Origin of the sequence: Acinetobacter sp. YH12120, assembly GCF_013418795.1 — a bacterium.
Taxonomy (GTDB): Bacteria; Pseudomonadota; Gammaproteobacteria; order Pseudomonadales; family Moraxellaceae; genus Acinetobacter; species Acinetobacter towneri.
Genome location: NZ_VPBI01000004.1, coordinates 1 through 57671 on the forward strand (window position 1 = coordinate 1; position 57671 = coordinate 57671).

Annotated in this window: 57 protein-coding genes and 5 pseudogenes; 23 read left to right on the top strand and 39 right to left on the bottom strand. The window is 40.3% G+C overall.

Going from position 1 to position 57671, the window contains the following annotated elements:
• The coding region (locus tag FTU58_RS03635; RefSeq protein WP_180062054.1) for a transposase at nucleotides 1–263 on the top strand (263 nt) is incomplete at its 5' end.
• A gap of 8 nt (nucleotides 264–271) precedes the next feature.
• Here the strand turns inward: FTU58_RS03635 and FTU58_RS03640 are convergent.
• Nucleotides 272–661, bottom strand: a pseudogene (locus FTU58_RS03640) (PhzF family phenazine biosynthesis protein); the annotation flags it as partial.
• 104 nt (nucleotides 662–765) lie between these two features.
• Nucleotides 766–1347: a M23 family metallopeptidase gene (locus tag FTU58_RS03645; RefSeq protein WP_004972999.1), complete on the bottom strand. Its 582-nt coding sequence runs from the start codon at nucleotides 1345–1347 to the stop codon at nucleotides 766–768.
• Nucleotides 1348–1592: 245 nt separating this feature from the next.
• On the opposite strand from FTU58_RS03645, the gene FTU58_RS03650 reads away from it, so the two are divergent.
• Complete coding sequence (locus FTU58_RS03650; RefSeq protein ID WP_096901872.1) at nucleotides 1593–2378, top strand: rRNA large subunit pseudouridine synthase E; 786 nt, start codon at nucleotides 1593–1595, stop codon at nucleotides 2376–2378.
• 95 nt (nucleotides 2379–2473) lie between these two features.
• Here the strand turns inward: FTU58_RS03650 and FTU58_RS03655 are convergent, their stop codons facing one another.
• Nucleotides 2474–4177 (bottom strand): M61 family metallopeptidase, encoded by a 1704-nt coding sequence (locus tag FTU58_RS03655; RefSeq protein WP_180062055.1) that lies wholly within the window; start codon nucleotides 4175–4177, stop codon nucleotides 2474–2476.
• Nucleotides 4178–4381: 204 nt separating this feature from the next.
• On the opposite strand from FTU58_RS03655, the gene FTU58_RS03660 reads away from it, so the two are divergent.
• The 3 genes from FTU58_RS03660 to FTU58_RS03670 all read left to right on the top strand — a co-directional run bounded on the left by FTU58_RS03660 (nucleotide 4382) and on the right by FTU58_RS03670 (nucleotide 8154).
• A complete protein-coding gene (locus tag FTU58_RS03660; protein WP_180062056.1) occupies nucleotides 4382–5692 on the top strand; it encodes a D-alanyl-D-alanine carboxypeptidase family protein in 1311 nt (436 codons plus the stop codon).
• 283 nt (nucleotides 5693–5975) lie between these two features.
• Nucleotides 5976–6458, top strand: a complete 483-nt coding sequence (gene slyD / locus FTU58_RS03665) for a peptidylprolyl isomerase (protein WP_180062057.1) — start codon at nucleotides 5976–5978, stop codon at nucleotides 6456–6458.
• A gap of 253 nt (nucleotides 6459–6711) precedes the next feature.
• Nucleotides 6712–8154, top strand: coding sequence for a deoxyribodipyrimidine photo-lyase (locus FTU58_RS03670; protein ID WP_180062058.1), 1443 nt, complete (start codon nucleotides 6712–6714; stop codon nucleotides 8152–8154).
• 81 nt (nucleotides 8155–8235) lie between these two features.
• On the opposite strand, the gene yaaA is transcribed toward FTU58_RS03670, so the two are convergent.
• The gene (gene yaaA / locus FTU58_RS03675) at nucleotides 8236–9015 is read right to left on the bottom strand and encodes a peroxide stress protein YaaA (RefSeq protein ID WP_179990676.1); all 780 of its coding nucleotides are present in this window, start codon (nucleotides 9013–9015) and stop codon (nucleotides 8236–8238) included.
• Nucleotides 9016–9465: 450 nt separating this feature from the next.
• Here yaaA and FTU58_RS03680 point away from each other — a divergent pair.
• Nucleotides 9466–10211: pseudogene (locus tag FTU58_RS03680) on the top strand (IS5 family transposase).
• Between the two features lie 74 nt (nucleotides 10212–10285).
• On the opposite strand, the gene FTU58_RS03685 reads toward FTU58_RS03680, so the two are convergent.
• From FTU58_RS03685 to FTU58_RS03705, 5 genes are all read right to left on the bottom strand, one after another.
• Nucleotides 10286–10651, bottom strand: a complete 366-nt coding sequence (locus tag FTU58_RS03685) for a hypothetical protein (RefSeq protein WP_004972981.1) — start codon at nucleotides 10649–10651, stop codon at nucleotides 10286–10288.
• A gap of 135 nt (nucleotides 10652–10786) precedes the next feature.
• Nucleotides 10787–13033, bottom strand: coding sequence for a bifunctional prephenate dehydrogenase/3-phosphoshikimate 1-carboxyvinyltransferase (locus FTU58_RS03690; protein ID WP_136144523.1), 2247 nt, complete (start codon nucleotides 13031–13033; stop codon nucleotides 10787–10789).
• 3 nt (nucleotides 13034–13036) lie between these two features.
• A complete protein-coding gene (gene hisC / locus FTU58_RS03695; protein ID WP_180062059.1) occupies nucleotides 13037–14128 on the bottom strand; it encodes a histidinol-phosphate transaminase in 1092 nt (363 codons plus the stop codon).
• 73 nt (nucleotides 14129–14201) lie between these two features.
• Nucleotides 14202–15311 (bottom strand): prephenate dehydratase, encoded by a 1110-nt coding sequence (gene pheA / locus FTU58_RS03700; RefSeq protein WP_004972976.1) that lies wholly within the window; start codon nucleotides 15309–15311, stop codon nucleotides 14202–14204.
• 351 nt (nucleotides 15312–15662) lie between these two features.
• Nucleotides 15663–16805, bottom strand: a complete 1143-nt coding sequence (locus tag FTU58_RS03705; protein ID WP_096901859.1) for an acyl-CoA dehydrogenase family protein — start codon at nucleotides 16803–16805, stop codon at nucleotides 15663–15665.
• Between the two features lie 240 nt (nucleotides 16806–17045).
• On the opposite strand from FTU58_RS03705, the gene FTU58_RS03710 reads away from it, so the two are divergent.
• On the top strand, nucleotides 17046–18056 hold the full coding sequence (locus FTU58_RS03710; RefSeq protein WP_180062060.1) for a glycosyl transferase family protein: 1011 nt from the start codon (nucleotides 17046–17048) through the stop codon (nucleotides 18054–18056).
• Between the two features lie 84 nt (nucleotides 18057–18140).
• On the opposite strand, the gene FTU58_RS03715 is transcribed toward FTU58_RS03710, so the two are convergent.
• Together FTU58_RS03715 and FTU58_RS03720 are read right to left on the bottom strand one after the other, a co-directional pair.
• On the bottom strand, nucleotides 18141–18410 hold the full coding sequence (locus FTU58_RS03715) for a YeaC family protein (protein ID WP_004972971.1): 270 nt from the start codon (nucleotides 18408–18410) through the stop codon (nucleotides 18141–18143).
• The gene (locus FTU58_RS03720) at nucleotides 18410–19327 is read right to left on the bottom strand and encodes an NAD(+) kinase (protein WP_373886003.1); all 918 of its coding nucleotides are present in this window, start codon (nucleotides 19325–19327) and stop codon (nucleotides 18410–18412) included. Before FTU58_RS03720 ends, FTU58_RS03715 begins: the two co-directional genes overlap by 1 nt.
• A gap of 179 nt (nucleotides 19328–19506) precedes the next feature.
• Between FTU58_RS03720 and mrcB the strand changes: the two genes are divergently transcribed.
• Nucleotides 19507–21900, top strand: a complete 2394-nt coding sequence (gene mrcB, locus FTU58_RS03725) for a penicillin-binding protein 1B (protein ID WP_180062062.1) — start codon at nucleotides 19507–19509, stop codon at nucleotides 21898–21900.
• A gap of 72 nt (nucleotides 21901–21972) precedes the next feature.
• A complete protein-coding gene (locus FTU58_RS03730) occupies nucleotides 21973–22491 on the top strand; it encodes a hypothetical protein (protein WP_096901888.1) in 519 nt (172 codons plus the stop codon).
• A gap of 74 nt (nucleotides 22492–22565) precedes the next feature.
• On the opposite strand, the gene FTU58_RS03735 is transcribed toward FTU58_RS03730, so the two are convergent.
• A complete protein-coding gene (locus FTU58_RS03735) occupies nucleotides 22566–23465 on the bottom strand; it encodes an NUDIX domain-containing protein (RefSeq protein WP_179993726.1) in 900 nt (299 codons plus the stop codon).
• Between the two features lie 138 nt (nucleotides 23466–23603).
• Here FTU58_RS03735 and hemP point away from each other — a divergent pair, with 138 nt between their 5' ends.
• Nucleotides 23604–23774 (top strand): hemin uptake protein HemP, encoded by a 171-nt coding sequence (gene hemP, locus FTU58_RS03740; RefSeq protein ID WP_004972965.1) that lies wholly within the window; start codon nucleotides 23604–23606, stop codon nucleotides 23772–23774.
• A 111-nt stretch (nucleotides 23775–23885) separates the two neighbouring features.
• Here the strand turns inward: hemP and FTU58_RS03745 are convergent, their stop codons facing one another.
• The 4 genes from FTU58_RS03745 to FTU58_RS03760 all read right to left on the bottom strand — a co-directional run bounded on the left by FTU58_RS03745 (nucleotide 23886) and on the right by FTU58_RS03760 (nucleotide 28284).
• Nucleotides 23886–25235 (bottom strand): HAMP domain-containing sensor histidine kinase, encoded by a 1350-nt coding sequence (locus tag FTU58_RS03745; protein WP_131261781.1) that lies wholly within the window; start codon nucleotides 25233–25235, stop codon nucleotides 23886–23888.
• Nucleotides 25236–25252: 17 nt separating this feature from the next.
• A complete protein-coding gene (locus tag FTU58_RS03750) occupies nucleotides 25253–25915 on the bottom strand; it encodes a response regulator transcription factor (protein WP_004972960.1) in 663 nt (220 codons plus the stop codon).
• A 143-nt stretch (nucleotides 25916–26058) separates the two neighbouring features.
• Nucleotides 26059–26415, bottom strand: coding sequence for a NirD/YgiW/YdeI family stress tolerance protein (locus FTU58_RS03755; RefSeq protein ID WP_179988821.1), 357 nt, complete (start codon nucleotides 26413–26415; stop codon nucleotides 26059–26061).
• A gap of 111 nt (nucleotides 26416–26526) precedes the next feature.
• Nucleotides 26527–28284 (bottom strand): GspE/PulE family protein, encoded by a 1758-nt coding sequence (locus tag FTU58_RS03760; protein ID WP_004972956.1) that lies wholly within the window; start codon nucleotides 28282–28284, stop codon nucleotides 26527–26529.
• Nucleotides 28285–28532: 248 nt separating this feature from the next.
• On the opposite strand from FTU58_RS03760, the gene FTU58_RS03765 reads away from it, so the two are divergent.
• Nucleotides 28533–29735, top strand: coding sequence for a DUF4010 domain-containing protein (locus FTU58_RS03765; protein WP_180062150.1), 1203 nt, complete (start codon nucleotides 28533–28535; stop codon nucleotides 29733–29735).
• Here FTU58_RS03765 and tsaA read toward each other — a convergent pair.
• Complete coding sequence (gene tsaA / locus FTU58_RS03770; RefSeq protein ID WP_035310989.1) at nucleotides 29732–30487, bottom strand: tRNA (N6-threonylcarbamoyladenosine(37)-N6)-methyltransferase TrmO; 756 nt, start codon at nucleotides 30485–30487, stop codon at nucleotides 29732–29734. The two genes, FTU58_RS03765 and tsaA, sit on opposite strands and share 4 nt — an antisense overlap.
• Nucleotides 30488–30589: 102 nt before the next feature.
• On the opposite strand from tsaA, the gene FTU58_RS03775 reads away from it, so the two are divergent.
• Entirely contained in the window at nucleotides 30590–31369 is a 780-nt protein-coding gene (locus FTU58_RS03775) for a ferredoxin--NADP reductase (RefSeq protein WP_004972950.1), read from the top strand.
• 58 nt (nucleotides 31370–31427) lie between these two features.
• Here the strand turns inward: FTU58_RS03775 and FTU58_RS03780 are convergent, their stop codons facing one another.
• The 3 genes from FTU58_RS03780 to FTU58_RS03790 form a co-directional block, all read right to left on the bottom strand.
• Entirely contained in the window at nucleotides 31428–31613 is a 186-nt protein-coding gene (locus FTU58_RS03780; RefSeq protein ID WP_004972947.1) for a hypothetical protein, read from the bottom strand.
• A gap of 20 nt (nucleotides 31614–31633) precedes the next feature.
• Entirely contained in the window at nucleotides 31634–31888 is a 255-nt protein-coding gene (locus FTU58_RS03785; RefSeq protein WP_179991052.1) for a hypothetical protein, read from the bottom strand.
• A 226-nt stretch (nucleotides 31889–32114) separates the two neighbouring features.
• Entirely contained in the window at nucleotides 32115–32735 is a 621-nt protein-coding gene (locus tag FTU58_RS03790; protein ID WP_096901843.1) for a cation transporter, read from the bottom strand.
• Between the two features lie 75 nt (nucleotides 32736–32810).
• Between FTU58_RS03790 and cadR the strand changes: the two genes are divergently transcribed.
• Nucleotides 32811–33212, top strand: coding sequence for a Cd(II)/Pb(II)-responsive transcriptional regulator (gene cadR / locus FTU58_RS03795; protein ID WP_004972941.1), 402 nt, complete (start codon nucleotides 32811–32813; stop codon nucleotides 33210–33212).
• A 49-nt stretch (nucleotides 33213–33261) separates the two neighbouring features.
• On the opposite strand, the pseudogene arsH (FTU58_RS03800) reads toward cadR, so the two are convergent.
• The 3 genes and pseudogenes from arsH (FTU58_RS03800) to FTU58_RS03810 form a co-directional block, all read right to left on the bottom strand.
• Nucleotides 33262–33967, bottom strand: a pseudogene (arsH, locus tag FTU58_RS03800) (arsenical resistance protein ArsH).
• Between the two features lie 72 nt (nucleotides 33968–34039).
• Nucleotides 34040–35098 (bottom strand): ACR3 family arsenite efflux transporter, encoded by a 1059-nt coding sequence (arsB, locus tag FTU58_RS03805; protein WP_004972938.1) that lies wholly within the window; start codon nucleotides 35096–35098, stop codon nucleotides 34040–34042.
• Between the two features lie 4 nt (nucleotides 35099–35102).
• A complete protein-coding gene (locus tag FTU58_RS03810) occupies nucleotides 35103–35420 on the bottom strand; it encodes a metalloregulator ArsR/SmtB family transcription factor (protein WP_180062063.1) in 318 nt (105 codons plus the stop codon).
• A gap of 98 nt (nucleotides 35421–35518) precedes the next feature.
• Here FTU58_RS03810 and arsC (FTU58_RS03815) point away from each other — a divergent pair, with 98 nt between their 5' ends.
• From arsC (FTU58_RS03815) to FTU58_RS03825, 3 genes are all read left to right on the top strand, one after another.
• Entirely contained in the window at nucleotides 35519–35947 is a 429-nt protein-coding gene (gene arsC / locus FTU58_RS03815) for an arsenate reductase (glutaredoxin) (RefSeq protein ID WP_004972934.1), read from the top strand.
• 224 nt (nucleotides 35948–36171) lie between these two features.
• On the top strand, nucleotides 36172–37554 hold the full coding sequence (yegQ, locus tag FTU58_RS03820; protein ID WP_004972932.1) for a tRNA 5-hydroxyuridine modification protein YegQ: 1383 nt from the start codon (nucleotides 36172–36174) through the stop codon (nucleotides 37552–37554).
• Between the two features lie 27 nt (nucleotides 37555–37581).
• A complete protein-coding gene (locus tag FTU58_RS03825; protein WP_178865851.1) occupies nucleotides 37582–37851 on the top strand; it encodes a YfhL family 4Fe-4S dicluster ferredoxin in 270 nt (89 codons plus the stop codon).
• 237 nt (nucleotides 37852–38088) lie between these two features.
• On the opposite strand, the gene ahpF is transcribed toward FTU58_RS03825, so the two are convergent.
• The 7 genes from ahpF to FTU58_RS03860 all read right to left on the bottom strand — a co-directional run bounded on the left by ahpF (nucleotide 38089) and on the right by FTU58_RS03860 (nucleotide 46269).
• Nucleotides 38089–39654: an alkyl hydroperoxide reductase subunit F gene (ahpF, locus tag FTU58_RS03830; protein WP_096901839.1), complete on the bottom strand. Its 1566-nt coding sequence runs from the start codon at nucleotides 39652–39654 to the stop codon at nucleotides 38089–38091.
• A 216-nt stretch (nucleotides 39655–39870) separates the two neighbouring features.
• The gene (locus tag FTU58_RS03835) at nucleotides 39871–40788 is read right to left on the bottom strand and encodes a hypothetical protein (protein WP_131261786.1); all 918 of its coding nucleotides are present in this window, start codon (nucleotides 40786–40788) and stop codon (nucleotides 39871–39873) included.
• A gap of 56 nt (nucleotides 40789–40844) precedes the next feature.
• Nucleotides 40845–41972, bottom strand: coding sequence for a toxic anion resistance protein (locus tag FTU58_RS03840; RefSeq protein ID WP_180062064.1), 1128 nt, complete (start codon nucleotides 41970–41972; stop codon nucleotides 40845–40847).
• Between the two features lie 30 nt (nucleotides 41973–42002).
• Nucleotides 42003–42794: a tellurium resistance protein gene (locus tag FTU58_RS03845; protein WP_178318924.1), complete on the bottom strand. Its 792-nt coding sequence runs from the start codon at nucleotides 42792–42794 to the stop codon at nucleotides 42003–42005.
• Nucleotides 42795–43007: 213 nt separating this feature from the next.
• Nucleotides 43008–43412: a nucleoside diphosphate kinase regulator gene (gene rnk / locus FTU58_RS03850; RefSeq protein ID WP_004972920.1), complete on the bottom strand. Its 405-nt coding sequence runs from the start codon at nucleotides 43410–43412 to the stop codon at nucleotides 43008–43010.
• Between the two features lie 163 nt (nucleotides 43413–43575).
• On the bottom strand, nucleotides 43576–44829 hold the full coding sequence (gene glyA / locus FTU58_RS03855) for a serine hydroxymethyltransferase (protein WP_178318923.1): 1254 nt from the start codon (nucleotides 44827–44829) through the stop codon (nucleotides 43576–43578).
• 177 nt (nucleotides 44830–45006) lie between these two features.
• Nucleotides 45007–46269 (bottom strand): alpha/beta fold hydrolase, encoded by a 1263-nt coding sequence (locus FTU58_RS03860; RefSeq protein ID WP_180062065.1) that lies wholly within the window; start codon nucleotides 46267–46269, stop codon nucleotides 45007–45009.
• A gap of 251 nt (nucleotides 46270–46520) precedes the next feature.
• Between FTU58_RS03860 and FTU58_RS03865 the strand changes: the two genes are divergently transcribed.
• The 3 genes from FTU58_RS03865 to FTU58_RS03875 all read left to right on the top strand — a co-directional run bounded on the left by FTU58_RS03865 (nucleotide 46521) and on the right by FTU58_RS03875 (nucleotide 48631).
• Entirely contained in the window at nucleotides 46521–47219 is a 699-nt protein-coding gene (locus FTU58_RS03865) for an exonuclease domain-containing protein (protein WP_026438378.1), read from the top strand.
• Between the two features lie 109 nt (nucleotides 47220–47328).
• The gene (locus tag FTU58_RS03870; RefSeq protein WP_179988940.1) at nucleotides 47329–48045 is read left to right on the top strand and encodes a hypothetical protein; all 717 of its coding nucleotides are present in this window, start codon (nucleotides 47329–47331) and stop codon (nucleotides 48043–48045) included.
• A 217-nt stretch (nucleotides 48046–48262) separates the two neighbouring features.
• Complete coding sequence (locus tag FTU58_RS03875; protein ID WP_004972910.1) at nucleotides 48263–48631, top strand: hypothetical protein; 369 nt, start codon at nucleotides 48263–48265, stop codon at nucleotides 48629–48631.
• 114 nt (nucleotides 48632–48745) lie between these two features.
• On the opposite strand, the gene FTU58_RS03880 is transcribed toward FTU58_RS03875, so the two are convergent.
• Both FTU58_RS03880 and FTU58_RS03885 read right to left on the bottom strand, forming a co-directional pair.
• Nucleotides 48746–48964, bottom strand: coding sequence for a hypothetical protein (locus tag FTU58_RS03880; protein WP_004972907.1), 219 nt, complete (start codon nucleotides 48962–48964; stop codon nucleotides 48746–48748).
• 532 nt (nucleotides 48965–49496) lie between these two features.
• Nucleotides 49497–49694 (bottom strand): hypothetical protein, encoded by a 198-nt coding sequence (locus tag FTU58_RS03885; protein WP_004972905.1) that lies wholly within the window; start codon nucleotides 49692–49694, stop codon nucleotides 49497–49499.
• Between the two features lie 492 nt (nucleotides 49695–50186).
• On the opposite strand from FTU58_RS03885, the pseudogene FTU58_RS03890 reads away from it, so the two are divergent.
• The 4 genes and pseudogenes from FTU58_RS03890 to FTU58_RS03905 form a co-directional block, all read left to right on the top strand.
• Nucleotides 50187–50261 (top strand): annotated as a pseudogene (locus FTU58_RS03890) (Fic family protein); the annotation flags it as partial.
• A 73-nt stretch (nucleotides 50262–50334) separates the two neighbouring features.
• Nucleotides 50335–51425 (top strand): IS4-like element ISAba1 family transposase gene (locus FTU58_RS03895; RefSeq protein ID WP_085940648.1). Its coding sequence is split into 2 segments (ribosomal slippage): nucleotides 50335–50875 and nucleotides 50875–51425, totalling 1092 coding nucleotides; the frame shifts between segments, so codons are not numbered across the junction.
• Nucleotides 51426–51444: 19 nt separating this feature from the next.
• Nucleotides 51445–52107, top strand: a pseudogene (locus FTU58_RS03900) (Fic family protein); the annotation flags it as partial.
• Between the two features lie 431 nt (nucleotides 52108–52538).
• On the top strand, nucleotides 52539–52781 hold the full coding sequence (locus FTU58_RS03905) for a hypothetical protein (RefSeq protein ID WP_004755870.1): 243 nt from the start codon (nucleotides 52539–52541) through the stop codon (nucleotides 52779–52781).
• A 334-nt stretch (nucleotides 52782–53115) separates the two neighbouring features.
• Here the strand turns inward: FTU58_RS03905 and arsH (FTU58_RS03910) are convergent, their stop codons facing one another.
• From arsH (FTU58_RS03910) to arsC (FTU58_RS03940), 7 genes are all read right to left on the bottom strand, one after another.
• Entirely contained in the window at nucleotides 53116–53820 is a 705-nt protein-coding gene (gene arsH / locus FTU58_RS03910) for an arsenical resistance protein ArsH (RefSeq protein WP_180062066.1), read from the bottom strand.
• Nucleotides 53821–53829: 9 nt separating this feature from the next.
• Nucleotides 53830–54870, bottom strand: coding sequence for an ACR3 family arsenite efflux transporter (gene arsB, locus FTU58_RS03915; RefSeq protein ID WP_180062067.1), 1041 nt, complete (start codon nucleotides 54868–54870; stop codon nucleotides 53830–53832).
• A gap of 11 nt (nucleotides 54871–54881) precedes the next feature.
• On the bottom strand, nucleotides 54882–55352 hold the full coding sequence (locus tag FTU58_RS03920; protein ID WP_180062068.1) for an arsenate reductase ArsC: 471 nt from the start codon (nucleotides 55350–55352) through the stop codon (nucleotides 54882–54884).
• Nucleotides 55353–55358: 6 nt separating this feature from the next.
• Nucleotides 55359–55679, bottom strand: coding sequence for a metalloregulator ArsR/SmtB family transcription factor (locus FTU58_RS03925; RefSeq protein ID WP_004988477.1), 321 nt, complete (start codon nucleotides 55677–55679; stop codon nucleotides 55359–55361).
• Nucleotides 55680–55874: 195 nt separating this feature from the next.
• On the bottom strand, nucleotides 55875–56114 hold the full coding sequence (locus FTU58_RS03930; RefSeq protein WP_004988479.1) for a thioredoxin family protein: 240 nt from the start codon (nucleotides 56112–56114) through the stop codon (nucleotides 55875–55877).
• 18 nt (nucleotides 56115–56132) lie between these two features.
• Nucleotides 56133–57155, bottom strand: a complete 1023-nt coding sequence (locus FTU58_RS03935; protein ID WP_106986396.1) for a permease — start codon at nucleotides 57153–57155, stop codon at nucleotides 56133–56135.
• 56 nt (nucleotides 57156–57211) lie between these two features.
• On the bottom strand, nucleotides 57212–57646 hold the full coding sequence (arsC, locus tag FTU58_RS03940; protein WP_004988483.1) for an arsenate reductase (glutaredoxin): 435 nt from the start codon (nucleotides 57644–57646) through the stop codon (nucleotides 57212–57214).
• Nucleotides 57647–57671 lie beyond the last annotated feature (25 nt).

Genomic DNA, 57671 nt, shown 5'->3' on the forward strand with positions numbered 1-57671 from the left:
TTCCATTGGTTCTTATTGTTGATAATGCCTCGATTCATAGAAGTAAAAAGATGGCTGATTACAGAGAGCTACTTAAAAGTAACTTTTCGACGAATTTGTATTTTATTCCAGCTTATAGCCCTGAGTTGAATCGAATCGAGATGGTATGGAAGCAGATGAAATATTATTGGCGAGATTTTCAAGTCATGACAGCTGATAAAATAGAGCAATGGGTGGAGAGAGTATCAAACCAATTCGGAAAAGAATACATGTTTACTTTTTAATGACAGCTTAAAATATCGGGATAATCTTCAACTTTCTGGGCAGCGCGTATCGGGAAATTCATGCAAATTTTGCCATCTTGCTGTTGCTGAACTGTAAAAATCCCCAAATTTTTCACATGAAATTGAATTGTATTTGCCTCTGTATAATCCTTAAATAAAACAAAGCTGCTGGCAAGTGTGGCATGTCCGCAAAAATCGACTTCTGTTATGGGGGTAAACCAGCGGATTTCAAAGTTTTCTGCATCTATCATTTTGACAAAAGCGGTTTCGGACAGATTATTTTCCAATGCGATATTTTGCATTAAATCATCAGCTAACCATGTTTTACTCACAAGCACGGCGGCGGGATTGCCTTTAAACAATTCATGGCTGAAAGCATCAACTTGGTAAATTTTCATGATTAAATGGTTTGTCCTAAAAATAATGACGGCTACCTAATATGAATAGGCTTGAAACATAAATGCTAAAAATATGTCATATTTATAAAATATTAGAGCTGAGGTTAGCGTGAACTTGCTAGTAAATATGGATAAGGATTCACAGCCCCATGCCCGCGTAGATAAATGCCATAATGCAAATGTGGCGGCGTGTTTTGGGCATTGCCTGACGTGCCAACAAAACCAATAACTTCACCAGCTTCAACCCAGTCTCCCACATGAATATGTTCGGCATAATCATCAAGGTGTGCATAATAATGTTGGCTTAATGCAGGCCCAGTAATCCAAATGACTTTTCCACCTAAGCGGTCTAAACCAATTTTATGCACAACGCCATCTGTCGCCGCAATGACGGCTGTACCACGCACCGCAAAAATATCAGTCCCCTGATGCTTTCGCCCTTCACTGCGTGCTGCCCCCCAGGTATCTTGTATTTGAGCAAAATTTACACCTTTCACTGGAATTTGTAGTGGAGTCACTGGAATTTGTAGTGGAGTCACTGCGAATTCAGTTTGTTGCAATTTCCAGTATAAATACGGGGTTTGAATTCCTGCAGACTTGCCAGACACGGGTGGCTGACATGCACTAAGCAAAGCCAGCATTGAAAAGCTAAAGAAGAGTATAAAGCACCAATGACCTTGTTGCATAACATCCTAATTTATATTCATACACGTTTATCTTAATTTTATGCATTATAGATGCCTAGTCTGTTTCTGTAGTTTAATGCACACACACAAAAATAATTGTCTTTAAGCAATACTTTCCCCTATTCTTATCGCATAATAGACCCATCTTAAACACACTGTATTTGCGATTTAATTGGAAATCGCCCGTTTTTCCTTTTAAATACTCTCAATTTTCCCAATTTATTGAATTTAAAGAAGCATTTCTTATGAAAATCGTCATCTTAAATAAACCATATGACGTTCTCTCTCAATTCCGTGAAGATGAAAAACATCTCACCATGTCGGCTTTTGTTGATGATCCAGACTTACGTTTAGCTGGTCGTTTAGATATGGATTCGGAAGGCTTGGTGTTCTTGACTGATCATGGCGGCTTGAATCAGTTTATTACCAATCCAGCCAATAAAAAATACAAAACCTATTTGGTTCAAGTCGATGGTGATGTCACTGAAGATGCCTTGGCACAATTGCGTAAAGGCGTGGAACTGAAAGATGGCATGACTTTGCCTGCGCAAGCGTATAAAGTCGATGAGCCTGAATGGTTGTGGGAGCGTGATCCTCCTGTACGTTTCCGTGCTTCTGTACCTACTTCGTGGATTGAAATTTCAATTTGTGAAGGTCGCAACCGCCAAGTGCGTCGTATGACGGCTGCGGTTGGTTTTCCAACTTTGCGTTTAATCCGCACCAAAATTGGTTCGATTGACTTGGTACAATTGGGTTTACAACCCGGTGAAACTAAAGAAATCGAACCGTTGTTGTATCCTGATTTTAAAGATGTGCCTGCTGCTGAACCGTATCGCTCGCGTTCGTATGTGAAAAAACCTGGTGGTACGGGTGGCAAGCCAATCCATCAAAAGAAAAATAAAGATGGCACTACCAAGAAAAAATCAGGTACGCCACGTATTTGGCAAATGGAAGAAAGTGAGAAACCTCGTCGTAAGACCAATGGTACTACACGCCCTAATACCAAAAGCCGTGGACGTCGGGCACGTTAATGAGTTGGTGAGTCAAAACTCAACTTGTTCAAGATACAAAAATGGATGCCGAAGCATCCATTTTTTTATAGCTGAACTTTAAATTAAACTTTAACTCAACCTTTCAACCACTGCTCTACTTTTGCCTGATCTGTAACATTTAATACCACTTCTGGCAATTCAATCTGCGCAGCATATAGCTCAAAAGTCATCAACTCATCACGGCGGAACGCATGAACAGTATAAATTGCATCCTGTTTGGCATATCGCTCAAGGGATTTTACCGTAGCTTTTAAACCATCAATCGCAATAATCACATCATGCGCAGAAAGTCCTGCTTTTGCCGCAGCACCTTCACGATGGGCAGCTTGTACCAACACCCCTTCAGGTTTATCTGCCAATTTTAAACCAAACGGCAAAGACTTATCCTGTTTTAGCTGATAATCAACGCCAAATTCAGGCAATAACTGATCGAGCGGCAATTCATCAGTCGTGTTAATTAAATGATGGATTTGCTCCGACCAATCATCTCCTGTCAATTCTTTACATAATTCAAAGATAGTGCGCTCATGCACTTGAATGCCCTGTTGCGCATTAGCGTACAATTTCTGCATTAAGGCATCTAAGCTTGAACCACGTAAACGCAAGCCCAAATCTAAACATAAAGCCACCAAACAGCCTTTGTTATAGTAGCTGGTTCCTGCATTGTTCGAGTTTTCATCTTGACGATAGAACTTGACCCAAGCATCAAAACTAGATTCTGCTACCGTTTGAATCGCACGACCCGGATTTTGCAAATAACGATCAATTTGTGCTTTGAGCAACTCCAAATAAGCCGCCTGATCAATTACACCACTACGCAGCAATAACAAATCATCGTAATAAGACGTAAAGCCTTCAAAAATCCATAACAGCGATGTATAACCTTCCTGATTCAGATCATAATTCACAAAGCTTTCAGGACGAATGAATTTCACCAACCAACTATGAAAATACTCATGGCTGCACAGACCTAAAAAGCGCTGATAATCTTTAGAAGGTTGTTCAGGTTCGTTAGCTTTCGGCAAATCATCACGAGGTGTAATTAAACTGGTACTGTTTGGATGCTCTAAACCGCCATAGCTATTGCCTGTTGCCATGGTCATAAAGGTATAGTTTTCAAATGGCGCAGAACCAAACATGGTAATTTGTGTAGCACAAATTTTTTCAATATCTTGCTGCATACGCGCAGCGTTCATTGCATGTTTGCCCGAAACCACAAATTCGTGTGGAATATCTGCTGCGGTAAAACTAAAACGGGTTTGTTCTGCCAATTCAAACGGTGCATCAATCAGTTCGGCATAGTTTTTGGCTTTTAAGGTATAACGCCCTTTCACCAAACTTTTTGCTGCCAAACCTGTCGCAAGCTGAAAATGCTTCAGCTCGTCTGGTAAAAATAATTCAACTTCAATAGCTTTATCTTCTTGCCCATCTAAGCCCAAACAGGCACAGGCAGGATTGACGTATAAACGGGTTTGATCGACATAAGCGCCACGCACTGACAAATCATAAGCGTAGACATCATATTCCACCGTAATCAATTCATGATCGGTGTTAAATAAGCGCCATTTATTCTTTTCAAATTTCTGAATTTTGAGGATACGCCCCGCTTCATCATAAGCACGTACCGACTCAAGATGTTTGGAAAATTCACGAATTAAATAGCTGCCTGGAATCCAAGTGGGTAGAGATAAAACCTGAGTAGGATTAGCCAAAAAACGCACGGTGACATGAATAAGATGCTGACGATAATCGTCAAATTCGATTTGATAATGCAACATAATGGGCAATACAAAATGTATAAATAAGAACTTGGCAACAAGCTTAACATTTTTTTAGCAATTGATGCGTCAAGATGAGATTTGTCTGCATTTATGGGTAGCCATCTGAGCAAAAAAGGCATAGCATTCCCTAGTCAATTGTTATTGTTTTTGCTGCTTAAAACCATTGTGACACCAATGGATTGGTGTAAATAAGGAACTTCTTTGAAACGTGTTATCTATCTGATTGCGGCGCTCTGCTGGCTCTGCAGCGCAATCACGCATGCCGCATTATTGAATATTCAAGCTGAAAGTGTCGAAGCCGAAGCATGGGCAATTTTAGACCCACAATCTGGGCAAGTGATTGCAGAACACAATAGTCACGTACAACGTGCACCTGCTTCACTCACTAAAATGATGGTGGCTTATATTGTGCTGAAAGATATTCAGGCAGGTAAATTAGACCGACATGAAATTTTGACCGCAACACCTGTGGTAGAACAAGTGATGTGGGATGAATCACAAATGTATCTAAAAGCAGGTGAGCAGATTTCGGTAGATCAATTATTGGCAGGCTTAATTATTATGTCTGCTAACGATGCTGCACTCACTTTAGGTGAACGTGTTGCAGGTGGTGTGCCGCAGTTTATTGCCCGAATGAATCAGGAAGCGCAAGCTTTGGGTATGCAAGACACACATTTTCAGAATCCGTCTGGTGTGACTATGCCTAGTCATTATTCTTCTGCGGCAGATATGGCACGTTTAGCACAAGCGATAGTGACTGAAACACCCGATTATTTGGCTTATTCAAAACAAACTAGTTTTACCTACAATCAGCACTTTCACCGTGCGACCAATATATTATTAAAACAAGACCCAAGTGTAGATGGGTTAAAAACAGGCTTCACCAAAGCTGCAGGCTACAACCTTGCCTTAACTGCAAACCGCCCAACATTGGATAGTGCTGCACCTGAGCGTCGTTTAGTGGTGGTGGTGATGGGAACCAAGAGTGCGCAAAAACGTGCTGAAGTGGCACATCAATTATTAAATTTAGCTTATAGCTATACCCGTAATGAAGTCGCGATTAAACCCAAACAAATGATTGCAGAATTGCCTGTGGTGAAATCGACCTTACGCATGTTTAAGATTGAAAGCAGTCAGCCAAAGTTTGTGACGACATCATTGTATGAACAGCCATATGCAATTAACTTGGCGCAGTTTGATCAAAGTACTCAACGTCTACAACTTGTGAATGCACAGGGCGAATTAGAAACACTTGAACCTGCACAGCGTACACAAACGCATGTCAATATTGAATTGTCTGAAAAGTTACTGACTGCGCCATTGGCACAGGTTATGAAACTGGCAACCGTACACGTTTATCAAAATAATCAATTGATTAACAGCTTTGCAATTGAAGAACAGGTCAACATTGTTGAAGCCAATATTTTTGAAAGAATCATGATGTGGTTTGGCAGTTTGTTTAATTTCTTTAGCCATCAACCTGTAGAAGATGAGAAAACTTCACTCGGTTAGAAGCCGATGATCCTCAAGAATTAAATATCACCAAGATGGGCAATGTCCCATCTTTTTTATTGTCATCTACACATCATACAAAGGGCTTAAAATGAGCCTGCAATAAAATCTGCAAATTTATAGGTATGACGCACAAATTTGCATTGAAATTATAAAAATTGCCCCGATTAACTAAAAAATGTCATAAAAAACTCGGAAAAGTGAAGAATTTGCAGAAATGTCTATAACAAATTCCACGTTTCACTTTATGATGTACCCTTAAAAAATTGAATGGATCAATAACATGACTGCTATTGCAAATGACCTCGTGGTTTCTTTCCACTACACATTGACTAACGCAGAGGGTGAAACTCTCGACAAATCTCAAGGTGAACCACTTGCCTATTTGCATGGTGCAGGTAATATCATCCCTGGTTTAGAAAAAGCGTTAGAAGGTAAAACAGTAGGTGAAAAATTTACTGTAAACGTACCTGCAGCTGAAGGTTATGGCGAATACAACCCAGACTTAGTACAAGAAGTTCCTGCACAAATGTTCCTAGGTGTAGACAACATCCAAGCAGGCATGCAATTCCAAGCGCAAACTGATGATGGCGTTCAAATCGTAACTGTAAAAGCAGTTGAAGGTGACAACGTAATTGTTGATGCAAACTTCCCACTTGCTGGTCAAGATTTAACGTTTGAAGTAGAAATCGTTGAAATCCGTGAAGCTTCTCAAGAAGAATTAGATCACGGTCACGTACACGGTGCGGGTGGTCATCACCACTAAGATCAGTATTGATCGAAGCAAAAGGCAAAGTATTTTTACTTTGCTTTTTTGTTTGCCATTCTAAAATTTAGGATAAGCACATTACTGAAAGATCCTTTCAGGCAGGCTATTGCGGAAAGATCGTTACAGGAAAAATCAACACAGCACATTGTTGTTTTATTGGTCAAATAAATCCTTCACATTTAAGACAATGCGACTCAGCCATGCTTATAATGAAATCACTTTTCCAGCGCTCACCTCAAGCATTCTTCCCATGCAAAGCTATAATTTAGTTTGGTTCCGACAAGATTTAAGAATTTCAGATCACACCGCGCTTTGGCATGCTAGCCAAGTAGGAGCTTGTATTGGCGTAGTGATTCTTTCGCCTCAGCAATATCGTTTGCATCACGATGCGCCCATTAAAATTGACTTTTATTTACGTCAATTAAATGCACTAAAAGACGAACTCGCACAACTCAATATCCCACTGATTGTTCAAATTACACCATCTTGGACTGACATTGCACAAATGCTGCTCCAACTATGCCAAACATTAAAAGACTCACATCCGATTCAAAATATTTATGCCAATATTGAATTAGGAGTGAATGAACTAAAACGTGATCTTGAAGTTCAACAAACCTTAAACCAACACGGTCAGGACTTGATTTTGTACCATGACCGTACGCTTTTTCCTGTGGGTACGGTGCGCAATCAGAGCATGAAACCTTATCAGGTATTCAGTGCATTTAAAAAGTATGCCTATCAACAGTTGAGTGTCAGTATTCCGCGTTGCTTTCCTCTGCCACAAGCTCAAACGTCGATTCAACTTCCTGAACAATATCTCTCTACTGTACCAAGTTTAGAACACTTAGGTTTCGACCCACTTCCAACGGCACAACAAAATTTATGGGCAGTCACGGAACAACATGCACAGCAATTGTTGGATGATTTTACGCGTGAACAAATGCAAGATTATCAGCAACAGCGTGATTTTCCAGCGTTGTCTGGTACCAGCCAATTATCTGCGTATTTAAACTGTGGCATTCTCTCCATTCGGCAATGTCTGGCTGCGGTTTTTGCGCATTCACAAGGACATTTTCATCTCGAAAATGCAGGACAACAAACTTGGTTAGATGAATTACTTTGGCGTGAGTTTTATCAACATATTTTGTTTGATTATCCCAAAGTTTCAAAGCACCGCCCTTTTAAAGATCAGACCGCACAGGTGGCGTGGCGAAATGATCCTGCAGGTTTAGCAGCATGGCAACAAGGAAAAACAGGCATCCCCATTGTGGATGCAGGCATGCAACAACTTTTGCAAACGGGCTGGATGCATAATCGAGTCAGAATGATTTGCGCAATGTTTCTGTGCAAAAACCTGTTAATTGACTGGCGCTTGGGCGAACAGTGGTTTATGCAACATTTAATTGATGGTGATTTGGCTGCCAATAACGGTGGCTGGCAATGGTGTGCCTCGACTGGTACAGATGCAGTGCCCTATTTTAGGATTTTCAACCCTGTGAGCCAATCACAAAAGTTTGACCCCAATGGTGATTATATTCGCACATGGCTACCTAAACTGGCTCATTTAGATGCCAAAAATATTCATGAACCATATGCGAAAAATCCAAATCTAAAACTGGATTATCCTCATCCAATTGTAGATTTAAAACTTAGCCGATTACGTGCCATAGAAGCCTTTAAACAGCTTTAAGAGTACAAACAGGGATTGGTCAGTCTCGCCCCCATCTGCCATAGGTTAGCATGATGGGAGATTCAACGATTAAACCGACAGTTAGGCGGCTTGCTCGTCACGTTTAAAGACCAATTCGCCTTTTAAAGAACTGTCTGCATCGAAATAATAACCTTCACTATTGAATGCTTTTAAGTCTTCTGCGCGTTCTAATTTATTCTCGATGATAAAACGTGCCATCAAACCACGGGCTTTTTTGGCATAAAAACTGATGACTTTATATTTACCATTTTTCTGATCTAAAAATACAGGTTTAATAATTTCAGCCTGAATTTTTGCTTCCTGCACCGACTTATAATATTCATCGGAAGCTAGATTCACCAATAATGCCGACTGGTTATGTTTTAAATCTTGGTTAATTAAATTGGTGATGATATCGCCCCAGAAACGATACAAATTTTCACCGCGCGCATTATGCAACTTAGTGCCCATTTCCAAACGATACGGCATCATTAAATCCAATGGACGCAATAAGCCATATAAGCCAGAAAGCATGCGCAAGTGTTGTTGAGCAAACTCAATCTCTGCAGCAGATAAACTATAAGCATCTAAGCCTGTGTACACATCACCTTTAAAGGCAAACATGGCCTGACGTGCATTGGCAAGATCAAACTCTGCTTGCCAGTCACGAAAACGCTCGACATTCAAAGTGGCAATTTTTTCACTGACACTCATTAAACTGGCAATTTCTGTAGCAGAAAGTTTACGTGCTACATCAATTAACTCTTGTGAATGTTGAAGTAATCTAGGTTGAGTATATTCATCGCTTGGTAATGCAGTTTCATAATCTAAAGTCTTGGCTGGAGAAATTAAAGCGAGCATAAACCACCTAAATAAAAAATACTGCGCTCACTATAGCAGCAGCTTTCAACAAACTCCAATGCGTATTTTTGTTTAACCCTATCGGAAAAACACGTTGCGTTGTATTGCTAGAAGATGATCTCTTAGATCAATCCAACGTGGAGGCTGAGGTGCTTTTATTTCAGTGTCTGCTTTAAAAAAACATTGATTCACTCTGATCAGTTGAGCTTATTTTTTTTATAGTACTTGCAACATTTCTCTAGGCAATAAAAAACCCACTTAACTCTCCCAAATTAAGCGGGTTAAATAAAAATTATTTTGTTGTATTGTTCTTGCTGCTTAATATACGGTTGCGATGTGTCATTTAGATGACATTTCAATTAAAAAATGAATAGGATCTGTTGACATTTGCTGTATAAAAAAATAGCGAGATAGTAAAATTCAATCGCCAAACCAAATTCACTACTCGCTATACCTCGTACAATGTTGAATGATCAACACTGGTCTAAGTTAAAAGCTATTCTCGCAATTTTAATATTTATCTCAACTCAAATTTGAGAAATTTTTTTGAGGCAATCCTATATCGTATTAGAACAGGATGCCCTTCGAGAGATTTACCCGAGGTTTTTGGTAATCCAAACTCAATTTTTAAAAAGTACAATCGCTGGTCTAATAAAGATAAGATAATGAAAATATTTAAAATATTCTCAGAGAACGCTGATCGTGAATGGATATTTATTGATGCTACTCATGTTAGAGCACACCAACATTCAGCAGGAATCCCTAATCAGGATATTTCAAAAAGTGTTGGGGGTAATAGTTCTAAAATTCACTTAGCTGTTGACTCTCACGGTAACCCGATCGAATTTATTATTTCAGATGGAACCACCCATGATGTCAAAGTTGCCCCTATTTTAGTCGAACAATTAGATTTAACTGACACTGAAATAGTCTGTATGGATAAAGGCTATGATTCTGAAATATTAAGAGAACAGATTAAAAATTAAAGTGCTAAAGCGAATATACCGAAGAAATCAAACACGAAATCAAGTAATGATCATATGGACTGGTATTTATATAAAATCAGACACTTAGTTGAGAATGCTTTTTGCCGTTTGAAGCAATTCCGAGGAATTGCTACACGGTTTGATAAACTAAAGCGAAACTTTCGAAGCGCAGCTGCCTTAGCTTGTATTTATCTGTGGCTGCCTTTATGAAATGTCAACAGACCCTATTTTTAATTTAAAAATCAAGTATAAATTTTAAACATCCAACGTCTTTGCAGCTTGGTTTAACCTTTCCACTCAAATTCACTAAAAGATTGGTCTTCTTTCAGAGTATTTTCTACCGCTTGCGCCAATTGATTTAATAAACTTTGCTCGGTAATTCGTTCTAGCCAGTCTTGTTCCTCATTTGGGTATGAAGTAATTTCACAAACAAGATGCCCATCTTCACCACGGCTTTGACAATTTACTGCCAAAGGCAGCGCATGTTGATCTACACTTACAGCGACTTGTGCACCACTCTGCGGCAACGTTTGAAAGCCATAATGAGATAAGTTTTGTGAAAGTAAATTCGCCACATAATTCTGTGCCAGAGTGCAATCTTGTAACTCTTGTTTATTTTCACAATTCGCCATAAATTTTAATTTGCGCATGCTCGAACCCAAAGGCTTTTTTCTTGTATGGGTTTAGCATAAGCAATAAAACGCAAACAGCCAAGCAAAAGCTTGGCTGTTTCAGCATAAAGTCTAGGCTTTGCGACTCTTCATCGCAGCCCGTATCGTTTTGGCTTATTCTGTCACTTGAATATTCAGACCTGCCACACCTGCAAGCTCAGTAAAGGTAGGGAAACTTGTTGCTACTGTTTCTGTACCTACAATTTTAATTTCACCAGAAGTACGCAAGCCTGCCATAGAGAAACTCATGGCGATACGATGGTCATGATGTGATTCAATCTCGCCGCCTGTAAATATCGCTGACCAGTCGCCTGCTTTGCCTTTACCCTGAATGATGATGCCATCGTCAGTTGGTGTGCAGTCAATGCCCATGGTTTTTAAACCATCTGCCATCACTTGAATACGGTCTGATTCTTTTACGCGCAATTCTGCAGCACCTGTCAGTACAGTTTGACCTTCAGCACAAGCTGCAGCAATGAACAATGCAGGAAATTCATCAATCGCCAATGGCACTTGATCTTCAGGAACATGAATCCCTTTTAAAGTACGTGAACCACGAATACGAATATCTGCAATTGGTTCACCGCCTGCAATACGTTCATTTTCCACGCTCAGGTCTGCACCCATTTGTTTCAGAATTTCAATCACACCTGTACGGGTTGGGTTAATGCCCACCGCTTCTAAGGTTACATCTGAATTTTCTGTAATGGCTGCACCCACCATGAAGAATGCCGCAGATGAAATATCAGAAGGTACTTGAATATCTGTACCCACCAATTTACCGCCGCCTTGCAATGAAATACGGTTACCTTCAGTTTTCACTTCATAACCAAATGCACGTAACATACGTTCGGTATGGTCACGCGTTGGTTCAGGCTCAGTCACTGAAGTTTCACCTTCTGCCCAAAGCCCTGCCAATAAAATACCTGATTTCACCTGTGCAGATGCCATTGGCAAATCATAGTGAATACCTTTCAGCGCTTGCGCACCTGTAATCGATACTGGCGGTGTGCCACGTTCACCCGTCGTTTGAATTTGTGCACCCATTTCACGCAATGGTTTAGCAATACGTTCCATTGGACGCTTGGTCAATGACGCATCACCTGTCATAACAGAATCAAACTGCTGTGCAGATAACATGCCTGCCAACAAACGCATAGATGTGCCTGAGTTGCCCATATAAATTGCGCTTGCAGGTGCTTTTAAACCTTGCATGCCTACGCCATGAATGGTGACTTCACCATTTTTAGGGCCTTCAATGCTCACACCCATATCACGAAATGCTTGCAAAGTCGCCAATGCATCTTCACCTTCAAGGAAACCTGTCACATGCGTAGTGCCTTCGGCAATTGCACCAAACATAATGGAACGATGTGACACAGATTTGTCACCCGGTACGGTAAATTTACCTTGGAAAGTCTTAGCACCCGGCAAAATCGTAAATTGTTGTGTCACGTTATTGTTCTCCATAAAAGGTTTCTTGGCGAGCATATGATTAAAATGCTGTCGTGCCGCTTGTGCATGTCCAAGCAAGCCCATTAAAGCATGCGAGTCTTCTTGTTCAATCAGTTGGCGAATAATCGCGAGTTGACTTTCAAAGCCATCCACCGCTTTTAACAATGCAGTTTTATTGGCCAAGAAAATGTCATGCCACATTTGTGGATCGCTGGCAGCAATACGTGAGAAGTCACGAAAGCCACCTGCAGCATAGCGGAAAATGTCTAAATTATCTTCCCGATTTGCCAATTGTTCGACCAAATTAAAGGCCATTAAATGTGGAAGATGACTGGTATACGCCAATACCTCATCATGTTTTTCCACATCCATGCAAATTACTTCGGCTTTGGCGCTTTCCCACATTTGAATCAGTTTATTGACTGCCCACGGCGCACTGCTTGGCAATGGTGTCAAAATGACTTTGTGATTGGCAAATAAATCAACCTTGCCTGCATGCACGCCTGTATGCTCTGCCCCAGCAATTGGATGCCCGGGTACAAAACCTGCAGGTAAATGTTCTCCAAAAACCGCTTTGGCTGCAGCCACGACACTGCCTTTGGTGCTGCCTACATCGGTCAGAATTACATTATCTGCCAAATGTGGCTGAATTAATCGCAAGACTTTTTCTGTAGCTTGCACAGGTAGCGCCAACACCACTAAATCTGCGCCTTGTACCGCATCTACAGGATTGTTAAAGCCTTGTTCAATTAATCCTAATTCCAAAGCATCTTGCAGCGTTTTTTCAGAACGGGTCGATGCCACAATATGCCGACTTAAGTTTTCTGCCAGCATTACACGTGCCAAACTCGAGCCTATTAGCCCGAGTCCGATAAATGCAACTTTTTCAAACAATGGTTGCGCCATGTTTTATGCCTTCGCTTCCTTGCCCAATACTTTGGCTAATGCACGCAGGAACTTGGCATTTTCTGCTTCTGTGCCAATTGAAACACGTAAATGGGTCGTAATACCCACAGGACGTACAATTACACCTTCTTTCAATAAGGCATTAAAAGTTTGACCCGGATCGGCTTCTACATCTACCAAAATAAAGTTAGCACGTGAAGGCACATAATTCAGACCCAATGCTTTAAAGCCTGCTTCCAATTGCGCCATGCCTGCTTTGTTGGCAATACGTGATTTTTCGATAAAATCTTCGTCTTTTAATGCCGCAACCGCAGCCACCATTGCCAAGTGATTGACGTTAAATGGTTGACGAATACGGTTTAAATAATCGGTCACTTCTGCAGAAGCTAAAGCAAAACCAACGCGCAGCGCCGCCAAACCATAGCACTTAGATAAAGTACGGCTCACGATTAAGTTTGGATATTGCTCAAGGAATTTAAGGCTGTTGAGGTTTTCTGGGAAATATTCCACATAGGCTTCATCTAATACCACAATCACCCGTGCAGGAACTTTTTGCATAAAGGCTTCAAATTCAGCCTCTTCAAACCATGTGCCTGTTGGGTTATTTGGGTTGGCAATAAAGATTAACTTGGTGTTGTCTTGAATTGCTGCCGCCATAGCATCCAAGTCATGTGAAAAACCTTTGGCAGGCACTTCAATCGCTTGAGCATTAATCGCTTGCGTCACCAAAGCATATACTGCAAAGGCGTGTTGGCTATACAACACTGAATCTTGATCTGAAACGAATGCGCGAGCAAACATTTCTAGCAAATCGTTTGAACCATTGCCCAAAGTAATACGGTCATGCGCAAAGCCAAATTGTTTTTGAATTTGGTCTTTTAAAATAAAACCACCACCATCTGGATAGCGACCAATTTCAGCAATTTCTGCTGCAACGGCTTCTTTGACTTTGTCTGAACAGCCCAATGGGTTTTCATTTGAAGCAAGTTTGACGATATCTGTAATCCCCAACTCACGCTCAAGTTCACTGATTGGTTTACCTGGTTGATAAGGCTTTAACTTCGAGATGCCTTCATTGGCTGGGACAAACGACATTTTACACTTCCAGTTGACTAGGTGGTGAATGTGGCGCGCATGACAAACATGCACACCACTGAATTAAATACGATTACAACACGGCAGCAGGATAAGAACCCAAGACACGAATTTCTTTCACCAATGGACGGATTTCTTCAATCGCTGCACGGACATTGTCTTGCTCGACATGCCCTTCTAGGTCAATGAAGAATACATAGGCCCATTTTTCAGGCAAGGCAGGACGTGTTTCAATACTGGTCAAGCTAATATTATGCTTCGCAAATGGCGCAAGAATCTCAAGCAACGCCCCTGCGCGGTCATGTGCAGACACCAACAATGAAGTTTTGTCATTGCCACTAGGTGGAACTTTCTCACGACCAATCACCAAGAAACGTGTGGTATTTTCTGGGTTATCTTCGATATTGCTATGTAAAATTTCAAGTTCGTAAATATTGGCCGCAATTTCAGAAGCAATTGCAGCAGAATGCCATTCATTACGAATACGGCGTGCTGCTTCTGCATTGGAGCTGAGTGCCACACGTTCTACACCCGGATAATGCACATCTAACCATTTACGGCATTGTGCCAAAGTTTGCTGATGCGCATAAATTTGTTTAATGCTGTCTTTACGAGTGTTTTCTGACACAAGGAATTGGTGATGAATACGCAATTCTACTTCACCAATCACATTTAATGGCGATGATTTAAAGCAATCTAAAGTATGGTTCACCACACCTTCAGATGAGTTTTCGACAGGTACTAAACCATAGTGTGCACTGCCTGCTTCCACTTCACGGAAAACTTCATCAATAGTAGGCAAAGGACGCACAATCGCATCTTGACCAAAATGTTTAAGTACTGCGGAATGCGTATAAGTACCAATTGGCCCTAAAAACGCAATACTTTGTGGCGCTTCAAGTGCCAAACATGCCGACATAATTTCACGGAATAAACGTGCCATGGTCACATCAGACAACGGCCCTTCGTTGCGTTCCATAACATTACGTAAAACTTGCGCTTCACGTTCAGGACGGTAAAACAACGGGCTCTCTTCTGCTGCAAATTTTGCTTTCGCCACCGCTTCAGCAAGTCGTGCTCGACGGTTAATCAGCTGCTGAATCTGTTGATCTACAGAGTCAATATCTTCACGGATTTTAGCGAGATCAAGAGAAGTCGTTGTGTTCTGATCGTCTTGGATCATTGTTATGTCGCCCTTCATAAACATTTTGCAAATAGTATAACAATAGTTAGCTTTCAAATGTTGCGCAATACAACTTTCAGTGTTTCAGATTTAAAAACATACAGTTGATCAAAGCATCACCAATCTATACATTTAAGCCGCAACTTTGCACAACGTACCGCTTAAAACTGGGCAACTATGCTTTTCTTTTTTGCATCTCTAATTCTAAGCGGTGTAATTTTATTTTTAAGTGTAATTATCAATCAGCTCATTGCTTTTAAGTCTGATCAAATTCATAAAAAAAGAGCCAGCACTGGGCTGACTCTGGAGATGATCCTTGATCTTTATTCAATTGGACTTTTAGGCATTGTTTTAACGCCCCAATAAACCACGCGCGACAATTTCTTTCATAATTTCATTGGTTCCACCGTAAATTCGCTGGATTCGCGCATCGACAAAGAAACGAGAAATCGGGTATTCCGTCATATAGCCATAACCGCCAAACAGTTGCAGCAATTGATCGGCAATTTTCATTTGCATATCTGTCGCAAAGCTTTTTAAAGCGGCTGCAGTTTCGACGTCCAGTTTGCCCTGCATATACAATTCGACGTTTTGATTATAAAAAGCAGCGGTTGCCAATTCATCAATTTTAGCCTGTGCCAAAACAAAACGGGTATTCTGGAACTGACCAATGGCTTGTCCAAACGCCTGACGCTCTTGCACATATTGTGTGGTCACATCAATTGAACCTCGAATAGCACCCAATGCAGTAGCTGCAATCGCAGTACGTTCACGTGGCAATTCTTGCATTAAATAGGCAAAACCATGCCCTGCCTGTCCTAACAATTGATTTTTCGGCACTTTGACATTGTCAAAGAATAGCTCTGACGTGTCTTGTGAATGCAAACCAATTTTTTCCAAATTGGTGCCTTTTTTAAAGCCTTCTAAATGAGTATCGACCAACATGAGCGACACGCCTTTGGCACGTGCTTGCGGATCTGTTTTTACTGCCAAAACCACTAAGTCTGCATGCTGACCGTTAGAAATAAAGGTTTTAGAACCATTCAGTACATAATGATCATCTTGCAAAATGGCGTTGGTACGCATGGCTTGTAAGTCTGAACCCGCACCTGGCTCGGTCATGCCAATTGCACCAACCACTTCACCCGACACCATTTTAGGCAGCCAGTATTGTTTTTGTTCTTCTGTACCAATATGCAAAATGTACGGCGCAGCGATTTCAGAGTGACAGGAAATACCTGTAGAAAGTGCGCTATAACCTGCACGTGCCGATTCTTCGACCAACATTAGGGAATAATGCGTTGGAACACCATAGCCGCCATATTCTTCAGGCACATCAATACATAAAAAACCATTTTCACCTAACAGATTCCACACGCTGCGCGGCATGATGCCCTCACGTTCCCACGCAGCATAATGCGGTGCAATATGCTCCTGCATAAAACGTCGAAAGTTATCTCTAAATAATTCTAAATCAGCATCATAAGCCAGCATATCCAATCCTTTATTTTTCAATTGTTGTTTTCAATAGTATCCATGCTATGCATTTTTATACAGGCTGTCATGTGTTATCCCTACAGATTGTCTTACTTTACAGTCAAACTTTAGTCGTCATTTCAGATATGCAATGAAACTTGTGGCAGCTCGTACAAGCTGAAGCTGTGAATAGTGCTGCAAACTGTTACCGAAGTTTATACACTAGTATACTAACTAAAGATGTGTGTGAACTCGCTTATGCCAAATACAAACCCCAATAAAAGAAATATTTATAAAGATGTAGAACATCCATTTGCACAATTTATTCGAATTATTGGCAAAGGCAAAACAGGCGCACGTTCACTGACCTATGATGAAGCCTATCAAGCTTTTTCTATGATTTTGCGCAATGAAGTCTTGGACGTTCAATTAGGCGCTTTTTTAATGCTGCTGCGTGTGAAGGAAGAATCTGTAGAGGAGTTGGCAGGTTTTGTGCAAGCCACCCGTGATCAACTGCAATTTAAACCGCTTCAGGTCGATTTAGACTGGTCATCTTATGCAGGTAAACGCAGACATTATCCGTGGTTTTTATTGGCAGCGCTGACTTTAGCAAAACATAACTATAAAGTGGTGATGCATGGTGCTTCTGGGCATACCATCAACCGTTTATATACCGAACAAGCACTGCAATATTTAGATTATCCAATTTGCCAAAATGACCTAGACGTTGAACAGCAATTGGCACAGCGTAATTTTGCTTACTTACCATTGGATGTTATTTCACCGATTTTGAGTGAGTTGATTAATTTACGCAATGTGATGGGTTTACGTTCACCCATTCATACCCTTGCCCGTTTAATCAACCCTTTTAATGCCAAAGCCACCATGCAGGCGATTTTTCACCCTGCCTATCGCAGTTCACATCAACAAGCCGCATTTCAGCTGGGTTATCAAAACAGTGCAGTGATTAAAGGCGAAGGTGGCGAGTTTGAGCGTAACCCCGATGCCAAAACTTTAATTTGTGGCATCAAAAATGGCGCTTTATATGAACACGAACTGCCTAAACTGACCGATAACCGTAGCCCTGTAGAAGAAGAATTGGATTTGGCAGTATTTAAAGCCGTCTGGCTAGGTCAGCAAACTCATGAGTATGGTGAAGTCGCCATTACTGAAACCATGGGTATTGCTTTATATACCATGGGTGTTTGTGATGATTATGCGGCAGCAATGCAAAATGCACAGCAGCTTTGGCAAAATCGTCACAACTAAAACGTCATTGAAGATACAAAAAAAGACACCCATCTCAGGTGTCTTTTTCATCTTTCAATTTTCATGAAAGCAGTTTTGCATCATTTAAACAAAACGAATTGGTTTAAATTCTTCATGCTTGTGATGATCGTCATCACACTGCTCGCCTTCTTCTTTAGTGCCACGGTCAATATAGCCACTACGCTCAGTTTCAGGCAGGTTTTTCATTTCCCACGCATACACTGCTTGCATACAAATTTGACGTTGCTCTTGGGTCAGCGCAACACCATTAGGCCACTTGCCAATTTCAATTGCCGTTTTTAAACGTCCAACAATTTCAGGATCGAGTACGGCAAGCATTTGTTCAATATTCATCATTCATCCTGCTGTTGCATTGATTCAAAATCTTGATTCCACCCTAACTTAGTACGACAAGCCATATAGAAGTCATAACCTGGTGGATGTAATAAATTTAATTTATAAGGATGTTTGCGTATATGCAAACTATCTCCGACATTTAATGAAACACTATGTTGACCATCGGCACTGACCATTGGCAATACACGGTTTTCACGAATATTGATTTTAATTTCGCTGTGTCCACCCACCACAATTGGGCGTGAAGACAAGGTATGAGGATGCATAGGCACCAATGCAATTGCATCCATGCTCGGATGTACAATTGGGCCACCACCCGACAAAGCATAAGCCGTTGAACCTGTTGGGGTCGAAACGATTAAACCATCACTGTGCTGACGATAGACATATTGCCCATCAATATTCAGTTCAAAGTCAATCATGTGAACCGACTTACCCGAATGTAGCACCACATCATTTAAGGCAATGGCTTCATAAATGATTTCACCTTTAGAGCGCACTTCCATTTCCAATAAAAAACGACGGTCTGACTGAAAATATCCTTGCAAAACCTGATCGAGTTTAAAGATTACTTCTGTCGGTTTAATATCGGTTAAAAAGCCTAAACGCCCACGGTTCACACCAATTACAGGGGTATTGTATTTAACCAAAGCGCGCGCTGCGTGCAGCAATGAACCATCCCCCCCCACCACAATCACCAAATCGACCACTTCGCCTAATAAAGCACGGCTGACTGTTTGGGTGTTGTTATAAGGTACAAGTTGAGCAGTGTCAGAATCAAAAACGGGATGCAAACCCAATCCTAAAATATGGTCGTGAATCAGACATAATGTTTCTACGACAGAATATTTGTCTGGACGGCCAATCAGTCCAATGTTCCGAAAGTTCTTATGTGAAATTTGCACCTGCGATATCGCTCCGCTACGATTCGACGCCTATCATAGCACTAACCTAGTTGATTTAAAAAAACTTTAAAACTACATTTCTGCTCAATTTTATGACGATATTTTCCCTTCAGTCACAGATTAATTATTGCAAATTCAGTAAAAGCTTCGCATGATTAGCAAAATTTATCAGGATCTTATCGCGATTTATGAAGTCTGAGCGTGGCATAGGCATAATTGCATTACTATTTTGCATCATCGTTATTGGTGGATTTATTGCATTTAGTATCTACTTGATTCGTCTGGATAATATTGTCAGAGACAAATTTGAAGGACAGCGTTGGGATATTCCAGCCAAGGTTTTTGCACGCCCGTTAGAAGTGTATAGCAATGCACCTGTCAGCCAGACCGACTTTACTCAAGAACTGAAACTGCTTGGCTATAAAAATACAGATAATTATGCTAAATCAGGCAGTTATGTCAGCGATGGTAATACTTTATTTGTGCATACCCGTGGTTTTGACTTTGGAGACAGTGTCGAACCTGAACAGGTTTTAAAAGTCAGTTTTGCCAACAATCAAATTAGTGAAGTGAGCGCCACCAAACCATCTAATACAGGTATTGCACGTTTAGAACCGATGTTGATTGGCGGAATTTATCCACAGCACAATGAAGATCGTGTGCTGATTAAACTGAATAAAGTACCTAAACCGCTGATTGAAGCCCTTATTGCCACTGAAGATCGTAATTTCTATCAACATCACGGCGTTTCAATTCGTGGTACTGCACGTGCTATTGTCAGCAACGTCACTGGTGGCAAACGTCAGGGTGGTTCTACCCTTACGCAGCAATTGGTGAAAAACTTTTATTTAAGCCCAGAACGCACCTTAAAACGTAAGGCCAATGAAGCACTCATGGCCATGCTGATTGAACTACATTACAGCAAAGATGAAATCTTAGAAGCCTATTTAAATGAGGTGAATTTAGGTCAAAACGGTAACTATTCTATTAATGGTTATGGTCTAGCTTCACAGTTTTATTTTGGTATGCCGTTGCGTGAGCTAAACATTTCACAACAAGCCTTTTTGGTCGGTTTGGTACAAGGTCCATCATTATATAATCCTTGGCGCAACCCTGAAGCTGCCAAAAAACGTCGTGACATTGTACTAAACAATATGTTGGTGATGGGTTATTTAAACCAAGAACAATATGAAAAAGAAACTGCGCGTCCCTTAAATGTCATTACAAAACCGACCATTGGCCCTGCCCGTTTCCCTGACTTTTTAGATATTGTCCGCCGTCAATTACGTACTGAATATCAAGAAGGAGATTTGACCAATCAGGGTTTGCGTATCTTCACGACGCTTGATCCGATTGCACAAACCAACGTACAAAATGCTTTTAAAGCATCGGTTGAGCGTTTAAGCAAAGCCAATCCAAAGCGTTTAAAAGAATTACAAGGCGCGGTGCTAATTTCTCATCCTGAAAATGGCGAGTTAGTGGCAGCGGTAGGTTCTACGCAAGATTTTACGGGTTTTAACCGTGCCTTGGATGCCAAACGTCAAGTTGGCTCACTGCTCAAACCAATTATTTATTTAAGTGCGATTGAGTCTGGTCGATATAACTGGGCAAGTCCTGTAGAAGACAGCCAAATCAGCATCCCAATTGATGGTAAATCTTGGACACCACGTAATTATAGCGGCAGCGATCATGGGATTGTGTCTATGTCACAAGCCCTATCTCAGTCTTATAACCTATCTGCAGTTCGTTTGGGACAGGAGTTTGGATTATCTACCTTCCGTAATCACCTCATTAAATTTGGTGTACCAAGTGATGCGGTTCCGCAATATCCATCTATTTTCTTGGGTGCAGTAGATTTATCGCCTATGCAGGTGATGGATATTTATGGCAACTTTGCCACTGGTGGTTTTAAATATCCGACCAAAGCGATTCGCACCGTAGTCGATGCCAATGGACGTTTACTGGATCGTTATGGTTTAACCGTACAACAAACTATTGATCCTTCTGCCGCCTATATTTTGAATTATGGCTTACAGCAAGTGATGAGTTCTGGTACAGGTCGTTCAGCTTACAATAGCTTATCGACAGATTTAAAATTGGCAGGTAAATCAGGTACAACCAATGATACTCGTGATTCATGGTTTGCGGGCTATTCAGGCAATTATTTAGCCGTTGTATGGCTTGGTTTGGATGATAACAAAGTCACAGGCTTAACAGGCTCGTCTGGTGCTTTGCCTGTCTGGAGTAATGTGATGCAGCAATTGCGTCAAAAACCTGTCAACTTACGTCAGACTGAACAAATTCAATGGCATTGGATTGACCGCAGTTCTGGGCATTTATCTGCACAAGGCTGTGAAGGTGCGATGTATATTCCAGTGAATCGTAATAATGTACCACGTCAGGCAACCGCATGTGGTTTTTCACACTATCAAGTTGAACCCGCTTACCAACCCGATACTGAAACTCAACAAGCAGCTCCTGAAACCAGTGACAGTATCGAAAATTATATCCGTGAAACTGAACCTGTATCAGATGACAATACCGATGGTCGTGTCATCTCAAGCGGCAGTTATATCAATTAAACTTGAGGATATCGATTGGTTACGCTTATGAAATTATCACGTTTAAGACAGGTTTTTTTCACCACATTCGCTATGGGTGCGATGGCAACGATTGTAGCTTGCCAGAGTTTACCTGAACCGCCTGCTCCTCAGCCTGTGCCTGAAAAACCTAAAACTGTGACGACACCAGAAGGTGTGGTGATTCGTCCTTATGAACGTGAAGAAATTAAGCGTCAATCGTTGCAAGTGGTGGTGCCACAACAAACCGTGCAACAAAAATTAGAGGATGGTCGTAGTTTGCCTGCTTTTCAAAAGTTGATGCAGCAAACCCAGACCGCTTATAAACAAGGTCAATTCAATCAGGCCGAAACAGCAGCTTTGCAAGCGCAGCGACTTGCCCCGCAAGCGGCTGAAACCTATTTATATTTGGCTTTAATTGCCAACCAAAAAAAGCAACCTGCCAATGCAGAAGCCTTGGCACGTCGTGGTTTAAGCTATGCACAAAGCGATGCCATGAAACGTCAATTGTGGTTAGTCATTCAAAAAGCAGCACAGCAACAAAATAATGCCAAAAGCCTTGCGCAAGCCCAACAAGCTTTGAAGGATTTGTAAGGACGATGATTTAATAAACTAAAAATCGCTGAGTGTAATTACATCAGCGATTTTTTATTTGTCAAACCAGAAATTCAAATAAAACGTACGCCTGCAATGCCATAGGCATGATGCTGCTCTGCCGTAGCAAAATCATCCTGAGTTAAGCCACCCAAAGCAAAAACAGGAATATCGACAAATTCAGCGATCTGCTGGAATTTTTCCCATCCTAAAGGTGTGGCATCATGATGCGTGGTGGTTACTAAAACAGGACTGAGTAAAATTGCTTCACAACCAATTTGCTGTGCATGTTGTGCCGAAACAATATCATGACACGCTGCAATATAACGCTGCCCAACTTTTAAATCGCCCTTTTGTAATTGCATCAGTTGCGATTGTTTTAAATGAATTGCTGCAATGGCGTGTTGCTGAATCGTATTTAATTGCTTCCACAATTCCAAATTGACAATCACTTGCCCCAGTTGCTCAATGCAATATTCTGACAATTCGACCTTGCATGCAGCATTGGGTTCAACCCGCCAATACAGCAGTTTTTGCTTAGGCAAATTTGCTAAATGTTTTAAATCTTCACTGACTTTAATTGCCTGTTGCCACACTAGTCGTTGCACAATTGCACGATTGGCTTGTGGAAAATTCAGCTCTAAAAGTTGCGGACGGCTAAACCATGTCCAAGGCACTTGAATATCTTTTAATAAAGCTGCGGGTACAGCAGCCTGAAAAATATGCAGATTGACAATCACATCATCATATTCATGGCAAATAATATCAAAAGCATGCCAATGCTGTATGCCAACACCAACTTCTTCAAACACTTCACGGCGGCAAGCATCTACAGGAGTTTCGCCTGCTTCCACTTTCCCACCTGGAAATTCGTGTTTATTGCCCTGATGTTGTTTGGCTTCGCGCCAACCCACCAACACTTTGTTTTGATGAAATAACAGCGCAATTGCCACATGAATATTTGGCTTGGACATGAACCCGATTCCTTTTTTGCAATGTACGTTTTACTGCAAATTGTAGACTTTTATAAAATTAAAAATAATCCGTTGACAGGCTTATATGATAATGATTATCATTTAAAACAATTCTTACACACCACGGAGTAACTCAAAATGAACGCCCCATTTAATTTATTTTCACGTCATTCAGACACTCAGCATGCCCTACCTATGTTACATTCAAATAACTTGTTTGCGCTAGGACGCGAAATTCGTATTTTGCATGCAGGCGAAGAATATCGTTTACGCTTAACCCGTAACAATCGTCTTATTCTCACAAAATAATTAAAATAATCAACACAATAATAAACGTGGAAACAGCAGTATGAATCAGCGCATACTGCTTTTAAGTTCTGACTTGTCTAATTTTAACTTGCTTCCTAAAACCAATCATATTTACAACTGGGCTTTAGGCAACAAAATACGCACTTTTAAACCACCTTGTTCAGCACGTGAAAATTCAATTTTTCCTGCATGCAACTCTATAATTTTCTTACAAATCGACAGTCCTAAACCAGAACCTTGAGCTTTACTGCCTAAAGCACGGTAAAAGCGTTCGCCCAAACGTGCCAAAACGTCATCAGTCACTGCATGACCATTGTCGGCGATGCAAATTTCCTGCATCAATTCATGCGGTTTCGCTTCAATCCAAATACGTCCTTGAGGTGCTGCATAACGCACTGCGTTGTCAATCAAGTTGCGCAGGCAGCTAAATAGCAATTCAGGATTGCCTTGCACTTGTATCGGTTGAATATCTGACTGAATCTGAATGGCTTTTTCCTGAATAAACGGCGTCAGACTTTGTAAAACTTCCTGCACCAAGTCTGCTATAGATACCGCACTTTTATTTAACGATGCCGCATCTGTCGGGTCTAAACGTGCCAATAACAGCAAATTTTCCAATACTTGTGTACCACGACTGACATCACGCTGAATTTGCTCTAAATCTTGTGCCAACTCAGGTTGTTGTTGGTATTTACGTTTTAGCACCTGCAAACGCAATTGAATGGCAGATAAAGGAGAGCGTAATTCATGCGAAGCATCTGCTGTAAATCGCTGTTCTGCAATTAAAGACTGCTCTACTCGCCCCAACAATTTATTCAATTGCTGCAGCATGGGTTGCAGTTCTTTCAATTCAGGTTGTGTGGGGATAATTGGCGTCAAATCATGTTGATTTTTTTCTGCAATTTGTTGGGAGAGTTGCTGAATCCGCTTAAATTGACGACCAATCATAAAATGCACAATGGCCCATTGCAGCAACCACAACAGCAATAAAATAGCGGCATAACCTAAACTGGTTGCAGCAATTTCCTTGAAGCGATATTTAAGCGGCTGCGCGACAATCACATGCAAGCCATCTTCCTCTGCCACATAGCTGCGCCAAATTTGTCCATCTTGCCAGTGAAATGAAAAACCATGCTCAGATACCACGGCAAGCTGAGACAAGTGAAGCTGAGAAATGTCATGTTCATCTTCAGAGGTAGTCAAAATCAGATCATCTAATCCCAATTGATAGGCAATATGAAATTGCTCACTCAACTCATCGACCTGATTGCCTGCATGGTCACGCAAGTCTGCTCGCAGCAACATATCGGCTATTTCATCCATAATGTCATCATGCACGCGCATGGTCTGATAACTGGCAACCGCCAATAATAAAATCAGGGCGAGTCCACCCGCCAAGACCGAACTTAAAACGGAGCTTTTAACCAGTTTGGACTGTAAAGAAATGACCTGTTTAGACATGCGGAGATCAAACTGAATTAGTTATCTTGCTGCATACGATAGCCTAAACCTCGGATGGTTTTAATGCGGCTACTGCCAATTTTTTTGCGTAATTGATAAATAAATACTTCAATCGCATTACTTTCAATTTCATCGCCCCATGCATATAAAGACTCTTCGAGCTGTTCACGAGTCACCACATGCTGCGGGTTTTGCATCAGTTTATGTAAAATCTGGAATTCCTTGGCCGTTAAATTGACCTGTTGATCATCCACTTTCACTTGTTTGCTTTGCGTGTCTAAAACCAAGTTGGCAAATTCAAGCTGCTGTGTCGGATGACTTTGCGCACTGCGTAACTGACTGCGTACCCGCGCCGATAGTTCTTCAAGGCTAAACGGTTTGACCAAATAATCATTGGCACCTAAATCAAGTCCCTGTACCCGATCTTGAATACTATCGCGCGCAGTAATAAAAATAACAGGTGTGTCCTGTTGCTGCTGTCGTAAAGCGTGCAGAATTTCATCACCGCTATTTTTAGGCAACCCACGGTCTAACAACACACAATCATAATGATGCTGCTGAATCGCTAAAATGGCATGATCACCACGTTCAACCCAATCGACATTATAACCATCCATTTCCAGCCAAGTTTTTATACTTTCTGCTTGTGATACATCGTCTTCAGCCAAGAGTAAGCGCATATCTTCCTCTGTTATTTATGCTTCAAAATTTTATGATTTCAAAATACTTTACATGATAAAACCACATACACCTTACAGCGTATGTGGTTTTTGAGTGAAATCAGTTTTGTGTAGCAACTAATGCTGTTTTACACAGCGTAGATTTAGAAACGAACTTGATCCACATCTATTTCAATACGTTTTGTAGGCTTGTGATCAATATCCACTTCACCAATTAAGGTAACAGGCGTTTTGGCAGAAACTGCTTTGCCATTCCATAAGTCATCATCAATATCGACCGTAATAGTGCCTGTGTTATCACGGAACTGATATTTTTCATCACCAATAGATTTCACCACATAACCTTTTAACTGCACTTTGCTGTCATCTTTCAGGCTTAAAGCTTGTTTTACAGTTACATTTTGATGTAGTGCTTGGGTGTTAATGCTGTCGTTTGCCATGGTGATTGAAGCCATTGCCATTAAACCTGCCATCAACATTGCTTTCATTGTAAATTTCATTGCTTCACCTTTTTGTGTTGCTCATTTCGTTATGGTGATTAAAACAAAGCAAGATGAGCTGAATCTTAAGATTTCCATTTTTTAAAATTCATCGTAAAAAGTTTGAATCTGCTAATTTAATGGCACGACTCGCAACACTTCCTCTAAAGTGGTCATGCCTTCTAAAACTTTGCGTGCGCCTGCAATACGCAACGGTTCAATGCCCTCTTTTTTAGCTTGCTGACGTAATTCATTTAAATTGGCATTGGCACTGATGAGCTGTTTGGTGTCTAAACTTAAAGGCATAAACTCATAAATTCCGACCCGACCTTTATAGCCCGTTTGACGACATTCATCGCATCCGACAGGTTTAAACACTTGTGCAGGCATTTCCATAATGTAGTCAAAGGTCAAATGTTCCCAGTCTTTTTCATTTATTGAGCCTTCCTGCTTACAATGCGGACATAGCTTACGCACCAAACGCTGTGCCAAAACGCCTAAAATTGTGGCAGCAGTCAAAAATGGCTGCACGCCCAAATCATGCAAACGAGTCAAACTTGACGGCGCATCATTAGTATGCAGTGTCGATAAAACTAAATGCCCCGTCAGTGCCGCTTGAATCGCCATATTTGCGGTATCCTGATCTCGAATTTCTCCGACCATAATAATGTCAGGGTCTTGACGCATTAAGGCACGCACACCATCGGCAAAACCTAAATCAATTGCAGTATTCACCTGCATTTGGTTAAAACTCGGTTCTAACATTTCAATCGGGTCTTCAATGGTGCAGACATTGACTTCATCGGTAGCCAATTGCTTTAGCGATGAATACAGCGTGGTGGTTTTACCCGAACCTGTAGGGCCTGTAACCAAAATAATGCCGTGACTATGTGCAGTCAGGGCATGCCATTCATTCAACAAACGACTATCAAAACCCAATTGCTGAAAACTGCGTACCAATACTTCTGGGTCAAAAATACGCATCACCAGTTTTTCGCCAAACGCCGTTGGTAAGGTCGATAAACGCAGTTCAGTTTCTTGTCCTTTTGGAGTTCGGGTTTTTAAACGTCCATCTTGCGGTTTACGTTTTTCGGCTACATTCATACGCCCTAAAATTTTAATCCGTGAGATGACTGCGGTAAGCGTATTGGCAGGCATGTTATAGATGGTGTGCAACACGCCATCAATACGAAAACGTACTTTGCCTGTGTCTTTACGTGGTTCGAGGTGAATATCACTTGCGCCTTGTTCAAAGGCAAATTGCAGCACCCAATCCACCAACTTCACAATATGTTGATCATTGGCATCTGGGTTTTGGGTATCGCCCAATTGCAATAAAGCCTCGACCCCTTTATTTTCACGGTCGTGTGCAGAAGATTTTTGTGATGAATGTACTGCACGACTCACTTGGTAATATTCAATCAAATAGCGCTGTAATTGATCTGGGCTGAGTAAAACCCGCTGAATTTTTTTGGGCAATAAACTATGTTCTAAGTTGGCAACCCATTCTTTTTTATAAGGTTGATCTGTCGCAATTAATACCGCATCTGCAGTCACTTCCACCGCTAAAATACGGTTACGCAGCGCAAATTCCTGCGACATCACAGCAGTTAAAGCGGCAACATCGGCTTTTAACGGATCAATAATATAGAATGGCAAGCCTGATTTATCAGCCAGCCATTGGCATAAACGGTTTAAAGTTAAAGTGGTTTGGGGATGACTTTGATCGACCAAATTAAAGTTGGCAATCCATTGTAACGGATGCCATTTTAATTGATCACGTTGACGATGCGTGGTTTGTACCAAAGCCTGATCACGTTCGGTAATTTTACCATCTTTGACTAATTGTTCTAAGCACCAAGTACTGTCTATTTCAAAATTAAAATTCATTGTTATATGCCCCAAAATCTGGGTTTACTATAGCAGAGTTTGCTTTCAGGGCTGAATGACTTCTTTAATACAGTAATCTTGTATGGTTCGATTAAGCCATAATTTTAGAGTGAAAATAGATTCATAAATGGCGATAAACACAATTCAAATATATGATGTTTAAAATAACACCTTGTATTTGGAATGTTGCTGTGGATTTTCTGACTCCTCCATCTTTGGTTACAACCAATTTTCCCGAACTGCTCACCATGTTTGCAGCAGCACTTGGCTGTGGCTTACTGATTGGATTAGAGCGTGAACGCAGTAAAAAAAATGGACAACATCACCGTTTTGCAGGCGTACGTACCTTTGGAATTTGCGCATTATTAGGTGCCATTTGCTTCTTATTGGGCACGAGCATTGCCATTGTGGGTGCGTTGATTGTTGGGGGAATTGGCTTATATTCTCTCAAAAATCAAACGGAAGATGACCCCGGCGCTACCACCGAACTTGCCTTCGTGATGACCTATTTTATTGGTGCATTGTGTTTATGGAATGTTCCATTGGCAGCAGGTTTATCGGTTATTTTGACAGGTTTACTCATGACCAAGCACACCATGCATGGCATTGTCAGTCAGTGGATTACCGAAGCTGAACTACGTGATGGCTTGTTTTTACTGGCTTTGGTGTTAATTGCCTTGCCACTGACGCCTAATACTGCACTATGGGGCAATGTGCTTAATCCTTATGTGATTTTAAAATTATTGATTTTAATTTTAAGTGTGCAGGCTTTAGCGCATATCGCTAAGCGCTTACTCTCAAGCAGCAATGCCCTCATGTTGTCTGCGATTGCTTCAGGTTTTGTATCAAGCACAGCAACCATTGCCAGTTTAGGCATGGAAGTACGCGCAGGTCGTGGTGAAGCACGTGCCAACGCAGGTGCAGCGCTGATGTCTTGCGTGGCGACTTTAGCGCAAATGTTGATTATTGTGGCGGGTGTCAATCTGATTTGGTTTAAGTTATTAATTATTCCAAGTTTGGTCGGAATCGCGATTTTGGTTGTAGCGGGTGTCTGGTTGCTCAAAAAACATAAAAGTACGGCAACGGCAAAGCCAGAAACCGATACCCGTATGTTTAGCCTTAAAGAAGCCGCAATTATTGTGGCGACATTGACCGCAATTCAAGCGATGGTATACGGCTTGGAACAAACCCTTGGGGATGCAGGTTTAATCATTGGTACCCTGCTCGCCTCGTTATTTGAGGTTCATGCCGCAATTGCAACCGTGGTGATGCAAGGTCCACCGAGCCAGCAGGTACTTTTGTATGCCTTAATTTTAGGTGTGGTGGCACATGCGATTGCCAAATGCGTCAATGCCGCGCTCATTGGTGGTTTGCGCTTTGCACTGTATTTCGCCCCTGCCCAAATTCTGCACATGCTGGCGTTGGTGGCTATTTTATATATGCTGGTTTAATCGACAGCGATTAAAACAATTTTTAGGATATGTACTGCGTGCTGATCAACACGGAAACTGACATCAAAATCTGCAAAATTCATGGTGTAAATTCGTTCAGCATCATCCTGATATGCAGGTCGTGGATCTAAAGACAAGACCTGTTCCAATTCCTGCACAATTTGTGGTTGCAATACGCCTGAGCCGAGTAACTGATTTTTTTGCGCTTCTGCTGTGTCCATCCATAGCACTGTTTTTCTTATGGGTTCATCTTGCGCATAACCACTTTGTGCATCAGGCACAGCATCTGAATATTGAATATAAGGTTTAATATCCAAAATAGGCGTGCCATGCAACAAATCTGCTCCTGTCACATAAACTCGCAGTGACTTACCCACTTTTTTGACCTGTTTAAATTGCACTACAGATAAACCAATGGGTGCAGGTCGATACATGCTGCGCGTCGCAAACACACCTATTTTTTGATTACCACCCAAACGTGGCGGACGCACTTGTGCACGAAAACAGGGGTTTTGCTGTTTCTGTACGGTTGGATGAGCATCGGTTTGGTTTTTATTGTCGTGAAATTGCCAGATTAACCATAAATGACTAAACGCTTCGATCCCTTCAAATGCCAACACATCGTTATAAGGCGCCTGCATTTCAATATACGATTCGACTTGTACCAGATTCGGTTGACGAGGAATACCAAATTTTTCTCGGTAGGGAGAGTGCATAAATCCGATTATTGGCATTTTTAGATCAGTCTTCATCACTTTTTCTGATAAGCTCAATTAAATATATTCAGTTTATAGAGAATGATTTTAGATTAGAATAGCAAGCTGTTCTAATTTGATAATTTATTGAGACCTTTAATGGCTGCTTTCAACGTCGAAAAGATTACTCACGTACACCACTGGAATGACACTTTATTCAGTTTTAAAACGACTCGCGATACCGCACTACGTTTTAAAAACGGTCAATTTGTGATGATTGGTCTGGAAGTAAATGGCAAGCCTTTAATGCGCGCTTACTCGATTGCCAGTGCTAACTATGAAGAAGAGCTAGAATTCTTCTCAATTAAAGTACCTGATGGCCCTTTAACGTCTATTTTACAAAAAGTAAAAGTGGGCGATGAATTGCTGGTTTCTAAAAAACCTACAGGCACTTTGGTACTGGATGATTTAAATCCTGGTAAAAACCTATACTTACTTTCTTCAGGTACAGGTCTAGCTCCATTTTTGGCAACCATCCGCGACCCTGAAACTTATGAACGCTTTGAAAAAGTGATTGTGGTTCACGGTACACGTTTCATTTCTGAATTGGCTTATCAAGATTTAATTCTAAATGAATTACCAAATCACGAGTTTTTCCAAGAACTTGGTATTCGTGAAAAACTGGTATATTACCCAACCGTTACACGTGAAGAATATCCAAACCAAGGACGTGTGACCACGGCAATTGAATCGGGTGAAATCTTTGAAAAAATTGGTTTACCACGTTTTAACCCTGAAACTGACCGTGCCATGTTATGTGGTAGCCCTGCATTCTTAAAAGATGTTGCAGCATTACTTGACCAACATGGTTTAAAAGAATCACCACGTATGGGTGAATTGGGCGATTACGTGATTGAACGTGCTTTCGTTGAAAAATAAAAGCTGTTGAATCTAAAAAACCGAGCTAAATAGCTCGGTTTTTTGTCATTAGCATCAATTAACGTACACTGCGACCTTCTTGGTTAGCACGTCCTTCACAGTGTGCACCACCACCAATTACAAACCCACGCTCTGCCTGACATGAACCAATCATACGACCACTCGAATCATAAGTTGTCACTTTTGAAGCACAACCTGTCATCAAAATAGCCGCTGTTAATGCGATTAAACTAGAAATTTTCATTGTATTACCCCTCTAAAAAATTAGTCTTGTTGCAGTGAAATCTGCGAATTATTTGGTATGGTTGGCAATAAACCCGTGCGCTCATCTACTTTAGAATAGTTAATGCCTTGTATGTTGGCACCACCATAACACACAGCTTTAGCCCCCAAAAGAAAGCCCTGTGTAGCGACACATGAACCAATCACTTGCCCTGCAGTATCATAAGTCACTACTTTAGAACTACAGCCAGCCAAAGCAATCAGGCTTGCTATAGAAAATAATTTAATTAGTTTCATTTAACCCTCAATTTAAAAAAAATTAAATATTATTCATCGTGTAAATTATTTTTAAATACATCAATTTATTTTTAATTTTAGTTATATATTATTTTTTGTAAATAGCAATTTGGAATAACTTATCGTTATTTTTACTTCAAATTTTAAAATTATTGCGACTACAAAAAATTAAAAGCACTCCATCTAAATCACTCAAATCAGATGGAGTGCTTTTTACGTTTATTCTTTATTCTGGTACATTCATTCTTCGTTCAGCCAAAGCTTGCTGAATCACATGATATCCCGCTGTTAAGCCCAAACTCGCCATAATCACGGCTACCACAAGATCTGGAATCAAACTACCCGTACCAAATACACCCACTGCCGCCAAAATAACTGCGAAATTACCAATCGCATCATTACGGCTACATAACCACACCGATTTCATATTCGAATCACCATCTCGAAATGCATATAAAATCAATGCAGTAACCACATTGGCTAATAAGGCGATGATCCCAATAATACCCATGGTTATGGCTTCAGGTGGAATACCCTGTATATAGGCATAGATAACCTTGCCCATCACCACCACACCAAACAAGGCCATCGTGATGCCTTTGACCAAAGCCACAGTAGCACGCCAATACAAACTTGCACTTAACACCGCAAGTGAAATCCCGTAATTGACAGCATCTCCAAAGAAATCCAGTGAATCTGCCCATAGGGATGATGAATGGGCATAGGCACCACCTATCAACTCGATAAAAAACATGCTGAGATTGATCACCAATGCAATCCATAACGCGGTTCTAAATTTACTATTCGGTTTGATTGGCGCAGGTTCATGACTACACGTACATGCCATAGACACACCTTCTTTCAAAATGAAACTGTTTCGATTATGCTCATTTAAAACTATAGACTTAGTCCAAGGTCAAGTATGGCACAATATTTAATTCATGAATTAGCTAAAAAAGTTGGAGTCAGCACAGATACAATTCGTTTTTATGAAAAGAAACACTTACTCACCCCAAGCTTTCGTGCCGAAAATAATTATCGCTATTACAACGATGAGGCACTCAAGCGTTTGATTTTTATTAAGCGTTGCCGTGCTTTAGATATGAACTTAAAAGAAATTGAAGCCTTAATTGAATTAGAAAAACAGCCGAAACAAAACTGCTGCGCTGTGAATGAATTGATTGATGAACATTTAAGGCATGTAGAAGATAAAATTGCCGAGTTGCAGCATTTTCAGCTACAACTTCAGCAACTTAGACAAGCCTGCACCACGCAAACAACCATTGATGATTGTCAGATTTTAAAGCGACTTGAAGCCGAATAATCGCTCTCTAAGCCTTTTGTAATGCAGTATTTACGTATCTAAAATTGGATTATAAACACTTCTGATTAACACGCTTCGATAGCTGCTCGGCAGTTTCCACACGTTCAGAATAACGATCTACCAAATATGCTGCTTGCCCGCGAGTCAGCAAAGTAAATTTATATAACTCTTCCATCACATCGACAATACGGTCGTAATAGCTAGACGCTTTCATGCGGCCATCTTCCTCAAACTCTAAAAAGGCTTTAGGAATAGAAGACTGATTGGGAATGGTGATCATCCGCCATCCAACGTCCTAAAATACGCAATTGATTGACGCTGTTAAATGACTGCGACCCGCCACACACTTGCATTAAAGCAAGCGTTTTACCTTGTGTGGCACGAATTGCGCCCGCGGCAAGCGGAATCCAGTCAATTTGTGCTTTGAAAATCGAACTCATTGAACCATGACGTTCTGGGCTACACCAAACCATACCTTCTGCCCACGCCAACAATTCATGCAGCTCTTGAACTTTGGGATGTGAAGCATCGCCATCTTCAGGTAAAGGCAAACCTTTGGGATGGAAAATTTTTACCTCAGCGCCAAAGTGCTCCAAAATTCTGCCCGCTTCCTGTACCGCCAAACGACTATAAGAACGCTCACGGTTTGAACAGTACATCAATAAAATACGTGGCGGATGGTTCAACGGCTTTGCCTGCACCTGTTCAAAACTTGGTGTAGGCAATAAATCTAAATCAATATTGGGTAATACCATGCTGCATACTCTTAAAACTAAAATGGGCAACGCATGCCCATGTTTTTATCTTAAACCTCAAAATGAAGAAAATTACTTTGAACTGACAATCGACTCATTTTGATAAAACTTTTTACGCAGCCATAAAGACACACTCACCAAAGCAATCAACACAGGCACTTCAACCAAAGGGCCAATAATCGTGGTAAATGCAACGGGAGAAGCCAAGCCAAACGTTGCAATGGCAACAGCAAGTGCTAATTCAAAATTATTCCCTGCTGCGGTAAAGGAAATGGCGGTCGTCCGTGGATAATCATTGCCCATCCATTTGCTCATAAAGAAGCTAATAAAGAACATGGCAACGAAGTAAATAATCAATGGAATGGAAATGCGTAAAACATCCATCGGCAAGCTCAGTACTTCTGCGCCTTTTAGTGCGAACATCGCCACAATGGTAAATAGCAATGCCAACAGACTAAATGGGCTAATTTTGGGTAAAAAAGACGTTTGATACCAATCTAAGCCTTTGCTTTTCACTAAAATCAAGCGTGTTAAAAAGCCCATCAAAAAAGGAATACCCAAATAGATTAAAACAGCTTGGGTGATTGTCCAAAAACCAACATCAATCACTTGTCCTGCCACGCCAAAATACGGCGGCAAGAAACTCAGAAACAGCCATGCATAAGTACTAAAGAATACAATCTGAAAAATACTGTTAAACGCAACTAATGCAGCCACGTATTGGTTATCACCACAAGCCAAGTTGTTCCAGACCAAGACCATCGCGATACAGCGTGCCAGACCAATTAAAATCAAACCTGTCATATATTCAGGATAGTTTTGCAAGAAAATAATCGCCAAAGCGAACATCAAACACGGAGCAATCAACCAGTTTTGTACCAAAGACAACAACAAGGTTCGGCGGTCTTTAAACACTTCTGGCAAAGCTGCGTAATCGACTTTTGCCAATGGTGGATACATCATCAAAATCAAACCAATCGCAATGGGAAGATTGACTGTTCCCACACTCATTTGATCTAAGCTTGCCGATACTGCAGGAAATACCACGCCAATCGCAACACCTAGCCCCATGGCAATAAAAATCCATAAGGTCAGATTACGATCTAAAAAAGAAAGTTTGGACTGTGCCATGTGCTTACTCGCAATGTGTTGCAATTGTAGGGTTGATGTGCTTCATCGGGCTGACATCTTGCTGCGCGATAATATTTAAAACAGCAAACGCCCATTCGGGTAAATCTGAGTTCAAACGGTAATACACCCACTGCCCCTGACGTTGATCTAGCAAAATAGATAAATTCCGTAACAACGCCAAATGACGTGATATTTTCGGTTGATTTAACTGCAATTGTTCTGTCAATTCGCATACACAAATATTGTGTTGAGCCATCACCAATTTCAGAATGTCCAGTCGGGTTGGGTCTGACAAACATTTAAAAAAATCAGTTTGATTCATTTTTTATCTGCACTTCAATATTAACTATTGCGAATATACGCATATCCATATATAAATGCAATATTGAAATTTTATCGACCTAAAACGAGTCACTACGCATGAGCAACACCATCAAAATTTTTCATAACCCTGCCTGTGGAACGTCACGCAATACTTTAGAATTAATTCGTAATACAGGACAAGAACCTGAAATTATTGAATATTTAAAAACCCCACCTACACAAGCTGAACTTACTAGCATGATTCAACAAGCAGGTTTAAGCGTGCGCGATGCAATCCGCAAAAATGTAGAACCATACGAACAGTTGCAACTTGAAGGTAGCTCACACAGCGATGCGGAATTAATTGCATTGATGGTCGAGCATCCGATTTTAATTAATCGTCCATTTGTCGTGACCGAGTTAGGTGTGAAACTGTGCCGCCCTTCTGAACTGGTCTTAGACTTGCTCACTCAACCACAATTAAAAAGCTTCAGCAAAGAAGATGGTGAAGTGGTGATTGATAAACATGGGCAACGTGTACGTTAACACGCTTTCATCCATCAGAAATTGATTATAAGCAATCTGTCAAATTGGTATTGAAAGTCCCTTCTCGTGCGTTTTGTATAGCTCAGGATGAGGAATTTTCTATATCAAGATTAGCCCCAGCGTTTCAGCACAAGTTTTCTTCTGAATCCCGAGCTATTTACTAGGTTGAATCCTAAATTTAGATTCATACAATAAAGCCATATTTCTGCTATTGCTTTTTGATCATGACCATTTCCCACGTCACCGAACTTCTCTCTCCTGCTGGTTCTTTAAAAAACATGCGCTATGCCTTTGCTTATGGTGCAGATGCAGTCTATGCAGGTCAGCCGCGTTACAGTTTGCGCGTGCGTAATAACGAATTTGATCATGAAAACTTAGCCATTGGCATTCAAGAAGCACATAAATTAGGCAAAAAGTTTTATGTGGTGGTGAACATCCAACCGCATAACAGCAAACTCAAAAACTTTATTCGTGACCTAGAACCTGTGGTTGCCATGCAACCCGATGCGCTGATCATGTCTGACCCAGGTCTGATTATGATGGTGCGTGAAAATTTCCCCGACATGCCTGTACATTTATCGGTACAAGCCAATGCGGTGAACTGGGCAACGGTGAAATTCTGGCAAAATATGGGTTTAACCCGTGTCATTCTTTCGCGTGAATTGTCGATTGATGAAATTGAAGAAATTAAAAACAACGTGCCTGGCATGGAAATTGAAGTATTTGTGCATGGTGCGCTGTGCATGGCCTATTCAGGTCGTTGCATGCTTTCAGGCTATATGAATAAACGTGATGCCAACCAAGGCGCATGTACCAATGCCTGCCGTTGGGAATATAAAATTCACGATGCAAAAGAAGATGAAACAGGTGACGTAATTCCTGTCAAAAATCTTTCTGAAACTGCCGATGCAGATGAACAACACATGCAGGCACAGCATCAATTTAACGAGCCTGTGTTATTACAACGTAATGACGAAGATATGTTTGCTGCCGAAGAAGATGAACACGGCACTTACTTTATGAATTCTAAAGATTTACGTGCAGTGCAGCACGTTGACCGTTTAACTAAAATGGGCATCCATTCACTAAAAATTGAAGGTCGCACCAAATCTTATTTCTACTGCGCACGTACTGCACAAATTTACCGTAAAGCCATTGATGATGCACTTGCAGGCAAACCATTTGACCCTGCATTAATGACTCAATTAGAAGGCCTAGCTAACCGTGGTTATACCGAAGGTTTCTTGCGTCGTCATGTGCACAGCGAATACCAAAACTACGAAACAGGTTCATCAAGTTTTGATCATCAGCAATTTTGTGGTGAAGTCTTAGAACGCAATGGTGACTACATTAAAATTGATGTAAAAAACCGTTTTGTAGTGGGCGATTCTTTAGAATTGATGACGCCACAAGGCAATATCTATTTCACTTTAACTGAAATTAAAGATAAAAAAGGCAATCTGATTGAAGATGCCAAAGGTTCAGGGCATATTGTAGAAATCCCTATACCTGCAGATGTCGATATGCGTTATGCCCTGCTGATTCGCAACTTACCAAATTCGACTGCAGATATTTCTGCCTCATCGTTGGCTTATCAAGCCAACTAAGTGGCAATAAACTAAGCGAGTATTGCGATGGCACTCCTGATTACCGACCAATGCATCAATTGCGATATGTGCTTACCCGAATGCCCGAATGAAGCAATTTATGAGGGTGAAAAGGTGTATGAAATTGATGTGGCGCGTTGCACAGAATGTGTTGGGTTTTATGACTATCAAACCTGCGTTTCAGTCTGCCCAATTGAATGTATTATTCCGCATCCTGAGCATGTCGAAACCAAAGAGCAACTGCAGGACAAGTTTAATCAGCTGAATTTATTTGGACAAAATAATAAGGCTAATTAGACTGAGATAAATCCAACTACAGTAAATCAAACTGGATGCTAAAAAATAAAAAAAGAACTGAGTTGTTAGCCGACTCAGTTCTTAAAACCAAAAATAGAATAAATAAACTTTTAATACTGTGCGATAAAGCACTTTACTGAACATAGCGCCTGAGTATTGGGGAACTCAGGCGCTATCTTTTTAGCGAATACAATTTAAGGATGGTTAATCCGCGTATTCAGATGTATTCGTTCAGACTTATTGACCTGAACGGATGATGTAGTCGAATGCTGAAAGTGATGCTTTCGCGCCTTCACCTGTTGCAATAATGATTTGCTTGTACGGTACAGTTGTACAGTCACCTGCCGCAAATACACCTTTTACATTGGTTTCGTTGCGCTCATTAATCACAATCTCACCACGATTCGTCAGCTCTACTTTTGACTCTTTTAAGAAGTCCGTATTTGGTAATAAACCAATTTGTACGAAAATTCCTGCAAGTTCAACAGTATGCTCAACATCTGTCGCACGGTCTTTATATTTCAACGCAGTCACTTGTGCGCCATCACCAATTACTTCAGTCGATAATGCATTGGTAATTACAGTAGTATTTGGCAAGCTGTTCAATTTGTTTTGCAAGACTTGGTCTGCACGTAATTTAGTATCAAACTCTACCAAAGTCACATGCTCTACAATCCCTGCAAGGTCAATCGCTGCTTCTACACCTGAGTTACCACCACCAATCACTGCAACACGTTTGCCTTTAAACAACGGGCCATCACAGTGTGGGCAGTATGCCACGCCGCGGGTACGGTATTCTGCTTCACCAGGTACATTCATCTCTCTCCAACGTGCACCTGTAGACAAGATCACCGTTTTCGATTCAAGTGTTGCGCCATTTTCCAAAGTCACTTCGACCAAACCATTGGCAGTTTCATCAGCACCTTTAATGGCAGATACTTTTTGTAGATTCATAATATCGACATCGTATTCACGCACATGCGCTTCCATTTCTGCCGCAAACTTTGGACCTTGTGTTTTTTGGATAGAAGTGAAGTTTTCAATATCCATGGTATCCATCACCTGACCGCCCATCCGCTCAGCCACAATACCTGTACGAATACCTTTACGTGCTGCATAGATTGCAGATGTATTCCCTGCAGGGCCGCCACCAATTACCAAGACATCAAACGCCTCTTTGGCATTCAGTTTCGCTGCATCTTTGCTCGCAGAATCTGTATCTAATTTAGCTACAATTTCTTCCAAAGTCATACGACCTTGACCAATGTGGTTGCCATCTTGGAATACCATCGGCACAGCCATAATTTTGCGCTGCTCAACTTCTTCTTGGAAGAATGCACCATCAATCATGGTTGCTGTTGTGCCAGGGTTGTAAATCGCAATGAGGTTCAAAGCTTGTACTACATCTGGACAGTTGTGGCAGCTCAACGATACAAACACATCAAAGTGAGATGAAAGATTCAATTCTTTGATTTGCGTTAATACTTCATCCGATACTTTTGGTGCATAACCAGAAGTTTGCAATAAAGCCAAAATTAATGAAGTGAACTCGTGCCCCATTGGTAAACCTGCGAAGAATACGCGCGGTTGCTCACCTACTTTTGCAATCCCAAAACTTGGTGCACGTGCGTTGTTACCGTCAAAACGTGCAGTAACTTGTGGCGAAAGTGCTGCAATTTCTTCAACCAATTCTTTAATTTTGGCAGATTTATCAGAACCATCTAAAGTCGCGACAAGCTCGATTGGGCTTTCAAGACGTTCTAATAAAGTTTTAAGTTGTGTAGAAGTATTTTGGTCTAACATGGCTAACGTCTCCAAGGGAGTAAATTTATTTGTTGATGTCATCTTACGAAAAATAGTTACATAGGGGAAACGGTTTATTTTTATATTTATGATCGTTTTTTTAAATGATAGTGAGTTTCAAGCTTACTATTTCATTTAAAATACCTAAAGCTATTCAATTTAGACATTAACATAAAAACTGAATGTCTGCCTTAAGCAATTGAGCCTAATCATTTTTTATTCAAGTTGTTGTTGAATCCGCAGAATACGCTGCTGTAAATGTCGCGATAAAAACCAGAGTACCGCAGACAGTATTAACATAAGCGCCATAACCGCGAGATTCATATAATAAACCAGCGTATTTAATTGCTGTGCTTGCTGCACTTGCTTATGTACGCTTTGCGCCATAGGCGTTAAAGCTTTGCCATAAACTTGCTGCTGCATCGTCCATAATTGTTCAGGTTTAAATCCATAATGTAAAAATTGCGGATCTTGCTGCTCTGCTTTGACCAAGGTCAACACTTGCGGAATGGCTGCATCTTTATCTGCAGGATGATGCATCAATGCCGTTTGCGCCAACAAATAGGCTTTAACAGGCGCTGCCATTTCTGCATTTTGTAAATAACGCGCCAATTCACTTTCTTGAATGTGCTTTTCATAATGCACAATTTTGGCATATACCTGCTGCGTATCATCTTGTCGGTCATGCTGAACATAACTCAATGCCGACCAAAGTAAAATAAAACTCAGCAACCAAGCTACAAATTTCAAAACAAAGGACTGAAAGCGAATATAAAAAAAACGAATTTTCTTGAGTAGATGAACTAGAACGAATGCACCAATAAATGACACCGACAGTTTTAAAATCAACCAACCCAACCAGTTCAACAAACTGAAAAAATAATCAGGTTGCTGCCCTAAATTTGCCAAAGTCGCATCGACACTTGCAGGCATGTGTAATTGCTGAACTTCAGTGCTTAAACCAAAGAAGCTATAAATCACATCTTGCTGAATAAAAAAGCCAATTGCCGATATAAGCACCACCGTCATAGACAGCACAGCCAAAAAACTGAGCTTTTTTTGACGCTGCTGTAATGCCACAACACCTGTTTTTAGCTGCTGTGGCTGAATGGCATATTCATCAAGTGGGGGCAAATCCGACTCCTTATCAGGTAAATTTCAGATTAAATGAAGTCATTGTCAAAATGCATTTATTGACCAGACTGTTGACTTGAACCAATCACCAATTGATTCAGATTCTCCTGTAAGGCTCGCAAACGCGTAGTCGCTTCTGCACGTTTTTGCATGCCTTCTTTTTGTACCTGGATCACATCGTTCACTGTTTTAATGAGGGTATTTTGTACGTGTTCAAGGGTTTCAATATCAATCACCGAACGCTGATTGGCTTTGGCAGTATCAACCGAGTTTTGATGCAATAAATCTGCATTACGGCGCAGCAATTCATTGGTGGCATCATCAATACTGTTGGCCAGTTGCACACTGTTTTTCTGCTCATTTAAAGAAATCGCCAAACTAATCTGGTTTTTCCACGCAGGTAAGGTAATGTTTTTAATCGCATAAAATTTATCGACCAACATTAAATTATTGGACTGGATAATCCGAATCATCGGCAAAGTTTGCATGGCAGATTGTTGCAACACCTGCAAATCACTCACCCGCTTTTCTAAATTATTAGCAAGATGATTGAGATCATAAATTTTTTGAGTCGTGGTCTGATCCTGCGGCTGCGCGGAAAATTCAGAAATTTGCTGCTGAATTTCCTGCTGTTTTAACTTACCTGCTGCAATATAAATCCCCAATTGTTTATATTCATCTTGCACACCATGAAACATTTTATCCAGTGTATCTACACGGTTTTTTAAACCATTTTGTGAGCTTTCAATTTCTGTGACCAGACTATCAATTTGCGCTTTGGTGCTGTTAAAGTTTTGATCAAAACTTTGTTTAGCGCCTTTTAACTTATTGAATAAACCACCCAAAAAGCCACTGCTTTTGTTTGGATTTAAAATACTGTTGGTATTTAACTGCTGTGCAACCTGCACCACCTGATTCAGCTTTTGCCCTGTGACATCCAAATCCTTATTTTGCACCAAACCTAAAAGCTCATCGGTATAACTTGACGTTTTAGTGGCGATATTTTTGCCATATTCTGCAACCGAATGATGGCTAAGATCGCTCAATTCTTTACGTGCAGCCAGCACCTCCTGAAAGTCATCAGCCTGTAAGCCAATTTCCTGCAAATTGAGTTGCTGAAATTGTTGCTGAGTCTGTTCATCACTCACTTGCACAGCGATGTTGCGTTGTTCAGAAGTTGTCATATTTCGCCTCTATCTAATCAAAACCGAGCCTTATGATTGCGCAGGTTTTTCTAAGGATTTTCTTAACGTCTTTATTAAATGCTCACGACTTTGATCCAGCTTTTCTAGCTGACTGTGTGAGCCACTTTGCTGACTTTGTTTGACATGATATTGCCATGCAGGAATGAGTACCTGCTGCGCTTCTTTAAAGCGATCTAACAAACTAAAAGAGAGTTGCTGTGAAAGTTGCATTTGAGTAATCGCAATATCATTGCTACTTTGCAAAGTCTTTAAACTATAAATTTTCTTGGCCAGCCGTTCGCTAAAATTATCCAAAGGATGTTGATTGCGCACAAATCGTGGATATTCCAATAAAAATTCATCGGCAGCTTGAATATATTTCGCCATTTGCTCACGCAAACCAACCAACTGCTGAAAACGTGATTGTGATTTCTGAATTTCAATTTGCAGCTTTTGACTCAAACGGTCTGCTTGCCCTAACAAATGATCTAGGTTTTTATAATATTGCACTTGCCCCGCGCCATATTCCAAATCTATGCCTAGCCACTTTTGCAGCGCATTAAACTTACGTTGCTTTAACACTTTTTTAGATTTGCCAAGCGCCTGAATCAATTGCTCAATGGTCACACTCAATTGCTGGGTTAAATGTGGATCTACCCCATCCAATAAAACTGACTGCGCTTGAATCACCTGATCTGCATAATGATTTAGACGATATTGATCATTCAACAACGGTACTAAATCATTGCGTTGAATCGCCAAAAGCTCAGCACGATCCACCGTAATCTCTTGCAAAGGCAGTAACACTTCAAACTGAGCCATAGACCATCACAACCCTCTTTACATGATTTTATAGTACGTGTTTTTCGGCTAAGGTCATGTAATATTTTGCAATTTTTTATTTCGATCTGCTTAAATGCGTTTTAATAGATTCGCATAACATTAATCATAAAATGCCTGATTCAAAACATCAGTGCATAAAAAAGCCATGATCAACATGGCTTTCAATGTTCCAAACGCAGGATGATAAGCAGATTATAAATAATCGCCTTCACGCTCTGGCTGATACAAAATTTTCTCAATTTTGACTTTCATCATATGACCATCTGGCTGTGGCCATTCAATTTCCTGACCTTCAGCTAAACCTAAAATGGCAGTCCCCACAGGTGCAACCACATTCACCTGCCCTTTCTCACCTTTAAAGTCATGCGGATAAACCAAGGTAATTTCAGTCGGTTCTTTTGCAGGTGCAATGGTAATCAATGCGCGGGCATTCATGCTCACCACATTATTCGGTACATCTTGTGGCGCAACCACTTCAGCACGTGCCAATTCATCTTCTAGATGTTGCATCGTTGGCGTCAATTTAGGTTGATGCTCAAGCATCGTTTCCAAACGGTGCAAATCTTGTTCTGAAATAATAATCTTTGGTCTAATCATTTACTTTTATTCCTGTCATTCCGACAATACTGTCATCATCAGCTTGCCTACAATCATATTCAATACGCTTAAGTTATAACAGAAATTCAGCTTATTGAACGAAAAATCAATTTTTTATATCCATAAAAAAAGCCCCCTTGAGGGGCTTTTCTCAAGGCTGTGCTTATTTTGCGTAAACTGGGAATTTCGCGCAAACAGCTTCAACTTTTGCTTTTACAGTATTAATTACAGCTTCGTCACCTTTGCTGTCAAGAATGTCTGCAATCCAACCTGCAAGATCACGCACTTCTGCTTCACCAAAACCACGTGTAGTTACTGCTGGAGTACCAATACGGATACCAGAAGTTACAAATGGAGAACGTGGATCGTTCGGTACAGAGTTTTTGTTTACAGTAATGTGCGCAGCACCTAACCATGCATCTGCATCTTTACCTGTAATATCTTGCTTGATTAAAGAAAGCAAGAACAAGTGGTTTTTCGTACCACCAGATACTACATCATAACCACGTTCAATAAGAACTTCAGCCATCGCTTGCGCATTTTTAACAACTTGTTGTTGATACGCTTTGTATTCAGGCGCCATTGCTTCTTTAAAACAAATTGCTTTTGCTGCAACTGCGTGTACCAATGGACCACCTTGGTTACCAGGGAACACAGCAGATTGTAATTTTTTCTCGATCTCTTCGTTTGCTTTCGCAAGAATTAGACCAGAACGTGGACCACGCAATGTTTTGTGTGTAGTAGTAGTCGTTACGTCAGCAATTTGCACAGGGTTTGGATAAACACCTGCAGCCACTAGACCTGCTACGTGTGCCATATCTACAAATAAATAAGCACCAATTTTGTCTGCGATGTCGCGGAAACGCTGCCAATCTACAATTTGGCTATACGCAGAGAAACCCGCAACAATCATGCGTGGTTTGTGTTCAAGCGCTAAACGCTCAACTTCTTCGTAATCAATTTCGCCAGTTTCTGGGTTTAAACCATATTGGATAGCGTTATATGTTTTACCTGAGAAGCTTACTTTTGCACCATGAGTCAAGTGACCACCATGTGCCAAGCTCATACCTAACACAGTGTCGCCTGGGTTAAGTAAAGCTAAGTAAACTGCAGAGTTTGCTTGTGAACCAGCGTGTGGTTGAACGTTAGCATAATCTGCACCAAAGAGTTCTTTAGCACGGTCAATCGCCAATTGTTCAATAATATCTACGTATTCGCAACCGCCGTAGTAGCGTTTGCCTGGGTAGCCTTCTGCATATTTATTGGTAAGTTTTGAACCTTGAGCTTCCATTACTGCAGGTGAGCAGTAGTTTTCAGAAGCAATTAACTCAATATGAGCTTCTTGGCGCGCATCTTCATTGGTGATCGCTTGAGCTAATTCTGGATCAAATTCGGCAATAGAAATATTGGCAAACATTAGCGAGGTCCTATTAATTTAGGGCTTTTAAGCCGTGCTAAGATTGGCGCGTATTGTAGCATAAAGTTTGTGAACTGAGAGAATGAACTTTGCTCAGTTTTACATAAAAATAGCTCATGTTTCAGATAAAACACGAGCTATTTTAGGTCAAATCAATCTTTATCGTAATTCAACAACTTATTGAATAGGCATTAGTGATTGAACATCTTTGACAATCTCATCCATATTATCCACATACACCGAACCATGATCCCATTTTTGCTCTACAGGTAAATCCTGATCAGTGACGTAATGAATTTTAGTTCCCATCCCTTGAGCTGACTGAACCAAGTAATCCGTGACTTGTTTCGGTACAGTTGGGTCAGCCGTTCCTTGATAAATAAATATAGGCGTACTGATTTTCACTTTTAATGGCTGTGAACCATGGGTTAAGAAATCTTTAACTTCAGGGATGGTCGTCATGAAATTCGGTTGAGTACGTGGATAACCATCCAATTTTCCATAAGTCTGTGCGTGCTCTCGCATTGGCTGAAGCATACTCCCACCTAATGCCTCATAACAGATTGACTCTGCCTGAGCAGCAAGTTGATCTGTTGGTGACACAAATATTTCAGAATATTGCAAGGTTGGAGCAGTATTTCTTAGCCCCGCAGCAATTAGAGCAGTAAACGTATCTAATGGTACAAGTGTCTGTACTTTCTTTATTACATCTGGCTCCTGAGCTGCTTTTTGTTCACCACCCGCCAATACCAACGCTAAATTTGATGCAGGTGCGATAGCTATGGCACCCTTATAATTTAACTGCGCACGCGATGCATACTGTGCTGCACCTAAAGCCGCATGTCCACCCTGTGAATGTCCAACTACACTCCATCGCGTTTCTGCAGTATTACCCAAAAGCTTGCTTGCAGCGACAACAGCATCTGTAATCGAATAAGCTGCACTTTTTAAATTCAAGAATGGATGTAATTCTTTACCACTCGGTTCGCCTAAACCTTCGTAGTCGGGTGCAACAACGGCATAACCTGCTGCCAATAGTTTAGCAATGAAGTACTCATTTCCATTTAAACCTTGACGACTTGGTGCACACGCATCTGCCACGCCTGTTGTGCCATGCGCCCAAACTACAAGTGGCCATCCGCCCGCAGGCTTAACTGTTTGAGGGGTAAAAACAAGTGCAGTTGCCTGAGTTTCCTGTCCATTTACCCCTAACATTTTATAAGTCATCAATGTTTTAGAGGCACTTACTGTATCTAAAACATTATTCGCATTGGCACCCTGATCTAAATAAGGCTCTGTTTTCACGACAGGGGCACTAAAATTATATTTCGGAATGCCATCCTCAATAACCACAACACTCGTATCGTCATGATCATCATTACACGCAGTTAAAAACAAACTGCTGCTGGCTAAAGCCACGCTTAACCATATTTTTTTCATTTGCTTACCCTTGTCTTCATATTCTTATTAATTGCATCCTTCGCAATCTTTATTTGTACGCTTTTTTATCGTATCAGGCAAGATTTCAACAATTAATATGCAAGTGTATTTTATTTAAAATTAAACACTTACGGTAAAAATCAGTAAATTGATCACATATACAAGTGCCTATTAAATTTCAATTCAATTTGTCATACGCAGCGGCTAATGTTAGATTGCATTTTTATTGAATGACGCAAGCGAATCAGGACATGCAGGCAATTATTCTCGACACTGAAACCCATACTTTAAATGGACAACCCATTGAGATTGCCTACGCCCCCATTCAAATTCAAGATGGCAAAATCAGTCTAGATAAAAGTCAAATTTTCGATCAGTTATATCAAGTCGATGAGCCAATTTCATTCGCAGCGATGGCGGTACATCATATTTTAGAATCAGATTTAATTGATCAACCGCATTACAGTAGTTTCGAATTACCTGCCGAAACCACCTATATTATTGGGCATAATATTGATTACGATATTCGCGCTTTAGAAAAATGTGGTGTGGATACTTCTAAAATTAAAGCCATTTGCACTTTAGCACTTGCACGTCGTGTATGGCCGAATGCTGAAGCACACAATATTTCAGCTTTAATTTATATGATTACCAAAGGCAGCGAAAAAGCGCGTGATATGATTAAAAAAGCGCATCGTGCCGATATGGATATTATTTTAACGGCCAATATTTTGATGCACGAAGTTCATCAATTACAAATTCAAAGTATTGAAGAACTCTACACTGCCTCAGAAGAAGCACGTATTCCACAAATTATCAATTTTGGTAAACATCGTGGTACGGCAATTGCTGACCTTCCTGCCGATTATGTGCAATGGTTATTAAGACAAGAAGATTTAGATCCTTACTTACGCAAGGCGCTCGAAAATACCAGTATTTTGACTTTATAAATGTTTCAAGTGAATCTTATTGCATTTACCTGTCATAAATTATTCATATTATTGTAATTTTCAAAGTCTATGCTTTGCCTTAATTTATTGGGGAAATAAATTAAGGCTCATGTTTAATTATCAAAAAACTCAACTCGGTCTAGATGCATTACAACAGCGCACACGTGATTTAAATGCACGTCAACGTCGTTTATTGGTACTGATTGGTACTGAAGATTTTGATTTACTCGGAGATCAGTTCAAGCAACGTCTTGCACCACCTGAATTGATTGAACAGCTATTAGATATGCACCTGATTGCCCCTGCTGCGCTTGAGCAAGACACTTTGCAACACCAAGAGCAAACGGCTAACATTCTGCTGCAACAAGAGCAAGAGCCATCATCTACCACTTTACACACAGAAATTCATAGCCAACTTGCAAGCAGCACCCCGCAAGCGCATGCTGAAAGTTTGGCAGAACCAATCCACACCCAACATCTTCAAGTAAATTCAGTTCCTGCATATTTAGAAGCACGTGTTGCAGCTGCCATCAATACAGAACAGCCCGCTGAACAACCTGAACCCCAAGCAGAAATACAGCCTGAAATTACCGCTTTGAGTTTTGAAGATGTAAAATTTCTCATGATGGATACTTTGCAGCGTCATTGTGGATTAATGGCAAAACAACTGATTCAGCGAATTTTACAAGCTCAGGATATTCGCAGCTTAAAACTCTGCCAAATGCAATGGATTACCTCTTTGCAAGAAACTCGTTTACCACCGAAAGCACTCAATCAGATTTTGCAGCAAATCAACCACTCTCTGCAAAAGCTTAATCCGACTTAAAGCTTAGATTTTTTTACTTAGTTTTAAGTCTTTTTAACAATTAAAACCATGCTCAGGGACATATGGATTAATTTATTTTTATTACTTTTCAACACCTTAAAAACACATATAAACCTTAGATCCATTATTCCTATAAAAGCTAAGACTTTAGCGGCATAGCCCCGACTGATAAAAATCAGCGATATAGTATTTTCTAGAATTGTTGAGGCACAGGGTTATGATGAATTATGCATTTTTTTTAGCGTTTGATGCTTATGACAATCCAATGCAACTCAGTAAAGTTGGCAATTGGGTGATTACCTTTTTAAGCCCAAAAGATCAGGAAAGCCAAATACAGTTAGCGATTACCAATGTGTTGCCGCGTCAAATTTCAGCACATTTACAACCGCGACGCATAGTGATTCAACAAAGTACAGATGCCCAGCTCTGGCAAATCTTGCAAATTGAATGTTTTGATAGTCAAACCAATCAAGAGTTGAGTTTTCAACCCGATGATGACATTGGGCAAGCGGTCATTCAAAAAATTATTCAAGAGTTTGATAAATACGATGTAAATATCCAACTTGTAGAAGATCAGACGGTTTAAAGCGATATGTTTTACACTTAATGAGCACTTTATTTACGTGTGCTTTAAAAATCCTGCGCACAAAAAAGCTCATCGAAATGAGCTTTTCTAAAAATAAAGTAGTCTCACAAATATTTACTCCAACACACGGAAAATACTATCAGACTCGCGGCTTTCAAACAAAAGTTCGATGCTTGGTAAAATCACTTCACCTTCCACAATAATGTGTTCAATTTTGTGAAATAGTGCCAAACCCGCTGCCAATGAAGTTTCTGGGATATTACGTAGCAATGCTTTTGCTTCGTAAATATGGCTAAACTGGTCTTTAACTTTAATATCGATGATTTGCGTCATTGTTGTTCCCTTTTTCTTGACGGAAATTTTTTATACCATAGCTTATAAATTTTTTAAAAAAGTGAGTTGTTAGATTGTTTGACAATGTAGTATTTTTTTAAACTAAATTTAAATTATCTAATAAATTCAAACACATATTTTTTAAAATTTTATTTACAACTTACAAAACCACAGTAAATTTGCTTGTTTTTCATTCTAGCACAGAAAAAACTCGCATTGCTGCGAGTTTTTTTATGTTGGAAGGCTAGTGCTGATTTTATTGTTTGAACAAGAGTTACAAACTCAACGAGCTGTCATTGATCCGTCCAACTGCATCGTAGCGTCTATTACATTGAATGACCTACTGTAGTTTTAATATAGTGAAACTTATTTTTTGCTGCAATAGCCCACTACATTTCAACACATTCACACAGCAAAATTTCAATTGATTTAATTTTCAGTTACGGCATAATTTTATGCGGTTAAAAGCTCCAGCTTTGCGATTAGCTTCTGCATAACTTGGCGATACTTTCAAATAATAAGAAGTCGACGATTATTCAATTAACTCAATTTCATAATCAACATCTTGCAGCATATCTTTATTGTATAGCTTTACCATTGCTGTTGCTTCAGCATAATCGTAGAACAAACCTTCTGCGACGGCTTTACTGCGAAATTCCGTGGTACCAATTTCATTATCATGCGGAACAAAATATAAGTTTTCTGGAATGAGTTTAACGATATAGCCCACGAAGCTGCCCTCAGATTTTTCAGTTTTAAAATATGTGAGTTTTATATGCTGAAAAACGTGATCAGGCTATGGCAAATAAGATCGAATGTTTATCTTAATTTTTTATATACTTTTCAACTATTTTTTATATTACAGTTCAATGCTTATATACTAATTTGGTGCGCTCAGCGCGCACCGGAATCTGCTGCTATCATATTGTTTTATATTGATAAAAACAAAAGTCCATTGAGCTTTACCGTAAAAAATACCGTATAAATATTATTTACTTTTTTCATATTGCTAATTTGAAATTTATTGACCAAATTTTGATCCAAATCAGATTTAGTGTATTGAATCACTTAGAAATCTTGTTCAAATCCTAATTCAGGATTTGAAATGATGTACTGATTATATCAATATTAAAAGCACCATAAATAGGAATGATATAACATATCATTTCTTCAATATTCTTTTTGATGTATCATTCTTTTAGACACATTCAGGGACAAGGTAATGTTTGAAATTATTGATGATTTAAAAAATAAATTAGATCAGCATCGCCCCCTATCACCAGCTATAGTAAAAAATTTCTCTGTACACGACAAAAATAGATAACTCATTGAAATAATGTCACAATAATTGTTTTCTAACGACGAATACTATGACACATCTCAATGAGTTATATCTTATCTTAAACAAATCTCTAAAATGGAACAAGTCACATTTAAAGTGCTTTGCGCTCATCATGCTTGTGATTATTTTAAAGCAAACATGTAATCTTTCTTCTGCATCTAAAGCCTTGCCCATCAAGTGTTTACCACAATCATTTTATCGACGTATGCAGCGCTTCTTTGCAGGTCAGTATTTTGATTATCGTCAAATTTCTCAGTTGATTTTCAATATGTTTTCATTCGACCAAGTGCAACTGACTTTAGATAGAACCAATTGGAAATGGGGAAAACGAAATATTAATATCCTGATGCTCGCAATCGTTTATCGTGGAATAGCGATACCTATCCTTTGGACATTGCTTAATAAACGTGGAAATTCAGATACGAAAGAGCGTATTGCTTTGATTCAACGCTTTATAGCCATTTTTGGTAAAGACCGTATTGTGAATGTGTTCGCAGACAGAGAGTTTATCGGTGAGCAGTGGTTTACATGGTTAATTGAACAAGACATCAACTTCTGCATTCGTGTTAAAAAAACTTCATTGTCACCAATCATTTAGGAAAGAATCATAAAATTAGTGATTTATTTCGCCATCTTAAAGTTGGTCAAATTGAATGTCGTAAACGACGGATTTTGGTTGGTCGGGTGAAACTATATATAAGTGCACTACAGTTAGAAAATGGAGAGCTTTTACTCGTCGTTTCTCCTCAGTTTAATGCCAATGCTATTCAGGATTATGCATTACGCTGGGAAATTGAAACCTTATTCAGTTGTCTCAAAGGACGCGGGTTTAATCTTGAAAATACGCGCTTGACAGACCCTAGACGAGTGAAAAAATTGATTGCGGTGTTAGCTATAAGCTTCTGTTGGTGTTACTTAACGGGTGAATGGCAACATAATCAAAAAAAAGCGATAAAAATAAAGAAGCATGGACGACTCTCAATGAGTTTATTTCGCTATGGTTTAGACTATGTTCAAATGGCGATTCAGCGTTTAATTGGTTTTGGGAAAAAAGAAGAGTTTAAGGAAATTTTGGCAATTTTAAGAAAGCAGAATCCTGATAGGATAAGGGTTCTGTGAAATTTGTCGTGTACAGAGAAAAAATTTACAAGAAGATCTTATTGTACGATGGACCTATCATTCGAATGCAATTGAAGGCAATACACTTACATTGCTAGAAACAAAAGTCGTGTTAGAAGGCATAACTGTCGGTGGGAAGGCATTAAGAGAACACTTCGAGGCAATTAACCATAGAAACGCTATTTATTACGTTGAAGATATTATTCGAAAAGAAGAACCATTTTCTGAATGGCAAATTCGCAATATCCATCAACTCATTTTAAAAAATATTGATGATGATAATGCTGGCCGCTATCGCCAACAAAATGTCCTAATCTCTGGTGCCACGTCTACCCCGCCTGATTACACATTATTAAATGACAAGATGGCTCAGCTAGTTGATTGGTATAGTAATGACGCACATAAATTTCATCCTATCGAACGTGCAGCCAAAGTACATGCTGATTTTGTAGGTATTCATCCATTCATTGATGGCAATGGCCGTACATCACGTCTATTGATGAATCTTGAATTGCTTAAAGCTGGTTATCCCCCTTGTGTAATAACAGTTGAAAACCGATTGGCCTACTATGAGGCCCTAGATCAATGGATGGCTTATGGAAAAACTGAAGCATTTATCCAGTTGGTTTCTGAAGCTGTACTTGAAGGATTTAAACCTTATCAAGTTGTATTGGGCATTTAATCGGCTTGATCGGTGTATTGATCCCTAGTACTAGATACCATCCACAATTGCATCTAAAATCATTTGTAAAATAAACTCATTAGATGCTGTAACACTGAAGATATGAGCGGTACAAAGAATATCGCTAGTGACTCATAAATCCGTGGTGATTTACTCAATCAATTTCAATCTGATGAGCGAACAGATTCTGTCTATACTGAGTTGTACGACACTATAGGCTGTAAATCAAAAACCTTTAGACTCAGCATTAAAAGCTTTTTTAATAGTTTTTCCTCCAAATCTATCCAATAAGATTTGATCTACAACATTTAGTTCAATAATACTCAATGCAGCATCTACCCCAAAGTACCCGAAATGCAACTGTCATCAATTTGTAATAAAAATCGATTATATCTCGTGTGATAATGCAACTTTTCTTTGCGAGTTTATAAATGTCAGACAAAATCAGCTTAAACTATTTAAATGAACTCATTCGTAATGCTGAGAAAAAAGATAAAAAAATTGACAAGATCTTATTAGGCTATAAGGCGTATTATTTTTTTATGTCTGACAGCGAATTCCATAAAGAAGTCACTAACTCTGCCCTTTCACCAAGTAAACGTAAATATAAAGACTATAAAATCAAAGTGACTCAGGACGAATATCAAATTGATTTAAAATTTCAGGAAAAATAAGCAGGATTGCTCTAATTCTCAGGTTTAAACTCTTTATTTATTGACAGCCATTATGATTAAAGCATCAAAAAAGACAATCTAGACATTAGATGACCTGTTGTACTTAAGATCGTTACCCGCCAATTCAACATCATCTGATACAATCAAAATAACGGTTCACGTATCCTGTGAACTCCTGTTTTCTGACCAAATAGCACTCCGATAGTGTCCTCTTAAAATTTATTGGACACTATCGTGGTATTAATGAGTTAGAAAAGTGGGGCTCAGCGGATGCTTACGATTAAACAAACGATCGAGCCATCCGTTACCCTGCTCACACCATGACGAATCAGCTTTAAAGATTACGCTGATTGACTCGTTTAGACAGTTCTTCAGCCGATTCTTTTCGCTCCGAATAACGGTTGGTCAAATAGGCACTCTGACCGCGAGTCAGCAAAGTAAACTTGTATAGCTCTTCCATTACATCAACAATACGATCATATAGCGATGAAGGCTTCATCCGTCCTTCCCCATCAAACTCCAAAAAGGCTTTAGGAACAGAAGACTGATTTGGAATCGTGATCATCCGCATCCAGCGCCCAAGAATTCGCATCTGGTTTACACTGTTAAATGACTGTGATCCACCGCTCACCTGCATCAAAGCCAATGTTTTACCCTGCGTAGCACGAATAGCTCCTGCAGCAAGTGGAATCCAATCAATCTGTGCTTTGAAAATTGAGCTCATCGAACCATGCCGCTCAGGCGAACACCAAACCATGCCTTCAGACCAAGCCAACAATTCATGCAGCTCTTTAACCTTTGGATGTTCCAGATCACCATCTTCAGGTAAAGGTAAACCTTTGGGATGAAAGATTTTAACCTCACAACCAAAACGCTCAAGAATTCGCCCAGCTTCCATCACAGCTAGGCGGCTATATGAACGCTCTCTGTTTGAGCCATATAGCAATAAGATACGTGGTGGGTGACTTAGTTCTTTAGCCTGCACTTCCGAAAAAGTTGGTGTCGGTAAAAGATCAGATTCAAGATTAGGGAGTGTCATCTTTGCCTCTTAAGAATTTGGATAATATTTTTTCTTCAGCCACAAGGATACGCTAACCAGTGCAATCAGCACGGGCACTTCAACCAATGGGCCAATAATCGTAGTAAAGGCAATTGGTGAAGCCAAACCAAAGGTAGCAATCGCAACGGCCAACGCTAACTCAAAATTGTTACCTGCTGCGGTAAATGAAATTGCGGTGGTTTTGGGATAGTCATTCCCCATCCACTTACTCATGAAAAAGCTGACAAAGAACATCACGACAAAGTAAAGCGTCAATGGAATTGCAATCCGCAACACATCCATTGGCAAACTCACTACATCACCGCCTTTCAAGCTAAACATGGCTACAATGGTGAATAACAAGGCCAATAAGCTGAGTGGACCAATTTTGGGTAGAAACTGATTCTGATACCAGTCCAGACCTTTGGCTTTCACTAAAGATAGACGCGTCAGGAAGCCCATCAGGAATGGAACCCCCAAGTAGATAAGGACAGCATTGGCAATGGTCCAGAAATCAACATTGATGACATTCCCTTCTATCCCAAAAAATGGCGGCAGATAGGTCAGGAAGAACCAGGCATAACTGCTAAAGAACAGAATCTGAAAAATGCTGTTAAATGCGACCAATGCAGCACCGTATTGATTGTCCCCGCATGCCAGTCCATTCCAGATCAGTACCATGGCAATACAACGCGCCAAGCCAATCAGAATCAGACCTGTCATGTATTCTGGGTAATCACTCAAGAAGACTATCGCCAATACAAACATCAGCACTGGCGCAATCAGCCAGTTCTGAATCAGAGAGAGCGCTAATGTTTTTTTATCCTGAAATACTTTGGGCAAAGCTGCATAATCTACTTTGGCTAATGGTGGATACATCATCAAAATCAAACCAATCGCAATTGGCAAGTTGACTGAATTTACACTCATTGCGTCCAATGCGACGGATGCTTGTGGAAATACCACCCCAATCGCAACACCCAGTGCCATGGCCACAAAAATCCATAGCGTCAGGTTGCGATCCAAAAAGGATAATCCTGGTTTAGACATGATCTGCTCGCTTAAAGATGGGAAATTTGATTAATTTCAGCAATAAGCTGAGGACGGCTCATGTGATGGGTATCTAATGCAAAAAGTGCATCTAAGCGTTTGTTGATATGTTCTACAGTACTTAAAAATACCTGTAATTTTTCTTGTTCAGGCAAATCTAAATGTGATGGATCAGATAGACCCCAATGTGCTTTGATTGCTCCTCCTAAATACAACGGACAAGCTTCTTGTGCTGCCGCATCACACACGGTGATGACGACATCGGGCTGATACTGTTCACAGGCATCAATCGTTTTACTCGACAAACCTTCGGTAGACAAACCCAGGTTCTGTAAAGTCTGAATGGTTAACGGATGAACTTGGCCAGAAGGTTTACTTCCAGCGCTATAAGCTACCCAACCTTCAGGCGCTCGACTATTAAACAGAACTTCAGAAAGAATACTGCGACAACTGTTACCCGTGCACAGAAACAAAAATTTCATAAAAACTTACTCGCAATGGCTCTGAATCGATAGAGCTGAGGGATCAAATAACACGGGAACATTGCTACGTTTAAGTGTATTCAGAATTTCAAAGCACCATTCAGGTAGTTGTGGGTTAAGACTGTAATACACCCACTGCTTTTGCCGACGGTCATTCAGCAAACCACTTGATCTTAACAGGGCTAAATGCCGTGAAATTTTTGGTTGGCTTAACTGGAGTTTATCTGTCAAATCACAAACACATTGCTCTTCGTTTTCTGCGATAAGCATGACAATACTGAGACGTGTTTCATCAGATAAACATTTAAAAAACTGAACGTGGTCCATAACTGCTCCCATTCTATTATGCAAATATACACATATCCATATATTCAGTAAAGAGTACTGAATATAAAAGTATACCCATATCCGTATATGCTTGCCAGAAAGGGAAAAATTTAAAACTTCTTAACATCTCAAGACACAAATAAAAAAGACCCGTGGCTTATGCCACAGGTCTTTTTTACAGTTTTCCACATACACTTATTTATTTTTTTCAATCAACTCCACAATGGCTTGTGGTTCCAAAACTTTGCCACTTGAAACGATTTGATTATCTATGATCAGACCTGGCGTACTTAACAACCCTGTTTCAGCAATTTGCATCATATCAGTTACATATTCAATTTCTGCCTGAACACCCGTACTTTTTACAGCTTCTTCAGTTGCAGCCAATAAGGCTTTGCATTTACGACAACCTGTTCCTAAAACTTTAATTTGCATCTTTATTCTCCACACTTTTTATAAAAACCAATAACCCAAAGTATTCAGGCTATAACCAACAATCAAGATTCCCACAAAAACAATCCCTACAAACAAGCTCAATAAACGGGTTTTCACCACTTGTTTTAACAAGATTAGCGATGGCAGAGAAAGTGCGGTGACCGCCATCATAAACGCTAAAACCGTCCCCAAGCCAACGCCTTTAGTCACAAGTGCTTCTGCAATCGGCAAGGTGCCAAAGATATCCGCATACATTGGCATTCCGACAATCGTGGCAATCAGTACGGAATACCAGTGTTCCTGACCAAGTAAGGCGGTAATCCACTGCTCAGGAATCCAGTTATGAATTGCCGCACCAATCCCGACACCTATCAAGACATAAAGCCAGACCTTACTAAAAATGTCTGTCACCTGTTCCCAAGCAAATGTACGCCGCTCTTTTGCAGTCATGCTGAAATCTTCATCGTCACCTGAGATTGTTTGATGATGAGTCACAAATTCAGCCACATACTTTTCCATTTTCAAGTAGCTGATTAATGACCCGCCGATGACTGCCAGCACTAATCCAAGTAACACATAGACCAATGCAATTTTCCAGTTAAAGATACTCGCCAATAAAATAATTGAAGCCAAGTCAACAAGTGGTGATGAAATCAGAAAGGAAAAAGTGACGCCTACCGGAAGTCCTGCACGGGTAAAACCAATAAACAACGGAATCGAAGAACATGAACAAAATGGCGTAATAGTACCGAGTAATGCCCCCATGATATTGGCTTTGATTCCTGTCATCCGACCTAAAATCAGCCGAGTACGTTCTGGAGGGAAATAGCTTTGAATATAAGATAATGTATAGATCAACACTGAAAGCAGAATAAAGATCTTGAATACATCATAAATAAAGAAATGGACACTACCACCCAACCGGGTTGCAACGGATAAACCAAATACATTTTCAACGAACCAGCGCACCCCATCCGAGAGCCAGGTCATTTTAAGTAGAACATCATTTAACCAAGCAAAAATTGCGACAATGTTCTCCATTTAGATCTCCTGCTCTACACTGATACAAAGTCCAACAGCGTTAGGGGTTTCACCTTTTATTTTAAGCGTCTGCCTTGCTCATCAATGATGACTTCACCATCTTCTTTAGCGAAAGCTTTTAATTGCGGCAAAGGTAGAATATCTAGCACTACTTCAGATGGGCGACATAAACGAGTGCCCAAATCTGTCACGACCAAAGGACGGTTAATCAGGATGGGATGTTCAAGCATAGCATCAAGCAATTGCTCATTTGTCCAGTTCGCATCGTCTAAATTAAGTTCAGTATAAGCATCTACATTTTTGCGTAACACATCACGAACACTTAAACCAGAGTCCTGAATCATTTTAATCAGCTGATCTTTTGATGGTGGCGTAATCAGATATTCAATTACTTCTGGTTCGATCCCCGTGTTGCGAATAAGCGCCAAAGTGTTACGAGACGTGCCACAGGCAGGATTATGGTAAATTTGAACTTTTGGCATTTGATCCATGAGTATAATCTCTTAAACAGACAGC

Excerpts from the sequence above, each read along its gene's own strand:
- FTU58_RS03645 (WP_004972999.1), bottom strand. The coding sequence starts at position 1,347 with ATGCAACAAGGTCATTGGTGCTTTATACTCTTCTTTAGCTTTTCAATG.
- FTU58_RS03650 (WP_096901872.1), top strand. The coding sequence starts at position 1,593 with ATGAAAATCGTCATCTTAAATAAACCATATGACGTTCTCTCTCAATTC.
- FTU58_RS03655 (WP_180062055.1), bottom strand. The coding sequence starts at position 4,177 with ATGTTGCATTATCAAATCGAATTTGACGATTATCGTCAGCATCTTATT.
- slyD (WP_180062057.1), top strand. The coding sequence starts at position 5,976 with ATGACTGCTATTGCAAATGACCTCGTGGTTTCTTTCCACTACACATTG.
- FTU58_RS03670 (WP_180062058.1), top strand. The coding sequence starts at position 6,712 with ATGCAAAGCTATAATTTAGTTTGGTTCCGACAAGATTTAAGAATTTCA.
- yaaA (WP_179990676.1), bottom strand. The coding sequence starts at position 9,015 with ATGCTCGCTTTAATTTCTCCAGCCAAGACTTTAGATTATGAAACTGCA.
- FTU58_RS03685 (WP_004972981.1), bottom strand. The coding sequence starts at position 10,651 with ATGCGCAAATTAAAATTTATGGCGAATTGTGAAAATAAACAAGAGTTA.
- FTU58_RS03690 (WP_136144523.1), bottom strand. The coding sequence starts at position 13,033 with ATGGCGCAACCATTGTTTGAAAAAGTTGCATTTATCGGACTCGGGCTA.
- hisC (WP_180062059.1), bottom strand. The coding sequence starts at position 14,128 with ATGTCGTTTGTCCCAGCCAATGAAGGCATCTCGAAGTTAAAGCCTTAT.
- pheA (WP_004972976.1), bottom strand. The coding sequence starts at position 15,311 with ATGATCCAAGACGATCAGAACACAACGACTTCTCTTGATCTCGCTAAA.
- FTU58_RS03705 (WP_096901859.1), bottom strand. The coding sequence starts at position 16,805 with ATGCTGGCTTATGATGCTGATTTAGAATTATTTAGAGATAACTTTCGA.
- FTU58_RS03710 (WP_180062060.1), top strand. The coding sequence starts at position 17,046 with ATGCCAAATACAAACCCCAATAAAAGAAATATTTATAAAGATGTAGAA.
- FTU58_RS03715 (WP_004972971.1), bottom strand. The coding sequence starts at position 18,410 with ATGAATATTGAACAAATGCTTGCCGTACTCGATCCTGAAATTGTTGGA.
- mrcB (WP_180062062.1), top strand. The coding sequence starts at position 19,507 with ATGAAGTCTGAGCGTGGCATAGGCATAATTGCATTACTATTTTGCATC.
- FTU58_RS03730 (WP_096901888.1), top strand. The coding sequence starts at position 21,973 with ATGGGTGCGATGGCAACGATTGTAGCTTGCCAGAGTTTACCTGAACCG.
- FTU58_RS03735 (WP_179993726.1), bottom strand. The coding sequence starts at position 23,465 with ATGTCCAAGCCAAATATTCATGTGGCAATTGCGCTGTTATTTCATCAA.
- hemP (WP_004972965.1), top strand. The coding sequence starts at position 23,604 with ATGAACGCCCCATTTAATTTATTTTCACGTCATTCAGACACTCAGCAT.
- FTU58_RS03745 (WP_131261781.1), bottom strand. The coding sequence starts at position 25,235 with ATGTCTAAACAGGTCATTTCTTTACAGTCCAAACTGGTTAAAAGCTCC.
- FTU58_RS03750 (WP_004972960.1), bottom strand. The coding sequence starts at position 25,915 with ATGCGCTTACTCTTGGCTGAAGACGATGTATCACAAGCAGAAAGTATA.
- FTU58_RS03755 (WP_179988821.1), bottom strand. The coding sequence starts at position 26,415 with ATGAAATTTACAATGAAAGCAATGTTGATGGCAGGTTTAATGGCAATG.
- FTU58_RS03760 (WP_004972956.1), bottom strand. The coding sequence starts at position 28,284 with ATGAATTTTAATTTTGAAATAGACAGTACTTGGTGCTTAGAACAATTA.
- FTU58_RS03765 (WP_180062150.1), top strand. The coding sequence starts at position 28,533 with ATGTTTGCAGCAGCACTTGGCTGTGGCTTACTGATTGGATTAGAGCGT.
- tsaA (WP_035310989.1), bottom strand. The coding sequence starts at position 30,487 with ATGAAGACTGATCTAAAAATGCCAATAATCGGATTTATGCACTCTCCC.
- FTU58_RS03775 (WP_004972950.1), top strand. The coding sequence starts at position 30,590 with ATGGCTGCTTTCAACGTCGAAAAGATTACTCACGTACACCACTGGAAT.
- FTU58_RS03780 (WP_004972947.1), bottom strand. The coding sequence starts at position 31,613 with ATGAAAATTTCTAGTTTAATCGCATTAACAGCGGCTATTTTGATGACA.
- FTU58_RS03785 (WP_179991052.1), bottom strand. The coding sequence starts at position 31,888 with ATGAAACTAATTAAATTATTTTCTATAGCAAGCCTGATTGCTTTGGCT.
- FTU58_RS03790 (WP_096901843.1), bottom strand. The coding sequence starts at position 32,735 with ATGGCATGTACGTGTAGTCATGAACCTGCGCCAATCAAACCGAATAGT.
- cadR (WP_004972941.1), top strand. The coding sequence starts at position 32,811 with ATGGCACAATATTTAATTCATGAATTAGCTAAAAAAGTTGGAGTCAGC.
- arsB (WP_004972938.1), bottom strand. The coding sequence starts at position 35,098 with ATGGCACAGTCCAAACTTTCTTTTTTAGATCGTAATCTGACCTTATGG.
- FTU58_RS03810 (WP_180062063.1), bottom strand. The coding sequence starts at position 35,420 with ATGAATCAAACTGATTTTTTTAAATGTTTGTCAGACCCAACCCGACTG.
- arsC (WP_004972934.1), top strand. The coding sequence starts at position 35,519 with ATGAGCAACACCATCAAAATTTTTCATAACCCTGCCTGTGGAACGTCA.
- yegQ (WP_004972932.1), top strand. The coding sequence starts at position 36,172 with ATGACCATTTCCCACGTCACCGAACTTCTCTCTCCTGCTGGTTCTTTA.
- FTU58_RS03825 (WP_178865851.1), top strand. The coding sequence starts at position 37,582 with ATGGCACTCCTGATTACCGACCAATGCATCAATTGCGATATGTGCTTA.
- ahpF (WP_096901839.1), bottom strand. The coding sequence starts at position 39,654 with ATGTTAGACCAAAATACTTCTACACAACTTAAAACTTTATTAGAACGT.
- FTU58_RS03840 (WP_180062064.1), bottom strand. The coding sequence starts at position 41,972 with ATGACAACTTCTGAACAACGCAACATCGCTGTGCAAGTGAGTGATGAA.
- FTU58_RS03845 (WP_178318924.1), bottom strand. The coding sequence starts at position 42,794 with ATGGCTCAGTTTGAAGTGTTACTGCCTTTGCAAGAGATTACGGTGGAT.
- rnk (WP_004972920.1), bottom strand. The coding sequence starts at position 43,412 with ATGATTAGACCAAAGATTATTATTTCAGAACAAGATTTGCACCGTTTG.
- glyA (WP_178318923.1), bottom strand. The coding sequence starts at position 44,829 with ATGTTTGCCAATATTTCTATTGCCGAATTTGATCCAGAATTAGCTCAA.
- FTU58_RS03860 (WP_180062065.1), bottom strand. The coding sequence starts at position 46,269 with ATGAAAAAAATATGGTTAAGCGTGGCTTTAGCCAGCAGCAGTTTGTTT.
- FTU58_RS03865 (WP_026438378.1), top strand. The coding sequence starts at position 46,521 with ATGCAGGCAATTATTCTCGACACTGAAACCCATACTTTAAATGGACAA.
- FTU58_RS03870 (WP_179988940.1), top strand. The coding sequence starts at position 47,329 with ATGTTTAATTATCAAAAAACTCAACTCGGTCTAGATGCATTACAACAG.
- FTU58_RS03875 (WP_004972910.1), top strand. The coding sequence starts at position 48,263 with ATGATGAATTATGCATTTTTTTTAGCGTTTGATGCTTATGACAATCCA.
- FTU58_RS03880 (WP_004972907.1), bottom strand. The coding sequence starts at position 48,964 with ATGACGCAAATCATCGATATTAAAGTTAAAGACCAGTTTAGCCATATT.
- FTU58_RS03905 (WP_004755870.1), top strand. The coding sequence starts at position 52,539 with ATGTCAGACAAAATCAGCTTAAACTATTTAAATGAACTCATTCGTAAT.
- arsH (WP_180062066.1), bottom strand. The coding sequence starts at position 53,820 with ATGACACTCCCTAATCTTGAATCTGATCTTTTACCGACACCAACTTTT.
- arsB (WP_180062067.1), bottom strand. The coding sequence starts at position 54,870 with ATGTCTAAACCAGGATTATCCTTTTTGGATCGCAACCTGACGCTATGG.
- FTU58_RS03920 (WP_180062068.1), bottom strand. The coding sequence starts at position 55,352 with ATGAAATTTTTGTTTCTGTGCACGGGTAACAGTTGTCGCAGTATTCTT.
- FTU58_RS03925 (WP_004988477.1), bottom strand. The coding sequence starts at position 55,679 with ATGGACCACGTTCAGTTTTTTAAATGTTTATCTGATGAAACACGTCTC.
- FTU58_RS03930 (WP_004988479.1), bottom strand. The coding sequence starts at position 56,114 with ATGCAAATTAAAGTTTTAGGAACAGGTTGTCGTAAATGCAAAGCCTTA.
- FTU58_RS03935 (WP_106986396.1), bottom strand. The coding sequence starts at position 57,155 with ATGGAGAACATTGTCGCAATTTTTGCTTGGTTAAATGATGTTCTACTT.
- arsC (WP_004988483.1), bottom strand. The coding sequence starts at position 57,646 with ATGGATCAAATGCCAAAAGTTCAAATTTACCATAATCCTGCCTGTGGC.